Annotated in this window: 48 protein-coding genes, 2 tRNA genes and 2 pseudogenes (2 of these 52 only partly in view); 29 read left to right on the forward strand and 23 right to left on the reverse strand. The window is 60.8% G+C overall.

The features are described 5' to 3' along the window. A pseudogene (metE, locus tag BQ9846_RS09000) lies at positions 1–2055 on the forward strand (5-methyltetrahydropteroyltriglutamate--homocysteine S-methyltransferase) (it extends 256 nt beyond the left edge of the window). Between the two features lie 89 nt (positions 2056–2144). After that, the gene (locus tag BQ9846_RS09005; protein ID WP_075880664.1) at positions 2145–3263 is read left to right on the forward strand and encodes a mechanosensitive ion channel family protein; all 1119 of its coding nucleotides are present in this window, start codon (positions 2145–2147) and stop codon (positions 3261–3263) included. Between the two features lie 13 nt (positions 3264–3276). On the opposite strand, the gene ppk1 is transcribed toward BQ9846_RS09005, so the two are convergent. Further along, positions 3277–5472, reverse strand: coding sequence for a polyphosphate kinase 1 (ppk1, locus tag BQ9846_RS09010; RefSeq protein WP_075880665.1), 2196 nt, complete (start codon positions 5470–5472; stop codon positions 3277–3279). 118 nt (positions 5473–5590) lie between these two features. Beyond that, positions 5591–6604: a porphobilinogen synthase gene (hemB, locus tag BQ9846_RS09015; RefSeq protein ID WP_075880666.1), complete on the reverse strand. Its 1014-nt coding sequence runs from the start codon at positions 6602–6604 to the stop codon at positions 5591–5593. Positions 6605–6782: 178 nt separating this feature from the next. On the opposite strand from hemB, the gene elbB reads away from it, so the two are divergent. The 8 genes from elbB to BQ9846_RS09065 are packed head-to-tail and all read left to right on the forward strand — an operon-like array spanning position 6783 to position 16765. Further along, a complete protein-coding gene (gene elbB / locus BQ9846_RS09020; RefSeq protein WP_075880667.1) occupies positions 6783–7442 on the forward strand; it encodes an isoprenoid biosynthesis glyoxalase ElbB in 660 nt (219 codons plus the stop codon). Between the two features lie 36 nt (positions 7443–7478). Then, positions 7479–8438, forward strand: a complete 960-nt coding sequence (locus BQ9846_RS09025; RefSeq protein ID WP_075880668.1) for a substrate-binding domain-containing protein — start codon at positions 7479–7481, stop codon at positions 8436–8438. Further along, positions 8435–10273 (forward strand): sensor histidine kinase, encoded by a 1839-nt coding sequence (locus BQ9846_RS09030; protein ID WP_075880669.1) that lies wholly within the window; start codon positions 8435–8437, stop codon positions 10271–10273. The genes BQ9846_RS09025 and BQ9846_RS09030 overlap by 4 nt, the downstream gene beginning before the upstream one ends. After that, positions 10257–10685 (forward strand): response regulator, encoded by a 429-nt coding sequence (locus BQ9846_RS16365; RefSeq protein WP_083651538.1) that lies wholly within the window; start codon positions 10257–10259, stop codon positions 10683–10685. Before BQ9846_RS09030 ends, BQ9846_RS16365 begins: the two co-directional genes overlap by 17 nt. Positions 10686–10713: 28 nt before the next feature. Next, positions 10714–12048: a GGDEF domain-containing response regulator gene (locus BQ9846_RS09035; RefSeq protein WP_083651539.1), complete on the forward strand. Its 1335-nt coding sequence runs from the start codon at positions 10714–10716 to the stop codon at positions 12046–12048. Between the two features lie 20 nt (positions 12049–12068). Beyond that, complete coding sequence (locus tag BQ9846_RS16370) at positions 12069–15014, forward strand: PhnD/SsuA/transferrin family substrate-binding protein (protein ID WP_159437921.1); 2946 nt, start codon at positions 12069–12071, stop codon at positions 15012–15014. A gap of 47 nt (positions 15015–15061) precedes the next feature. Then, on the forward strand, positions 15062–16321 hold the full coding sequence (locus BQ9846_RS09060) for a sensor histidine kinase (RefSeq protein WP_159437922.1): 1260 nt from the start codon (positions 15062–15064) through the stop codon (positions 16319–16321). A 3-nt stretch (positions 16322–16324) separates the two neighbouring features. Further along, positions 16325–16765 (forward strand): response regulator, encoded by a 441-nt coding sequence (locus tag BQ9846_RS09065; RefSeq protein WP_075880671.1) that lies wholly within the window; start codon positions 16325–16327, stop codon positions 16763–16765. Between the two features lie 32 nt (positions 16766–16797). On the opposite strand, the gene tatC is transcribed toward BQ9846_RS09065, so the two are convergent. From tatC to BQ9846_RS16555, 14 genes and pseudogenes are all read right to left on the reverse strand, one after another. Then, positions 16798–17583 (reverse strand): twin-arginine translocase subunit TatC, encoded by a 786-nt coding sequence (gene tatC, locus BQ9846_RS09070; RefSeq protein WP_075880672.1) that lies wholly within the window; start codon positions 17581–17583, stop codon positions 16798–16800. Continuing rightward, the gene (gene tatB / locus BQ9846_RS09075) at positions 17580–18029 is read right to left on the reverse strand and encodes a Sec-independent protein translocase protein TatB (RefSeq protein ID WP_075880673.1); all 450 of its coding nucleotides are present in this window, start codon (positions 18027–18029) and stop codon (positions 17580–17582) included. The genes tatC and tatB overlap by 4 nt, the downstream gene beginning before the upstream one ends. 3 nt (positions 18030–18032) lie before the next feature. Further along, complete coding sequence (tatA, locus tag BQ9846_RS09080) at positions 18033–18302, reverse strand: Sec-independent protein translocase subunit TatA (protein WP_075881711.1); 270 nt, start codon at positions 18300–18302, stop codon at positions 18033–18035. Between the two features lie 56 nt (positions 18303–18358). Further along, positions 18359–18733 carry a phosphoribosyl-ATP diphosphatase gene (locus BQ9846_RS09085; protein ID WP_075880674.1) on the reverse strand — a complete coding sequence of 125 codons (375 nt, stop codon included), beginning with the start codon at positions 18731–18733 and terminating at the stop codon, positions 18359–18361. Between the two features lie 53 nt (positions 18734–18786). Continuing rightward, positions 18787–20409: a ubiquinone biosynthesis regulatory protein kinase UbiB gene (gene ubiB / locus BQ9846_RS09090; protein WP_075880675.1), complete on the reverse strand. Its 1623-nt coding sequence runs from the start codon at positions 20407–20409 to the stop codon at positions 18787–18789. Next, on the reverse strand, positions 20406–21053 hold the full coding sequence (locus BQ9846_RS09095) for a ubiquinone biosynthesis accessory factor UbiJ (protein WP_075880676.1): 648 nt from the start codon (positions 21051–21053) through the stop codon (positions 20406–20408). The genes ubiB and BQ9846_RS09095 overlap by 4 nt, the downstream gene beginning before the upstream one ends. Positions 21054–21132: 79 nt before the next feature. Beyond that, positions 21133–21888, reverse strand: a complete 756-nt coding sequence (gene ubiE / locus BQ9846_RS09100; protein ID WP_075880677.1) for a bifunctional demethylmenaquinone methyltransferase/2-methoxy-6-polyprenyl-1,4-benzoquinol methylase UbiE — start codon at positions 21886–21888, stop codon at positions 21133–21135. Positions 21889–21982: 94 nt separating this feature from the next. After that, positions 21983–22366 carry a gamma-butyrobetaine hydroxylase family protein gene (locus BQ9846_RS09105; protein ID WP_075880678.1) on the reverse strand — a complete coding sequence of 128 codons (384 nt, stop codon included), beginning with the start codon at positions 22364–22366 and terminating at the stop codon, positions 21983–21985. Positions 22367–22505: 139 nt separating this feature from the next. Next, positions 22506–23828 (reverse strand): ATP-dependent protease ATPase subunit HslU, encoded by a 1323-nt coding sequence (hslU, locus tag BQ9846_RS09110; protein WP_075880679.1) that lies wholly within the window; start codon positions 23826–23828, stop codon positions 22506–22508. A gap of 3 nt (positions 23829–23831) precedes the next feature. After that, on the reverse strand, positions 23832–24350 hold the full coding sequence (gene hslV / locus BQ9846_RS09115) for an ATP-dependent protease subunit HslV (RefSeq protein WP_075880680.1): 519 nt from the start codon (positions 24348–24350) through the stop codon (positions 23832–23834). A 136-nt stretch (positions 24351–24486) separates the two neighbouring features. Beyond that, positions 24487–25212 carry an SPOR domain-containing protein gene (locus BQ9846_RS09120; RefSeq protein WP_075880681.1) on the reverse strand — a complete coding sequence of 242 codons (726 nt, stop codon included), beginning with the start codon at positions 25210–25212 and terminating at the stop codon, positions 24487–24489. A gap of 3 nt (positions 25213–25215) precedes the next feature. Beyond that, positions 25216–26901 carry an arginine--tRNA ligase gene (argS, locus tag BQ9846_RS09125; RefSeq protein ID WP_075880682.1) on the reverse strand — a complete coding sequence of 562 codons (1686 nt, stop codon included), beginning with the start codon at positions 26899–26901 and terminating at the stop codon, positions 25216–25218. Between the two features lie 111 nt (positions 26902–27012). Continuing rightward, positions 27013–27447 (reverse strand): annotated as a pseudogene (locus BQ9846_RS09130) (primosomal protein N'); the annotation flags it as partial. After that, a complete protein-coding gene (locus tag BQ9846_RS16555) occupies positions 27399–27674 on the reverse strand; it encodes a hypothetical protein (protein WP_144049404.1) in 276 nt (91 codons plus the stop codon). The pseudogene BQ9846_RS09130 and the gene BQ9846_RS16555, both read right to left, overlap by 49 nt. Before the next feature lie 148 nt (positions 27675–27822). Here BQ9846_RS16555 and rpmE point away from each other — a divergent pair, with 148 nt between their 5' ends. Together rpmE and BQ9846_RS09140 are read left to right on the forward strand one after the other, a co-directional pair. Continuing rightward, a complete protein-coding gene (rpmE, locus tag BQ9846_RS09135; protein WP_075880683.1) occupies positions 27823–28035 on the forward strand; it encodes a 50S ribosomal protein L31 in 213 nt (70 codons plus the stop codon). 319 nt (positions 28036–28354) lie between these two features. Continuing rightward, complete coding sequence (locus BQ9846_RS09140; protein ID WP_075880684.1) at positions 28355–29626, forward strand: malic enzyme-like NAD(P)-binding protein; 1272 nt, start codon at positions 28355–28357, stop codon at positions 29624–29626. A gap of 85 nt (positions 29627–29711) precedes the next feature. On the opposite strand, the gene BQ9846_RS09145 is transcribed toward BQ9846_RS09140, so the two are convergent. Next, positions 29712–30542 (reverse strand): acyl-CoA thioesterase, encoded by an 831-nt coding sequence (locus BQ9846_RS09145; RefSeq protein WP_075880685.1) that lies wholly within the window; start codon positions 30540–30542, stop codon positions 29712–29714. 76 nt (positions 30543–30618) lie between these two features. Here BQ9846_RS09145 and tadA point away from each other — a divergent pair, with 76 nt between their 5' ends. Further along, complete coding sequence (gene tadA / locus BQ9846_RS09150; RefSeq protein WP_075880686.1) at positions 30619–31074, forward strand: tRNA adenosine(34) deaminase TadA; 456 nt, start codon at positions 30619–30621, stop codon at positions 31072–31074. Here tadA and BQ9846_RS09155 read toward each other — a convergent pair. Beyond that, on the reverse strand, positions 31071–33020 hold the full coding sequence (locus tag BQ9846_RS09155) for a GGDEF domain-containing protein (RefSeq protein WP_075880687.1): 1950 nt from the start codon (positions 33018–33020) through the stop codon (positions 31071–31073). The genes tadA and BQ9846_RS09155 overlap by 4 nt on opposite strands. Before the next feature lie 12 nt (positions 33021–33032). Further along, positions 33033–34496, reverse strand: a complete 1464-nt coding sequence (mltF, locus tag BQ9846_RS09160; RefSeq protein ID WP_075880688.1) for a membrane-bound lytic murein transglycosylase MltF — start codon at positions 34494–34496, stop codon at positions 33033–33035. A gap of 197 nt (positions 34497–34693) precedes the next feature. Here mltF and purL point away from each other — a divergent pair, with 197 nt between their 5' ends. From purL to nadA, 8 genes are all read left to right on the forward strand, one after another. Then, a complete protein-coding gene (gene purL, locus BQ9846_RS09165; RefSeq protein ID WP_075880689.1) occupies positions 34694–38665 on the forward strand; it encodes a phosphoribosylformylglycinamidine synthase in 3972 nt (1323 codons plus the stop codon). 21 nt (positions 38666–38686) lie between these two features. Beyond that, entirely contained in the window at positions 38687–40507 is a 1821-nt protein-coding gene (gene radD / locus BQ9846_RS09170) for a DNA repair helicase RadD (RefSeq protein ID WP_083651543.1), read from the forward strand. Positions 40508–40534: 27 nt separating this feature from the next. Then, entirely contained in the window at positions 40535–41482 is a 948-nt protein-coding gene (locus BQ9846_RS09175) for a segregation and condensation protein A (protein WP_075881714.1), read from the forward strand. Continuing rightward, on the forward strand, positions 41479–42240 hold the full coding sequence (gene scpB, locus BQ9846_RS09180) for an SMC-Scp complex subunit ScpB (protein WP_075880690.1): 762 nt from the start codon (positions 41479–41481) through the stop codon (positions 42238–42240). Before BQ9846_RS09175 ends, scpB begins: the two co-directional genes overlap by 4 nt. After that, a complete protein-coding gene (rluB, locus tag BQ9846_RS09185) occupies positions 42224–43108 on the forward strand; it encodes a 23S rRNA pseudouridine(2605) synthase RluB (protein ID WP_075881713.1) in 885 nt (294 codons plus the stop codon). Before scpB ends, rluB begins: the two co-directional genes overlap by 17 nt. A gap of 78 nt (positions 43109–43186) precedes the next feature. Continuing rightward, a tRNA-Lys gene (locus BQ9846_RS09190) sits at positions 43187–43262 on the forward strand. 36 nt (positions 43263–43298) lie between these two features. Next, positions 43299–43374 (forward strand) — tRNA-Lys (locus BQ9846_RS09195). Between the two features lie 268 nt (positions 43375–43642). Continuing rightward, positions 43643–44671 (forward strand): quinolinate synthase NadA, encoded by a 1029-nt coding sequence (gene nadA / locus BQ9846_RS09200; protein ID WP_075881715.1) that lies wholly within the window; start codon positions 43643–43645, stop codon positions 44669–44671. 10 nt (positions 44672–44681) lie between these two features. On the opposite strand, the gene BQ9846_RS09205 is transcribed toward nadA, so the two are convergent. Further along, entirely contained in the window at positions 44682–46265 is a 1584-nt protein-coding gene (locus BQ9846_RS09205) for a M48 family metalloprotease (protein ID WP_235818945.1), read from the reverse strand. A gap of 173 nt (positions 46266–46438) precedes the next feature. Here BQ9846_RS09205 and BQ9846_RS09210 point away from each other — a divergent pair, with 173 nt between their 5' ends. Beyond that, a complete protein-coding gene (locus BQ9846_RS09210) occupies positions 46439–46717 on the forward strand; it encodes a sulfurtransferase TusA family protein (RefSeq protein ID WP_075880691.1) in 279 nt (92 codons plus the stop codon). After that, positions 46714–47841: an AI-2E family transporter gene (locus tag BQ9846_RS09215; RefSeq protein ID WP_075880692.1), complete on the forward strand. Its 1128-nt coding sequence runs from the start codon at positions 46714–46716 to the stop codon at positions 47839–47841. Before BQ9846_RS09210 ends, BQ9846_RS09215 begins: the two co-directional genes overlap by 4 nt. A 60-nt stretch (positions 47842–47901) precedes the next feature. On the opposite strand, the gene BQ9846_RS09220 is transcribed toward BQ9846_RS09215, so the two are convergent. Further along, positions 47902–48372, reverse strand: coding sequence for a peroxiredoxin (locus BQ9846_RS09220; protein WP_075880693.1), 471 nt, complete (start codon positions 48370–48372; stop codon positions 47902–47904). 215 nt (positions 48373–48587) lie between these two features. On the opposite strand from BQ9846_RS09220, the gene dapA reads away from it, so the two are divergent. The 3 genes from dapA to purC all read left to right on the forward strand — a co-directional run bounded on the left by dapA (position 48588) and on the right by purC (position 51301). Next, a complete protein-coding gene (gene dapA, locus BQ9846_RS09225) occupies positions 48588–49472 on the forward strand; it encodes a 4-hydroxy-tetrahydrodipicolinate synthase (protein ID WP_075880694.1) in 885 nt (294 codons plus the stop codon). Between the two features lie 77 nt (positions 49473–49549). Continuing rightward, on the forward strand, positions 49550–50551 hold the full coding sequence (locus tag BQ9846_RS09230; RefSeq protein ID WP_075880695.1) for an outer membrane protein assembly factor BamC: 1002 nt from the start codon (positions 49550–49552) through the stop codon (positions 50549–50551). A gap of 33 nt (positions 50552–50584) precedes the next feature. Next, positions 50585–51301 carry a phosphoribosylaminoimidazolesuccinocarboxamide synthase gene (gene purC / locus BQ9846_RS09235; RefSeq protein WP_075880696.1) on the forward strand — a complete coding sequence of 239 codons (717 nt, stop codon included), beginning with the start codon at positions 50585–50587 and terminating at the stop codon, positions 51299–51301. 15 nt (positions 51302–51316) lie between these two features. Here the strand turns inward: purC and tsaA are convergent, their stop codons facing one another. Continuing rightward, the gene (tsaA, locus tag BQ9846_RS09240) at positions 51317–52036 is read right to left on the reverse strand and encodes a tRNA (N6-threonylcarbamoyladenosine(37)-N6)-methyltransferase TrmO (protein ID WP_075881716.1); all 720 of its coding nucleotides are present in this window, start codon (positions 52034–52036) and stop codon (positions 51317–51319) included. A 132-nt stretch (positions 52037–52168) separates the two neighbouring features. Between tsaA and BQ9846_RS09245 the strand changes: the two genes are divergently transcribed. Then, positions 52169–52696 carry a GNAT family N-acetyltransferase gene (locus BQ9846_RS09245; RefSeq protein WP_075880697.1) on the forward strand — a complete coding sequence of 176 codons (528 nt, stop codon included), beginning with the start codon at positions 52169–52171 and terminating at the stop codon, positions 52694–52696. Positions 52697–52770: 74 nt separating this feature from the next. Here the strand turns inward: BQ9846_RS09245 and nadC are convergent, their stop codons facing one another. Further along, positions 52771–53625 carry a carboxylating nicotinate-nucleotide diphosphorylase gene (gene nadC / locus BQ9846_RS09250; RefSeq protein WP_075880698.1) on the reverse strand — a complete coding sequence of 285 codons (855 nt, stop codon included), beginning with the start codon at positions 53623–53625 and terminating at the stop codon, positions 52771–52773. A gap of 103 nt (positions 53626–53728) precedes the next feature. Between nadC and ampD the strand changes: the two genes are divergently transcribed. Both ampD and aceE read left to right on the forward strand, forming a co-directional pair. Beyond that, positions 53729–54349, forward strand: coding sequence for a 1,6-anhydro-N-acetylmuramyl-L-alanine amidase AmpD (ampD, locus tag BQ9846_RS09255; protein WP_165697907.1), 621 nt, complete (start codon positions 53729–53731; stop codon positions 54347–54349). A gap of 371 nt (positions 54350–54720) precedes the next feature. Further along, a protein-coding gene (gene aceE / locus BQ9846_RS09260) for a pyruvate dehydrogenase (acetyl-transferring), homodimeric type (protein WP_075880700.1) crosses the window boundary here: on the forward strand, positions 54721–57182 show its 5' portion. It continues 211 nt past the right edge of the window; only the first 2462 of its 2673 coding nucleotides appear in the window; it begins with the start codon at positions 54721–54723; its stop codon lies beyond the right edge, outside the window.

Genomic DNA, 57182 nt, shown 5'->3' on the forward strand with positions numbered 1-57182 from the left:
AAGACGAGATTGCCCATGGCGATATCGACTTCGACACGGCATTTCGCATGGCGCGGGGGGCGAGCCCCGAGCGGGGAGCCCGCTGCGGCGTGTGAAATGACTAAGTACTTCGACACCAATTATCACTACTTGGTGCCTGAGCTGCATCGCGGGCAGCGTTTTGCCCTCGCGTCCCAGCGCCTTTTCGCCGAGGTGGATGAAGCACATGACGCGGGCTTTGCCCCGAAAGTGACGCTGACCGGGCCGTTGACCTGGCTGTGGCTGGGCAAGACAAAAGGGCAAACGCAACAGGCGGCGTTTGACCGCTTAACCCTGCTGGATAGCGTGCTGGACGTCTACGTGGAGGTGCTCAACCGCTTGGCCAAGCAGGGCGTTGCGTGGGTGCAGCTCGATGAGCCCGCGCTGGTGCAGGATCTGCCGCTTGCCTGGCAGCAGGCGTACGAGCGCGCCTATCATCGCCTGCAGGCCGCACCGGTGAAGCTGATGGTGGCCACTTACTTTGGCGCCCTCGGCGATAACCTTTCGCTCACCGCGCGCTTGCCGGTGGCGGGGCTGCACGTGGATGCAGTGCGCGCGCCGGAGCAGCTCGAAGGCGTAATCGACCGCTTAAGCCCGCACCAAGTGCTCTCCGTGGGGATTATCGATGGGCGTAACGTTTGGCGCGCGGACTTGGCCGTGCTGCGTGAGCGCTTGATGCCGCTCAAGGTGCGTCTGGGGCAGCGTCTTTGGCTGGCGCCGAGCTGCTCGCTTCTGCACGTGCCGGTGGACTTGGACGCCGAAACCGAACTGGACGATGAGCTCAAAAGCTGGCTTGCGTTCGCCCGGCAAAAGCTCGATGAGGTGGTGACACTCACGCGGCTATTAGACCACCGCGCGAGCCCTGAAGACGAAGCCCGTTTGGCGGCGGCCACCCAAGCACTGGATGCGCGCCGAGCCTCTACCCGGATTCATCGCCCCGACGTTACTCGGCGCCTTGAGCAGGTACACCTGGCGGATAGCCAGCGTGGTGCGGCTTATAGCGAGCGCGCGGTGGCGCAGCGCCGAAAGCTTGCGCTGCCGCTTTTTCCCACCACCACCATTGGCTCCTTCCCGCAGACCGATGCGATACGCGCCGCGCGCCGGGCGTATAAAAACGCCGAGATAACGACTGCGGCCTACGAAGCTAAGATGCGCGACGAGATCGCCTACGCGGTGGCGCGCCAGGAAGCCCTGGACATCGACATGCTGGTGCATGGCGAAGCCGAGCGTAACGACATGGTGGAGTACTTCGGCGAGCAGCTGGATGGCTTTGCCTTTACTCGCTTTGGCTGGGTGCAGAGCTACGGCTCGCGCTGCGTCAAGCCGCCGATCATCGTCGGCGATGTGGCGCGCCCGGCGCCGATGACGGTGCGCTGGAGTGAGTACGCGCAATCGCTCACCGACAGGCCGATGAAAGGCATGCTCACCGGGCCGGTAACGATTCTGCAGTGGTCGTTTGTGCGCGATGACCAGCCGCGCGAAACCACCTGTAAGCAGATCGCCTTGGCGCTGCGCGATGAAGTGATTGATCTTGAGCGCGCCGGCATTGGCGCCATTCAGGTCGATGAGCCGGCGCTGCGAGAGGGCCTGCCGCTGCGCCAAGGCCAGTGGCAAGCGTACCTGAACTGGGCGGTCGAGAGCTTCCGGCTCAGCGTGGCAGGCGTGGATAACGCCACCCAGATCCATACCCACATGTGCTATTCAGAGTTCAACGACATCATCGGCGCGATCGCCGCCCTCGATGCCGACGTGATCACCATCGAAACCTCGCGTTCGGATATGGAGCTGTTGGAGGCGTTTCAAGACTTCGCCTATCCCAACGACATCGGTCCCGGCGTGTACGACATCCACACCCCCAATACGCCGGAGGTGGCATGGATGGTGAGCCTGATGGAGAAAGCACTAGAGAAAATTCCCGCCGAACGGCTGTGGGTCAATCCCGACTGCGGGCTTAAAACCCGCCGCTGGGAAGAGGTGGAACCGGCGCTGGCCAATATGGTGGCGGCCGCCAAGGAACTCAGGGCGCGCCACGGCTAGGGCTTGTGATGCGGATTTGACGCGGCCCAGCGCCTTGGTCATGGTACTGTCATGGCTGATGGCGTCAGAGATAGCAGGGAGCCGCGTCGATGAATCCGGACAACACCAACCTTCTTGAAGCCCCCGAGTGGCTGCCTTCATCGCTGGTGGCGGCGTGGGACTTTCTCGCCGCCTACCAGTGGGCGCTGGCGTTTATCGTGGTGCTTGTGGGTATCACCCTCGCGGTGGTGGGGCGGGCGTTGGTGCTGTTCTTTGGCGGCAAAGCGATTTCACGCCTGAGTAAGAACCTGGGTCATCGCCTGCTGCGCATCGCGGCCAATGTCGCGGCCTGGATCGTCGCGTACATTGCCATGGTACTGGCGATACAGGCGCTTGAGTTCGGCGCCTCCACCGAGAATATCCTGCTGCGTGTGGCGACCAGCCTGCTGGTGCTGCGGCTGATGAAAGAGGCGCTGCATGCCGGGCACGTGGCCATGGAGATCCTTCGCCGCGTGCAGCGGCGCTACGCCATCGTCGATGACCGCACCATTCCGCTATTTGATCTGCTGGTAACGGCGCTTATCATCGCCGTGAGCGGCTATGTGCTGCTTGAAGTGTGGGAGGTCGATCCCACCGCCTGGCTGGCCTCCGCCGGGGTGGTGGGCATCGCGGTCGGGTTTGCCGCCCGCGACACCCTGGCCAACCTCTTCGCCGGCTTTTTCATCATTGCCGATGCGCCCTACAAACTGGGCGATTACATCGTGCTGGACACCGGCGATCGCGGCGAGGTGACCAAGGTGGGCATTCGCTCCACCCGGCTGCGCACCCGCGATGATGTCGAGATCACCGTGCCGAATGCGGAGATGGCCAACACTAAGATCTACAACGAGTCGGGCGGTCGTTGGGTGAAGTTTCGCATCCGCTTGGAAGTGGGCGTGGCCTACGGCTCGGATGCCGAGGAGGTGGTGTCGCTACTGGAGCGCATCAGCGCCGAGCATCACAGCGTCTGCGACGTGCCGGCGCCCCGGGTGCGCATGCGTGGCTTTGGTGACTCTAGCCTCAATTTCGAGCTGCTGTGCTGGGTGAGTCATCCCGCCCAGCGGGGTTTGGTCAGTCACGAACTCTACATGCACATTTATCGGGCGCTGAACGAAGCCGGCATCGAGATTCCCTTTCCCCAGCGCGATGTGTGGCTGCGCGAGCAGGGCAAACCGCCCGCGGCCGACTAGACGTTCAGCGCACTCAACTTTTGCTGGCGTAAGCGTAAAGCAGCGTTTCTTGGGCGCTGATCGGGGCGCTTTCGCCTTCCTCCTGTTTTTGGTAGCTGCCGTCGGGCTGCAAAAGCCAGCTCTGGCAGTTATCCACCAAGTAGGTCTCCAGGTCCTTGCGCACACGGGTGGCGAGCTTTTTATCCAGCAGCGGAAAGCACGTCTCCACGCGGTGGAACATGTTGCGCGACATGAAGTCGGCGCTGGAGCACCAGATTTCGGGTTTGCCGTCGTTATGGAAGTGGAAAACGCGGGTGTGCTCCAAAAAGCGGCCAATAATCGAGCGCACGCGAATGTTGTCGGAAACGCCTTCGATGCCGGGTTTTAAGCAGCACATGCCGCGAATGATGAGATCGCACTCCACGCCGGCCTGCGAGGCGCGGTAGAGCGAGCGGATCAGCTTGGGCTCGGTCAGCGAGTTGCACTTGATGATGATATGCGCGCGCTTGCCTTTGCGCGCGTTTTGCGCCTCGCGCTCGATCATTTCGCTAAGCCGCTCGTGTAGGGTAAAAGGTGCGTGCAACAGCGTATCGATTCGCCGCGCGCGGCCCATTCCCGAAAGCTGCTGGAAGACGCGGTGCACATCGGCGCACAGCGCCGCGTTCGCGGTAAGCAGGCTGTAGTCGGTATAGAGCTTGGCGGTTTTGGAGTGGTAGTTGCCGGTGCCCAGATGGGCGTAGTGGCGCAGCTCGCCTTTTTCGCGGCGCACGATATGCAGCATTTTGGCGTGGGTTTTGTACGCCATGATGCCGTAAATCACGATGGCGCCGGCCTCTTGCAGGCGCGAGGCGAGCTGCAGGTTGTCGGCTTCGTCAAAGCGCGCGCGCAGCTCGATCACCACCGTGACCTCTTTGCCGTGGCTGGCGGCATCCACCAGGGCGCTGACAATCGGCGAATCGGCGCCGGTGCGGTAGAGCGTCTGTTTGATCGCCAGCACATCCGGGTCGCGTGCCGCTTCGCTGAGCAGGTCTTCGATCGGCGAGAACGACTGGAAGGGGTGGTGGAGCAGAATATCCTGCTTGCGAATGGCGTCAAACAGGCTGCCGCTTTTGAGCGCTTTGGGGATGCCCGGGGTAAAGGGGCGGTAGAGTAGCTCGGGGCGGTCGACATCGCCGAGCACGGCCATCATGCGGGTAAGGTTCACCGGCCCTTCGACGCGATAGAGGTCGTCACTCTCTAGGTGGAACTGGCGCAGCAGGAAGTCGGTAAGATCCTCGGGGCAGTTATTGGCCACTTCAAGGCGCACGCCGCTGCCGTAGCGCCGCGCCAGCAGCTCGCCGCGAAGCGCCGAGGCGAGATCCGAGACCTCTTCGGGGTCAACGGTCATATCGGCGTTGCGGGTTAAGCGAAACTGGTAGCAGCCGCGCACGCGCATGCCGGGAAAAAGCTCCTCGGCGTGGGAGTGAATCATCGACGAGAGAAACACGTACTCCGAGAACCCCTCCTCGCAAAGCTCCTTGGGCAGCGCCATCAGCCTTGGTAGCGAGCGGGGCGCGGGCAGAATCGCCATGCCGCCGGAGCGGCCAAAGGCATCCTTGCCTTCCAGTTCGACGATAAAGTTCAGGCTCTTGTTGACCAGGCGCGGGAAGGGGTGCGACGGATCGAGCCCGATGGGGCTGATGACCGGCATGATTTCATTGTCGAAAAACGCCCGCACCCACTTTTTTTGCGCCTCGGTCCATTGATTGCGGCGGCGAAAACGCAGCCCCTGCGCTTCTAAGGCGGGCAGGAGGGTGTCGTTGAGAATCTGGTACTGGCGGCTGATCTGCTCGTGGGCAATTTGCGAGATTTCACTCAGCACCGCCTTGGGAAGACGACCGTCCGCGCCGGTGGTATCGTCGCCGAGGGCGATTTGATGCTTGAGCCCGGCGACGCGAATCTCGAAGAACTCATCCATGTTGGAGGAGAAAATCAGCAAAAACATCAGCCGGTTGAGCAGCGGGTGGGCATCGTCTAGCGCCTGCTCAAGCACGCGAATATTAAACTGTAAGTGGGAGAGCTCGCGGTTGAAGTAAAGCTGAGGGTCGTCGAGGTCGGTCTCGGTTTGGCTCTCGCGTGCCTGAACACCGGTCGGCGTGCGATTAACCCGTAGCGGCGGCGCCTCGCTGTCGCTCAGGGTGGGGTCGTTGCCTGGGGCAGTGGGGGGTGTATCGGACGCTTGGGAATCCATAACCGCTCCTTGTGAAAAATAGCGCAATACTCCCAGTATGGCGGATAAAGATGACAACGCGGTGTCACCTTGTTGTCATCTTTCGCTCGTGGCGTGAGCGACATCAATAAAGTGGAGGTTAGCGCGAAGCGTTTAACCGCCGCGCGGCATCGAGGGCGAAGTAGGTCAAAATGCCGTCGGCGCCGGCGCGTTTGAAACACATCAGCGACTCAAGTATGACGCTATCGGCGTCCAGCCAGCCGTTGTCGAACGCCGCGCGGTGCATGGCGTACTCGCCGCTGACCTGGTAGGCGAAGGTGGGCACGCGAAGCTCAGTTTTCACGCGATGCACCACGTCCAGGTAGGGCATGCCTGGCTTGACCATCACCATATCGGCACCCTCGGCGATATCGAGCGCGACCTCGTGCAGTGCTTCGTCGCTGTTGGCCGGGTCCATCTGGTAAGTGCGCTTATCGGCCTTGCCCAGGTTGCCCGCCGAGCCTACCGCATCGCGAAACGGGCCGTAGTAGTTCGAGGCGTATTTGGCGCTGTAAGCCATGATCTTGACGTTGTGCAGATGCTCTTGCTCCAGCACCTGGCGGATCGCGCTAATGCGGCCATCCATCATGTCCGAGGGCGCCACGATGTCGGCACCCGCCTCGGCGTGGGAAAGCGCCTGCTTAAGCAGGGTATCGACGGTGCGGTCGTTGACCACGTAGCCGTGCTCATCGATGATGCCGTCCTGGCCGTGGCTGGTGTAGGGATCAAGGGCCACATCGGTGATGATGCCAAGCTCGGGCAGCGCCTGCTTCAGGGCGCGAACGCTTCGCTGCACCAGGCCGCCGGCGTTGTAGGCTTCTTCGGCAAACTCCGACTTGAGCGCTGGGCCGACCACCGGGAAAAGCGCCAGCGCCGGAATGCCGAGTTCATACGCTTCGCGCGCCTGTTCAAGCAGCAGATCCAGTGACAGACGCTCAACGCCGGGCATCGAGGGCACGGCTTCGCGCTGGTTTTCCCCCTCCAGGACAAACACCGGCAGGATCAGGTCCGACGGGGTCAGGCTGTTTTCCTGCATCAAGCGGCGGGAGAAGTCATCGCGGCGCATGCGCCGCATGCGCGTGGCCGGAAAGTTACGCGGGGTCGGGGTACTCAAGGGCGTTCTCCTCGCTGTCATCAAAGTGGGTTATCGCTTATGGCGAGTATATCAGGACCGCTGTTGGGGAGAATATGGCGGGGCATAATGAGCGGCCAATGCTCTCTTGTGGAGGCTGGGCAAACTGCATAAAGTGAAGCGCTAATAGTGATACCGTATTAATAAAAAGGAGAACAGCATGACCAAACAGGTGGCGGTAATCTTGGCCGGCTGCGGCGTTTTTGACGGCTCGGAAATTTATGAAACCACGCTGACGCTGCTGCGCCTCGATCAGCTGGGCATCGGCTATCGCTGCTTCGCGCCGGACATGGAGCAGCGTCACGTGATTAACCACATGACTCAAGAGGTTGCCGAGGGGCAACGTCGCAATGTGCTAGAAGAGTCCGCACGGCTTGCGCGTGGCGACATCAGTCCGCTCGGCGAACTCGACGCCGATGATTTTGACGCGGTCATTGTGCCCGGTGGCTTCGGTGTGGCCAAAAACCTTTCGGACTTCGCCACCGCCGGCGATGGCATGGCGGTGATCGAGCCGCTCAAAGAGGCCTTGGCCGGGTTTCGCGACGATGCCAAGCCCATTGGGTTGATGTGTATCTCCCCGGTGATGGCCCCGCGCCTGCTGGGTGAGGGCATTGCCGTGACCGTGGGCCACGACCCGGGCGTTTCGGGTGCGATCAGCGCCATGGGCGGGCTACACCGTAGCTGCGCCGTGGAAGATATCGTGGTGGATTACGAGAACCGGGTGGTTTCCACGCCCGCCTATATGCTCGCCACGCGCATCAGCGAAGCCGCGACGGGGATTTTCAAGCTGGTGGACCGCATCGACGAAATGATGGGGTAAGCCATCGGGAAGCACTGGCAAAGGAGCTGTCAGAACATGCAAATGTCGCAAAAAATGCCCTCGCCGCGGGCCATGAGGTGGGGGCTTATTCTGCTGGGCTGGCTGATGGCGTTATGGGTCACGCAGGGCCAGGCAAGCGGTGTCACCGAACCCGCCGCCCGCGTGGGTTTTGCCCAGGACACGCTGGCGAACGACTGGCGATGGCAGCAGGTGCAAGACGTTAAGGCGGTACTTGACGACTACCCAGCGATCGAGTTCGTTCATACCAATGCCGAGGGCAGCGTGGCGCTGCAAGCGCAGCAGATTCGTCGACTCGCCGAGACGGTGGATGTGCTGATCGTTAGCCCCCGTGCGGAAGCCGTATTAAGCCAAGTGATTGCCGAGGTATACAACGCCGGAACACCGGTCATAGTTCTCAGTAGGGGGCTTGATAATCAGCGCTTTACCAGTTTTATCAGGCCCAGCAATACGATTATCGGTCGCGCAGCGGCCCAGCATTTAACCCAGGCATTAGGCGGCGCTGGCACCATCTTGATGCTTGAGGGGTTGGAAGGGGTGAGCACGACCCAACAGCGCAGTCAAAGCTTTGCGCAGGCCTTAGCCCACTACCCCAACATAGCGCTTATCGTGAGAACCGCTAACTTCCTGCGCGTGGATGCGCTGCGTGCCGTGCAAGAGTTGATGGCAAAGGGCGTGGCGTTTGACGCCATTTATGCTCAGAGCGACAGCATGGCAGTGGGCGCGCGCATGGCCATGACAAACGCCGGCCTTGATCCATCCGCGATACCCATCGTGGGCATTGACTACATCCAGGAAGCGCAAGAAGCCCTGCTTAACGGGACGCAGAGTGCCAGCTTCACTTACCCCACCGGAGGAGGCAAGGCGGCAGAGTTCGCGCTGCGCCTACTTCAGGGGGAGCCGGTGCCAAAACATTGGTTGCTGCCGACCGTCAAGGTCACCGCGGATAACGCTGAGGACGTGGAGCCTATTTTTTGATCCGTTTCAATTCACTGGTCTTTAAACTACCTGCCCTGGTTCTAGTGACAGTGAGCGCCGCCTTGGCGCTAAGTGGCTACTTGATTGATCAGCGGCTGCTGAGCTACCACCGACAAACGGCCACGGCGTTGATGGAGGAGGGGGCGCAGCGTATTCAGGATATCATCTGGCAAACGGAATCCGAGCTTTTTGCCGAAGCGCAACGGCTTTTGCAGCACGAGCAGCTGCAGGCAACGCTTACCTTGATCAATGACTTTCAGGATAGCGAAGAGTACCAGCCTTTTGTGTTTGACCCCGAAAAACGCCTTGTGGCGGAGCAGCTGCTCAATACGGTACAAAACGGCACGTCATCGGCCGCCTTTCTGTTCGATAACCATAATGCGCTCGTTAGCTACGCCCTCGTGGCACAAGGTCGAACGGAAGCGGGGTTTCTCAGCTATGTCGATGGCGCACCCAAATTACGGCACTACGCCTCAACCGGTGACGCCTCGCGCTTACACTACCCGGGTGATATTACCTCCTGGCGACCGCAAAATGTCTTGGGAGAGCGCTACCGCTTCGTCGGCGACCGACTTTTTCTGACCAAGTCGTACCGTAACTTCGAGTGGCAAAATAGCCTCGGAACACTCGTTATCGCGCGAGAGCTGTCGCAGGCCATGCTGCAGTCGGCACTTCCGAGTGGCGTGCATGCCTACCTTTTTCATCCTCAGCAAAACGCCTTCATGGTGGAAGGCGAGAAGCGGCTTGTTACCCCGCGGGAGGCCTCATCGCAGTGGCAGCACGATGACGCCGGGTTCTGGCGCCCGTTTACGCCAGCCAGCCCTGAAGCCGATGGGTTCGAGGTCATGCTTCACTATCCGGCCGCGCAGTACCGTATCGAGCAGCGGGCCACGCGAGACGGGGTGATCGCCGCGGTCCTTATCACGGCGCTGCTTGTGCTGCCGATAAGCTTTTGGTTGGTGCGGCGCTTTATGGTGGTCCCTCTTGTGCAACTGATGCGCGGCGTCAATCGCATCAGTCGAGGTGACAAAGAGCCGATCGTGGTCGCTGCGCAAAACAGTGAGCTTGGCCAGCTGGCTAACGCGGTTAACGCCATGTCGGACAAGCTGCAGCAGCGTGAGCAGCGAATTAGCCGCTATGCGAAGGAGATGGAGCGCTTGAGCCAGGTGATGGCGCACCACTTTCAAGAACCATCGCGACGCCTTGTGCTCTTTTCACGCCAGCTGCAAAACGCTTCGTTGCCGCGTGAAGAGGACCGCCAAGCAGTGGTTTTTATTCGTGCGCAGGCCACGCGGTTAAGTGCCTTGGTGGATGGCGCCCGCCGTTACCTCGAAATATCCCGAACCTCGCCGCGCCTCGCACCGGTCGACCTTAATCAGGCACTGAAAGCGGTGTTGGCCGACCCGAAGATTCACGCGCAGATAACGCAGTGGCAAGCCGATATTCGTACCGCTGACCTTCCCGTCGTGCAGGCCGATTCAGCCCATATACACGCCTTATTCACTATTCTCGTGGATAACGCGCTGTGCTATCGTCATGCCGAGAGATTAATTATGCTTCGGCTTTGGTCTGAAGAGGATGCCGGGCAGTACCGGGTGTATGTGCAGGATAACGGGGTGGGTATTGCCCCCGAGCATCACCATCGAGTGTTCTCGCTGTTTGAGCGTTTGGTAACCGATAGTCAGGGGTATCCGGGCGTGGGCCTTGGGTTGTCCATGGCGCGCCAGATCATGCGCCAGCTAGGCGGTCGTATCGCGATTCATACCAGTAGCCCGGAGGGCACCACTTTTGTTCTGGTTTTTTACAAGGACATAAAAGATGAATCAAGCGCGTAAAGTGCTGCTAGTGGAGGATGATCAGGCCGATGCTTACATCACGCGGCGTATTTTTCAGGAGGTCGCCGCGGATATTCGTCTTGAGCATGCAGAGACGGGCGAAAGCGCGCTGGCATATTTGGAGGCGAACCAGCAGGCAGGCAAGGACGCTTTTCCCGCGCTTATCCTGCTGGACCTGAATATGCCCCGGATGGATGGCTTTACCTTTTTGCAGCATGCGAAACAGAGGCCGGAATTTAGCCCCATCCCCGTGGTGATTCTCACCACCTCGGTATCCCAGAGCGATATTGACCGGGCCTACGCACTAGGCGCTGCCGGTTACCTGGTGAAACCCACCGGTATCGATGAATTTAGCCAACACATTCAGCAGTTAACTGCGTATTGGTTTGGCTTGGTAAGGCGCCCCAGCTGAATACAGGGATTTTTCGAAGGGTGTAACAATGCAAACACTATCCGTGCTTCTGGTCGAGGACGAGCCGGGAGACGCTGAGCTTATACGCTACAGCCTGAAGTTCAGTGGCGGTCAGCACACCGTTGAGTGGGTTCAGAGCTTAGGAGAACTACGGGCGCAGCTTGACACTGCTAAAGCACCGTTCGACGTTATTCTGCTCGATCTGAACCTGCCGGATGCCAGCGGACTTGAAACTGTCTCACGCTGCAAGGCGATGGCGCCTGATACTCCGGTTGTGGTGCTGACGGGCCACGATGATATGGACTTCTCGCTGAAAACACTGGAAGCCGGCGCGCAGGACTACCTGATCAAAAACCGCCTAGAGGCGGATGCACTTTTGCGCGCGATGCGCTACGCCATGGAGCGTCATCAGCTGGAGCATCGCCTGCAGCAGTCGGAAGAGCTGATGATGGCGGCGATAGAGGGCGGCGACCTGGGTGTCTGGGAGTGGAATCTCAAGACCAATGCCTGCCACAACAGCGAGCGTGTGCTCAAGACCTGTGGCTTTAGCACTGAGGACGGCGATCTGCCCGTCTCGGCGGACGAGTGGATGCAGCGCATTCACCCAGATGACATGGCTGCGTTCAACAAGGCGCTCAAGCAGCACCTTAGAGGGGAGACCAAACGCTACCAGAACGAGTTTCGCTTTCGGCACAAACAGGGGCACTGGATCTGGCTATTCGCCTCCGGTCATGTGGTGAGCTGGGACCGGGAAGGTCATCCTGAGCGCATGGTGGGCATTCAGCAGGAGATTACCGAGCGCAAGGCCATGGAGCAGCAGCTGCGCGATTTGGCCATGCACGACCCGCTCACGGGGCTTTTGAATCGACGCAGCTTTATGAACGCCATGGACCGCGAGTATGGCCGCGTCAGGCGCCACAAGGGGTATCAGGCGGGGGTGCTGATGCTGGATATCGACCGCTTCAAGCACGTTAATGATACCTACGGCCACGCCGTGGGCGATGACATTCTCAAGGCATTTGCCCACGTGATTGCCGACCACCTGCGCGAAAACGACGTGTTTGGCCGCTTGGGCGGCGAAGAGTTTGCCATCCTGCTACCGGACACCGACCTAGACGGGAGTGGTTACGTGGCTGAAAAAGTGCGCACCGCTATCGAGGCCATGCGCGTTGAAGGCGCCGGTCAAACAATCGCCATTACCACAAGCGTGGGGGTCGATCGGCTCTTGGCTGAGGATGAGCGCCCCGACGGCGCGCTGGCGCGTGCCGATGCCGCGCTCTATCACGCCAAGCAAAATGGCCGCAACCGTGTCAGCCATTACGACAAGGACGTGAAAGCCGCCACCGGAACGTCGACGCCATAATGCCCGCCAAGGAGCCTATCATGCTGTTGTGTACGCGCCGCACGGGGCCGAGCCGGTTGCTCCTGCTGGTCAGCCTTTGGCTACTCAGTCTTTGGTTACCCTCCGCGTCGGCCCTGGCGACCCCAACCACGACGCTAGGGGTGTTTGCCTATCGCGACGCTGAAACGGTGCGTGAGCGGTTCGCTCCAGTGGTAGAGGCGATGCAGTGGGCCTTGCCCGGCCATCAAGTCGAGATGAGAGTGCTCTCGCTGGATGCCTTGGATGCGGCCATCGAGGCGTCAGAGATCGACTTCATCCTGACCAACCCCCGTCACTTTCTCGCCGTTCGCCAGCGCCAAGCGGTCACCGGCGCACTGGCGTCGCTGCAAACGCAGTACAGCGGACGCATGCTCAGCTCGCTCGCGGGGGTGATCCTCACTCGACCCGACGCTCATATCACCACGCTCGATGCCCTGGAGGGGCGACAGATCGGTGTGCCGGGCAAGCGCTTTTTAGGCGGCTTTCTGGCCCAGGCGTACGAAATCTACCGTCACGGTGAAAATCCGGAGCGCTTTGCCGAGTATATCGAACTCGGCTCCCACGATGCGGTGATGGAAGCGCTGCTCGCCGGGGAGCTGGATGTGGGCTTTGTGCGCAGCGGCATCCTCGAAAGCTGGCGGCAACAGGGCAGGGTGGAGCGCGGCGGTTTAAAGGTTCTCTCTATTCAGAGCAACGAGCGCTTTCCCTTGGCCCACTCGACGCGACTTTACCCCGAGTGGGCGTTCGCCGCGATGATGGACGTACCCACGGAGGATGTGCGCCGAGTAACCCAGGCATTGCTGGGGCTTAAAAGCGAGCCGGTACGCTTTGACCCGCCGCACGACTATCTAAGCGTTGAAATGGCCGCGAGAGCCTTGGGGGTGGCGCCCTTTGAGCGTGAGTCGTTTTGGGAGCAGCTGCGCTACGAGTTTGGTCCTCTCTTATGGCTGGTGTTGGGCTTGGCGGCGGCGCTTTTAGCGGCAATGGCGACGCTGGCTTGGCTCTATTTTCGTCAGCGGCGCCTTTATAAGCGTGTCAAAGCGCTGTTTCATTACTCGCCGAGCCCCAAGTTGTTGCTACACCCCGAGGGCGGCACGCTGGTCATTGATGACGCCAACCAAGAGGCGGTGAACCTCTTTGGCATGGCGAGTCGAGAGAGGCTCGTGGGGCACTCTGTTATCGACCTTTCCCCCGCCACACAGCCCGACGGTGAGCCATCTCAAGTGAAGGTACGGGCACTCATGTCACCGTCCCATCCTGAGCGGCAGACCTTCCACTGGACGCACCTCACCGCGCAAGGCGAGACACTGCTCACCGAGGCCACGCTGATGCGCTTAAGCGATGTCGCCGCTTGGCGCAAAAAAGCGGTCTATATCGTGGCGCTGCGTGATATCACCCAGCAAGCGCGTTTTGAGGCGCAGCTGGTCGAGGAGCGCAACGCGCTGAAAAATATTCTCTGGGGCACCGCCGCGGGTACCTGGGAGTGGAACGTGCAGACCGGCGAAACACGCTTTAATGAGCGCTGGGCTGAGATGGTTGGGTACCGTTTGGAAGAGCTTGCGCCCACCACCATCGACACTTGGATGACATTTTGCCACCCGGAAGACCTCAAACGCTCGGAGGCGATGCTCGCCGAGCACTTCGCCGGTAAGCGCGATGCCTATGATATTGAAGCCCGCATGCGCCATCGAGAGGGACACTGGATATGGGTGCAGGATCGGGGGCGGGTCATCTCCCGCACCGAGGCGGGCGAGCCGCTATGGGTCGCGGGAACGCACACCGACATTACCGCACGCAAAGAGGCCGAGGCGCGCGTTAGCGCGATGGTGGCACAAATGCAAAAGCACGCGGCGCTGCTTCCCGGCATGCTGTATCAATACTGGTATCACCCCGACGGACGTTCGGCCTTTCCCTACGCTAGCGAGGGCATCGAAGAGATTTACGGCCTAACGCCCGAGCAGGTCAGGGAGGACGCCAGCGCGGTTTATACTTTGATCGACCCCACCGATGTCGAAGCGGTGACACGCAGCATCGAGCGCTCCGCCGCCACGCTCTCGCCTTGGCGGGCGACCTATCGCGTTAATCACCCCGCCGGGTACCAGCTCTGGGTCGAGGGCATCGCCACGCCGGAGCGCTTGGAGGATGGCAGCACCATGTGGCACGGCTACCTGCGCGATGTCACCGACGAGCACACCACACAGCTACAGCTAGAGCAGTATCGTGAATCGCTGGAGCGCTCCAACCAGGAGCTTGAGCACTTCGCCTACGCCGCGTCGCACGATCTGCGCCAGCCGCTGCGTATGGTGACAAGCTACGCGCAGCTGCTTGAGCGGCACCTGAGCGGCCAGCTCGATGATGATGGCAAGACCATGCTGCACTACATGCGCGATGGTGCCCAGCGCATGGATAGCATGCTGCTGTCGCTTTTGGATTACTCGCGGGTGGGCCGCAAAGGGCAGCCGATGCAGGCCATGAAGCTAAAAGACGCCCTTGATGAAGCCTTGCACTTCTTGACGCCGACCATTCAGGAGGCGGACGCCACCATCACGGTGGAGGGGGAGTGGCCACAAGTCTTTGCCAGCCCCGATGAAATGATGCGCTTGTTCCAGAACCTGCTCAGCAATGCGGTGAAATACCGCAGCCCAGACAAAGCCACAGCGGTGAATATCCGCATCGAGCCAGCGCCCAGCCAGGCGCACTGGCAAGTCAGCGTGTGCGATAACGGCATCGGCATTGCGCCTGAACAGATCGATCGCTTGTTCAAGGTTTTTCAGCGCCTGCATACCCGTGAACAGTACGAGGGGAGCGGTGTGGGACTGGCCGTTTGTCGCAAGATTGTTGAGCGCCATGGCGGGCGCATCTGGATCGAGTCCGAAGGCGAGGGCAAAGGAAGCTGCTTTGTGTTCACGCTGCCCATGACACCCACCGCCGAGGAAGCAACCCCATAATGCATCGCCGAATTCGTCTGCGGCCACTGTTGGCCGGTTGCGTACTTATGCTGATTCCCCTATGCAGCTGGGCGATGCCGGATTTCGAGACATTTTTTACCCATCACTCGACGCCAATGTGGATGGTTTCGGTGGATAGCGGCGAGATATTGCGCGCCAACCTAGCCGCCCATGAGTTCTACGGTTTCGATAACCTGGAAGGCATGAAGGTTGCGCACATCAATATGCATACCTCCGAACAGGTCGAGCAGGAAATCCAGCAAGCGGCACAAGCCGAGCGCAACCATCTTTATTTTCGTCACCGCCTGGCTAACGGCGAAGTCAAAGTCATGGGGGTTTATACTGACCGGTTCGAGGTGGATGGGCGAGCGGTATTGATCTCGTCGCTGTACGACACCAGCAACTTCGAAAGCAGTGCCGAACGCCACTATATCGAGCGTGTCGAAGAGCAGGTTGATCTACAGACCCAGCAGCTTCAAGCTGCCAGAGCGAGAGCCGACAGGTTAGCGATCGGCGCCTCGTTGCTGCAGTTCGGGGTGATTACTGTATTGATCGTGATTTTGCTGCGCCTGCGCCGCTCGCAGCGAGAAAACCGCCGGCTGATTGATGAACTGTCGTTTCGCAACAAAGAGCTTGAGCGCCTAAGCCATGTGATGGCGCACCATTTCCAGGAGCCCGCGCGGCGCTTGGTGAGCTTCGCCCAGCAGCTAACGCGCCGGCTAAGTGATAGCGAGGATGAAACCATCCACATAGCGGTCGGCTTTATCCAAACCCAGGCCAAACGCTTGAGCGACCTTGTCAGCGACGTGCAGCGTTACCTGGGGCTGGACAGTATTCCCCCCGCACCGGAAAACCTTGACCCGCAGGCTATCCTCGAAAGTGTGTATCAAAGCGACGCGCTACTGCGGGAGGCGCGCACAGCGGATGCGCTCGAAATCCCCAAGCCACTGCCGAAGGTGTATGTCGACGCCAAGCAACTCACGCTGATTTTCCGGGTGCTACTGAGCAATGCCTGGCGCTATCGCCATCCTGAAAGAGCGCTTCGCATCCGCGTGACGGGGCAACGCTGCAATGAACGCGTCGAGTTGTGCGTGGAAGATAATGGCAGCGGTATCGCGCCTGAGTATCGCCAGCAAGTCTTGGATATGTTTGCCCGGCTGGTTCCCAATACACAGGCGTATCCCGGCACTGGTATGGGCCTTGCCTTGATCGTCAAAGCCCTTCGCAGCGTTAACGGCCAGGTCAAGGTAGAGGATGGCCTTGAGGGGGGCACCGCCATTGTATTCGACTTACCCGCAGCGAGGTGAGGTATGCCAGAACCCCAAAATCTGTTTAACGTGTTACTCGTGGAGGATGAACCGGCCGATGTCCATTTGACCAAAATGGCGTTTAAGGAGGGTCGCTTGCTGGTCAACGTGCACAGCGTGGGCGATGGCGTCGAAGCGCTGGCGTACCTGCAGCGTGAAGGCGAGTACCGCGACGCCCCGAAACCAGAGCTTATTCTGCTCGATCTGAACATGCCGCGGATGGGGGGGAAGGCGTTTCTTGAGCATTTCAAGAAGCTCGAAAAGCTAAGCCGCATCCCCGTGGTGGTGTTAACCACCTCCGAGGCCGAGCGAGATATCCTGGAGTCCTACGACCTCGGGGCTTCGGGGTTTATCGTCAAGCCGGTGGATGTGGATCAGTTCATCGCCGCTATCAACACACTGGGCGATTACTGGCTAGCGCTGGTCAAGCAGCCGCGCACGTAAAGGCCGCTACTTGCCAGCACGAAAAAGTGGGCTTAGTTACTGCCTTCTGAGGCGTCCTCCGCCTCTTGGCGTTTTTTCCTGCGGACTAAGCGCCCAAACAGTAGGCCGACTTCGTACAGCAGGTACATTGGCACGGCGAGCAGGCTTTGCGACACCACATCGGGCGGGGTGAGGAGCATACCGATCACAAAGCACGCCAAGACGATGTAAGGGCGCTTTTTCGACAGGCTCTCGACGGTGGTGGCGCCGGACAGGATCAGCAAGAAAGTGGCGATGGGGATTTCAAAGGCGATACCAAAGGCAAAAAAGAGCTTCAGCACGAAGTTCAAGTACTGGTTGATATCGGTCATGACCGTGATGTTTTCCGGCCCGGTCTGGGTGAAAAACGCAAACAAGAGCGGGAACACCACATAGTAGGCAAAGGCGGCACCGGCATAAAAAAGCCCCACGCTTGAGGCCAGAATGGGTATCGCCAGGGCTTTTTCGTTGTCGTAAAGCCCAGGGGCCACAAACGCCCACGCCTGATGGAGAATAAACGGCACCGAAATAAACACGGCCACCACCAGCGTCAGCTTAAAGGGCGCGAGAAAAGGCGAGGCCACCTCGGTGGCGATCATCTGCGAGCCTTCCGGCAGCAGCGCCATAAGCGGCTGGGCGACAAAGGTGTAGATATCGTTGGCAAACGCGTAGAGACCGAGAAAAATGACCAGCACCACGATCACCGCGCGCATCAACCGCGAGCGCAGCTCAATCAAGTGCTCGATTAACGGGGCTTGGGCCTGCTGAGGGTTCTGCTCCGAGGAGTCGCCGTTGCTCATCGCTGTTCTTCGTCCTTTTGAGAGTGAGCCTTTTGAGAAGAATCCGGTTGAGCCCCGTCCTGCCGAGCCGATGAGGACGCGTCGGGCGATGCGGACGTGGCATCTTCACGCACGGTGTTCAGCGCATCGTCTAGCCGCGCCGTGGCGTCCGCTAACGTCCGCTCCTCTTTTTTAGAGGCCGGCGGGGTCTCCGCCAGGCTTTCCACGTCCTGTTTGGCTTTATTCAGGCTGTCGTCGAGCGACTTCTGCTGCTCGTTGAGTTTTTGCCTTAGCTCTTCGGCCTCGAGTTGGGCGCTGATTTCGCGCTGCATGCCCGATACCGTGCGCTTGATCTTGCCCACCCAAAGCCCCGCTGTTCGGGCGGCACGCGGTAGGCGTTCGGGGCCGAGCACTAAAAGCCCGACCACCGCAATGATCAACAGTTCGAGAAAGCCGATATCCAGCATGGCTTATTTGCGCTCGTCGCTTTGTTCAGCCTGTTTCTCTTTGGCCTGAACATCGTAGGTATTGCCGCTCTCTTCGTGGCTGACTTTCGCCTGGGGGGAGTCAGCGTCTTTGTCTTTATCGCCCTCTTTCTCTTCTTCATGGATGGCTTTCTTGAAGCCCTTGACCGCGCCACCCAAGTCGGTGCCCACGTTGCGCAATTTTTTGGTGCCGAAAATCAGGATAATGATCCCCAGAACAATCAGCAGCTGCCAAATACTGATACCACCTAACATATGCGTGTCCTCGTTTTGCATGCGACAAGGGAATCTTGCGCGGTGTAAAAGCTTTTTTATGTGTGTTGACGGGCGGCTTTTTCGTCGTGGCCCGACATCCCAAAGCGGCGCGCCAGTTCATCCAGTACGCCTTGGTGATCCAACCCCAAGTGGGAGAGCATCACCAAGCTATGAAACCACAGATCGGCGGTTTCAGCGATAAGCGCTTGGCGTTTCGTGTCATCGCCCTGTTCGGCGTCCTTGGCGGCGAGCAGCGTTTCGGTCGCTTCTTCCCCGACTTTCTCGAGTATCTTGTTCAAACCCTTATGATGCAAGGACGCCACGTAGGAGTCCTCCGGCGCCGCATGGCGCCGCGCCGCCAGCACCTCGGCGAGCGCGTCAAGCACGCTCTCCTGTGCGGGCGGAGTGGGGGGCGGTTGTGTTGGGGTCATGGTGTTGGTCCGTGTCCTTTATTCCTTCGAATAAGCGCCAGCCGAATAAGCGGCTAGTTCCACGCCAGTAGCAGTAAACCGATCGCGCCGGCGGCGAGTACCGGCCACTGTTGCGTCGCTGCCCACTGGCCAAGCGGCTGCCACGCCAGCGCCAGCGCCAGCACGATAAGCCCCAAGCGCAGGCGGTAGGAGCGCTTCCCCTGACGCGCCATTTGTTGACGTATCGAGGCGATCGCCCCGGCCTGATGTTGGCGCTGGCGGTGTTCGTGCTCCATGCGGCTAAGCGCCTGGTGAGCCAGCACCGGCAGTTCCGGTAGCTGGTGGGAAAGCTCCGGCGCCTGGCGCTTGAGCGAGTCCCACAGCCCGCGCACGCCCGCGCGCTCTTTCATCCAGCGCTCCAAAAACGGCTTGGCCGTGCTCCATAGATCCAGGTCGGGGTAGAGCTGGCGGCCAAGCCCCTCGATATTGAGCAGCGTTTTTTGCAGCAGCACCAGCTGCGGCTGGACTTCCATGTTAAAGCGTCGCGCCGTTTGAAATAAGCCCAGCAGTACCTGGCCAAAGGAGATGTCTTTTAACGGTTTTTCCAAGATCGGCTCGCACACGGTACGAATCGCCGCGGCGAACTCATTGGCCCGGGTGTTTTCTCCCACCCAGCCTGACTCGATATGCAGCGCGGCCACTTCGTAGTAATCCTGGTGGAAAAACGCCAGCAGGTTGCGTGCAAGGTAGTCCTGGTCTTCGCGGGTGAGGCTGCCGACAATGCCGCAGTCGATGGCGATATACTGCGGGTCTTCCGGGTCATCGCAGTTGACGAAGATATTGCCCGGGTGCATGTCGGCGTGGAAAAAGTTATCGCGAAAGACCTGGGTAAAAAAGATCTCCACGCCGCGCTCGGCGAGCTTTTTCATGTTGGTGCCGCAGGCGTTCAACGTGGCAAGATCCGCCACCGGCACGCCGCGAATGCGCTCTTGCACCATGACGTGGCGCCGCGTGAACGGCCAGTAGATGGTCGGCACGAACAGAAGCGGTGAGTCTTTAAAGTTGCGCTTGAGCTGCGACGTATTGGCGGCCTCCTTGTAGAGGTCGAGCTCGTCGAACAGCGTCGACTGGTAGTCGCGGATCACTTCCACCGGGCGTAGACGCCGCGCTTCGGGCACCTTGGAGAGGAGCTTGGCGATCTGGTAGAGCAGCGCGATGTCCTGGCGCATCACCCGGGTAATGCCCGGGCGAATGATTTTGACCACCACCTCCTCGCCGCTATGAAGGGTAGCGGCGTGGACCTGGGCGATCGAGGCCGAGGCCAGCGGCACGCGGTCGAAGCTCGCGAACGCTTCGCCAAGGGGCATTTCAAGCTGCTTTTCGATCCTGGCCACGGCGACATCGCCAGGGAAGGGGGGCACTTGATCCTGCAGGCGTTTGAGTTCGTCGGCGATGTCTTCGGGCAGCAGGTCGCGGCGGGTCGAGAGCATCTGACCGAGCTTGACAAAAATTGGCCCCAACCCTTCGAGGGCCAAGCGCAAGCGCTCGCCGCGTGAGCGCTCATCCAGCGGGAAAAGCTTGAGCGGTGAGAACCACAGTAGCGTACGCATCCACCAGGGCAGCCGCTCCATCGGGATCAGCGTGTCCAGGCGGTGGCGGGCAATGACCCAGCCGATGCGCATCAAACGTAGGCTCATGACGGCGTCTCTCCTGCCTCATGCGTCAAGCGTCGGTGTAGGCGCTTGAGTCGCGCCTCCAGGCGGTCGGTGGCGACCTCAAGCTCGGTGAGATGATCGCGCAGCACGTCGCGCTGCTGGCGGCCGGGGAGCAGACGCGCCTCTTCAAACACGTACTCGGAGACATCCGTCATCAGCTCGTCTTTGGCGCGCAGCCCCCAGCGCGCGACGCGGCGCAGGCCTTCGGCCAGCGAATGGGCAGGTGTCGTACCCAAAAAGCGGGCAAGCTCGCTCTCCCAGTCGATATCCAGGTCGGTGAGAAGCTCGCGGGTGGCTTCCAGAAGGTGCGTGCGGCCCCGAATGGAGAGCTTGCCTTCAAACATCAGCCGCTCAATGGAGGCGCCGCTGATCCATTCGGAGAGCGTCTCCGGCGTCAGTTCTACCACCGCGTCGGCATCGGCTTCGTCGACGTCGTCGGCGCGCAGCAAATCGATACCGCCGCGGTGAAAGTGCATCAACAGCGTCAGCTGCGGCTGCTCGACGCGAATCAGCAAGCGGCTGCCGGCGAGGGCGTCAAGGCGTGAAGGGGCGGCGGGGTCACGGGCTAGCAGCGCGTTTAGCGTGCGCTCGCAGCCAGCCAATAACAGGGCGGGCGTTACTAGCATGCTGACCTCACTGTCGTCGCTGAATCTTGCGTGACGTGCTTCATCGGTAGTCGTGTGATCGATACGGGCGTTGTCGGCTTCATAGCTTGATGCCGCGATGCAGCGCGACAATTCCACCGGTCAAGTTGGTGTACTCCACGCGCTCAAGGCCGGCGGCTTCCATCATGCCTTTGAGGGTTTCCTGGTCCGGGTGCATGCGGATGGATTCGGCGAGGTAGCGGTAACTCTCGGCGTCGCCGGCGACCAGCTTGCCCATTTGGGGCAGCAGGCGGAAGGAGTATTCGTCGTATGCTTTGGAGAGCAGCGGGTTATCGGGGTGCGAGAACTCGAGTACCAATAGGCGCCCGCCGGGTTTGAGCACGCGCGCCATGGAGCGCAGCGCGGCGTCTTTATCGGTGACGTTGCGCAGGCCAAAGGCAATGGTGATGCAGTCAAAGCTGTTGTCGGGGAACGGCAAACACTCGGCGTTGGCCTGCACGTACTCGACGTTGCCGCCCACGCCGTTATCCATCAGCTTATCGCGCCCGACGCGCAGCATTGAGGCGTTGATATCGGCGAGCACGACTCTGCCGCGTGGGCCGACCAGGTGTGAAAACTTAAGCGTTAAATCGCCCGTGCCGCCGGCGATATCCAGTACCTGATGGCCGGGGCGCACCCCGGCGCGCTCGATGGTTAAGCGTTTCCATAGCCGGTGAATACCCATCGACATCAGGTCATTCATGACGTCATAACGGGCGGCGACCGAGTGGAACACATCCGCGACGCGCGAGGCTTTCTCGTCCAGCGGCACTTCCTGGTAGCCAAAGTGGGTCGTGCGCTTATCCGTGGGGCTCATGGGGCAATAGCTCCCGAAGTCGAGACGGCGAAACCGTCATTGAAAGAGTTGGTCGCCATTGTAGCCTTGTCGGCCCCGGCTTGTCTGCGCCTACCTAGACCGACTTGACCTCGATCCCCAGCGGCTCACGGGACGCGCCGGCCTCCTCCAAGCGCTGCAAATAGTCGCGCCAGTAGGCGTCTTGATGGGTGGCGAGATCAAATAGGTAATTCCAGCTATAAAGACCGCTATTGTGGCCGTCATCGAAATACAGCTTGAGGGCGTAGTTGCCCGCTTGCGTGATGTTTTGCAGGCCAACGTGCTTTTTGCCGACCTGCAAAACGGCGCTGTCGCCGCCGTGGCCGCGCACTTCCGCCGAGGGGGAGAAAACGCGCAAAAGTTCGATCGGCAGCCGGTAGCTGTCGCCGTTGGCGTAGCCAAGCTCAAGTTCACGGGCTTTTTGGTGGTAGTGAACGCGGGTTGGTGTGGGAGCGCTCATGACGGGGCCTCATGGCTAGAAGATGATAGGGGAGAAGCTGGCCTTGATAAGGACGAACATAAACTGCCCAGCCAGGCTGGGCAGTTTGAAAGTGGCGGATTACCCCACGATTTACAAGCGACGATTTATCCCATACGGCTTACAAGATGTAGCGCGAGAGGTCCTCGTCAACCGCGAGTTCGCCAAGCTGGGCGTTGACGTAGTCGGCGTCAATCGCAAGCGGGCTCTCCATGTCGCCGCCCCGGAACGAGGCTTCTTCCAGCAGGCGCTCCATCACCGTGTGCAGGCGCCGCGCGCCGATATTTTCGGTGCCTTCGTTGACCTGCCAGGAGATCTCGGCGATGCGCTCGATGCCGTCCGGGGTGAACTCGATATCCAACCCTTCGGTGGCCAGCAGCGCCTGATACTGCTTGGTGAGCGAGGCCGACGGCTCGGTGAGAATGCGCTTGAAATCCCCAGGGGTGAGCGCGTCAAGCTCGACGCGAATCGGCAGGCGCCCCTGCAGCTCAGGAATCAAGTCCGACGGGCGAGAAAGGTGGAATGCGCCTGATGCGATAAACAGAATGTGGTCGGTTTTCACCATGCCGTACTTGGTGGATACCGTGGAGCCCTCGATCAGCGGCAATAGGTCGCGCTGCACGCCCTCGCGGGAGACGTCGCCACCGCTGGACTGGCCGCTGCCCTTGGCGACTTTATCGATCTCGTCGAGGAAGACGATGCCGTGCTGCTCCACCGCTTCCACCGCGCGCGATTTGATATCCTCTTCGTTGACCAGCTTGCCCGCTTCCTCGTCGCGCAACAGGCCGAAGGCGTCTTTGACCGTCACACGGCGTGTTTCGCGTTTTTGCTGGCCCATGTTGGAGAATAGGCTGGAGAGCTGCTGGGTCATCTCCTCCATGCCCGGCGGGGTCATGATATCCACGCTCGGCCCCTGCTGGGAGAGTTCGATATCGATCTCCTTATCATCGAGCTGGCCTTCGCGCAGTTTTTTGCGGAAGGTCTGGCGGGTGCCGCTGTCTTGACGCGGCTGGTCTTCCTGTCCGCGGGGCGGCGGTAGCAGGGCGTCGAGGATGCGGTCTTCCGCCGCGTCTTCGGCGCGGTGGCCGACCTCCTCCTTGGCCTGCTCGCGGACCATTTTGATGGCTGACTCCATCAAATCGCGAACGATCGACTCCACATCGCGGCCCACGTAGCCCACTTCGGTGAACTTGGTCGCTTCCACCTTGATAAAGGGCGCGCGGGCGAGCTTCGCCAAGCGGCGGGCGATTTCGGTTTTGCCCACGCCGGTCGGGCCGATCATGAGGATATTTTTGGGCGTCACTTCGGTACGCAGGTCGGCGTCGAGCTGCATGCGGCGCCAGCGGTTGCGTAGGGCGATCGCGACGGCGCGCTTGGCATCTTGCTGGCCGATAATGTACTGATCCAGCGCGTGAACGATCTCGCGGGGTGTCATCTGAGTCATGGCTTATAGCTCTTCCATCGTGACGTGGTGGTTGGTGAACACGCAGATGTCACCGGCGATCTCTAGCGACTTCTCGGTAATTTCGCGTGCCGAGAGTTCGGTGTTCTCCAGCAGCGCTCGGGCGCTTGCCAGGGCGAAATTGCCGCCCGAGCCAATGGCGATAATGCCGCGCTCGGGCTCGACCACATCGCCGTTGCCGGTAATGATCAGCGAGGCGCTATGATCGGCCACGGCCAAAAGCGCTTCCAAGCGGCGCAAGGCGCGGTCGGTGCGCCAATCCTTGGCCAGCTCCACGGCGGCCTTGGTCAAATGGCCCTGGTACTTCTCTAACTGCGCTTCAAAGCGCTCAAACAGGGTGAAGGCATCGGCGGTGCCACCGGCGAATCCGGCCAGCACTTTGCCGCGGTAAAGGCGGCGCACCTTGCTGGCGTTGCCCTTCATTACGGTGTTGCCAAGCGACACTTGGCCATCACCCGCCAGCGCCACTTGGTCGCCGCGGCGCACGGAAACAATCGTAGTCATGGAGTAGGGCTCCTTGTGGGAGGCGTGCTCCCGATGACGAATCGGCCGTCAAGCGGCCGCTGAAAAAGCGATTCCCAACAAAATGCGGGCGGTCGATAAAAAATCAACCGCCCGCCGGCATGCACTGGAGCGATTTTCAGTTCTGTAGCTGGATCAAAAGCGGCTCGATGCCCTGGGTGTTCATCAAATCCTGCGCTCGATTGAGTTCGCGGGTGTCTTCATACGGGCCGACCTGCACCCGATGCCAGGTGTCGCCGCCGGCCTGCACTTCGCTGATTTGCGCCAGCAGGCTTAAGTTACGCAAACGGCGGCGCAACTGCTCGGCATCCTCAAACTCACGAAACGAGGCCGCTTGCAGCATATAGCGTCCCGGCGGCGTCTCGGACGGCGCATTCGCCCGGGAGGGGATCTCGTCGCTGTTGGCGGCAATGACTTGGGCGATGGGGTCATCCGCGCTTACCGCGGGCTGCTCCTCGGCCGTCTCCTCGCTGATCACCGCCGTTGCCTCGGGGCGGTTTACGCTGGAAGCAGGGGCGCCGCCGGGGGCGATGACCTCGGTCTCCGGCAGCAGCGTGTAAAATTCAAACGTCGGCATGGAGGGCTCGGCCGCCTGCTCGGTTTCACGGGCGGCTTCTTGGGCGTCGCGCGCCTCCTTGGAGATCACCGTCGCTTGGGGCGAATCGTCCGGCGGCGTCTGCCACGGCGCGGTGCCATGTTGATGCTGGGCCAAAAAGAACCCCGCGGCCATGCCCAGAAGCCCCCAGAGCCAGCCGGGCACCCGCCAGCTCGCCTGGGTTTTGGCGGGCTTTTTGCGTTGGTTGGTGGCGCCGCGGCGCGCGGGCTTTTTGCGCGGGGTGGCCATGGGTTACATCTCCTCGGGCGCGCTAACACCCATCAAATCCAGGCCGTTACGCAGCACTTGGCGCGTCGCCAGCCCCAGGCTCAAACGGGCGTTACGGGTGGCGTCGTCATCGACCATCACCTTGACCGCGTTGTAGCAGGTGTGGAAATCGCCCGCGAGGTCGAGCAAGTACTGCGCGACTTGTTGCGGTTCGCGGTTTTTGGCGGCGTTTTCGACCACTTCGGGAAAGCGTGCCAGGCGGTTGATCACGGCTTTCTCCTGGTCGCTTTCGAGCAGCGCCAGATTAGCCAGCGCCAAGTCGTGGTCGAACGGCTGCTCGGCGTCCTGGGCTTTGCGCAGCATGCTGCAGACCCGCGCGTGAGCGTACTGAATGTAGTACACCGGGTTGTCGTTGGACTGCGAGCGGGCCAGGTCAATATCAAAGGTGAGCTGCGAATCGGCGCGGCGCGCGGCGAGGAAAAAGCGCGTGGCATCGCGGCCCACTTCGTCGATCAAATCGCGCACGGTGACGTAACTGCCGGCGCGCTTGGAGAGTTTTACCTCCACCCCCGAGCGGGTCACCATCACCATCTGGTGCAGCACGTAATCCGGCCAGCCCTTGGGAATGCCCACTTCCAGCGCTTGCAGGCCGGCGCGTACGCGGGTCACGGTGGAGTGGTGGTCGGCACCCTGTTCGTTGATCACGGTCTTGAAGCCGCGCTGCCACTTATCCAGGTGATAGGCGACATCGGGCAGGAAGTAGGTGTAGCCCCCCTCGCGCTTGCGCATCACGCGGTCTTTATCGTCGCCGAAGTCGGTGGTGCGCAGCCACAGCGCGCCGTCCTCTTCATAGGTGTGGCCGCCGCGGATCAGCTTCTCAACGGTGGCCTCGACCTTGCCCTCTTCGTAGAGCGACGACTCAAGAAAATAGACGTCAAACTCAACGCCGAACGCCTTGAGGTCTAAATCCTGCTCGCGGCGCAGCCACGCCACGGCGAAGGCCTGAATCGCGTCAAGATCGTTGGGGTCGCCGATGGCGGAGACTTCGCGGTCGTCGGCGGTGACGGTTTTGCCCGCCAGGTAGTCGTTGGCGACATCGACGATGTACTCGCCGCGATAGCCGTCCGCCGGCCAGCCGGCGTCGTCGGGGCCAAGGCCCTGGGCGCGCGCCTGCACGGAAAGGGCGAGATTTTGGATCTGCGCGCCGGCGTCGTTGTAGTAGAACTCGCGGGTAACGTCATAGCCGGTCGCTTCGAGCAGCCGGCAGAGACAGTCGCCGATCGCCGCACCACGGCCGTGGCCGACGTGCAGGGGGCCGGTGGGGTTGGCGGAGACAAACTCGACCTGCACCTTTTCGCCCTTGCCGATCATGCTGCGGCCGAAGGTGTCGCCGCAGTCGAGTACCTGCGCCACGACTTGCGCGGCGGCGTCGGTGGCGGCAAAGAAGTTGATAAAACCGGGGCCGGCGATCTCGATTTTCTCCACGGCGGCGCTTTCCGGCAGGGCGTCGATCAGCGTCTCGGCCAGCTCGCGCGGCTTCATACCCGCCGGTTTGGCCATCGCCAGCGCGATGTTGGTGGCGTAATCGCCGTGGGCTTTGTCTTTGGTGGGGTCGACCTTGATGACAAGCGCAAGCTCGTCGGGCAGCACGCCTTGGTGCTTGAGCGCGGCAACGGCGCCTTCGAGCAGAGAAACAATGGTGTCTTTCATGTAAGAAGTATCCGGGTAACGTCGGTGGCGGCGTGCGCGGGCGCTGGTAACGGGCGCGCATCGATAAGGGGCGTATTATCGGCGATTGGCGATCACTTTCAAACCGCCGTGTCAGGTCAGGCTCTGCGGGTCAATGTCCAGCGACCAGCGCACCCGGCGCGCTTCAGGGCTCTGCTCCAGCCACTGCACCAGTACACTGGCCGCCTCATGGAGCTGGCTGCGCTTAGTGGCGTTGAGCATCACATGCAGGTGGTAGCGGTTTTGGCGCCGCTCCATGGGCGCCGGTACCGGGCCCAAGCAGCGCACCGGGCTCTGCTGGGCGTCGATCCAGTGGCGAAGCGTGCGTGCGGCCGCCTGCGCCAGCGCGGTGGCGGCCTCCACCTGGGGGCTCTCCACGCGCAAAAGCGCCATGAAGCTAAACGGCGGCAGCTGCGCTTGGCGGCGCTCTTCAAGCAAGTCACGTGCCAGCGCGCCGTAACCGTGTTCAGCCAGTCGCCCTAGGTGGGGGTCGTCGGGGTGGAGCGTTTGCACCAGCACGCGGCCGGGGTCGCGGCGGGGGGGCCGCGCACGGGCATGGTGGAGTCCAGGGCCTGTCTCTTATACGCGTCTCCCGCCTGCCAACCGCCAGCGGGAACCGCTGCGCCGGGCAGGTAGTCAAACAGGCGCCGCAGCGGTGAGGGGAGCGCCACGCGCAGGATGGGCGATGTGTCAGGCAGCGTACGCGGTGACTGGGCACTTGACGACTGAGTACGTGACGACTGAGTGCGTGGCAATTGGCCTCCGGCGTTAGGTTTGCTAGAATGCGCGGCCGCTTGAATCAAGGCGATTTAAGCGATTAACCGGTTAATCGTTTTTTTTAAAACCCGTATGCGGTGCCTGGCAGGTGATCAGGTGGCGGCATACAGCGCAACGAGGCTCAAGATGAAACAGGGTATCCATCCAAAATACAACACGGTCACCGCGACTTGCTCTTGCGGTGCTGAGTTCCAGGTTGGCTCAACGTCCAACGAAGGCTTCAACTTGGACGTGTGCTCTAACTGCCACCCGTTCTACACCGGCAAGCAGAAGCAAGCGACCACCGGTGGCCGTGTCGAGCGCTTTAACAAGCGTTTTGGTGCCGCGATCAAGCGTTAAACGCCGCGTCGATATCGCGTTCAGCCTTTTACGTTCAAGGGCTGACAGAAACCCCCGGCTTTGGCTGGGGGTTTTTTTATGCGCGCTTTTTGCTTTTGGAATAAATTTCCATAAATTTTACCCCGAAACGATAAGGAATGCGTTATGGCTAGGGTGTTTTTGCATAAGTTTCAGTAAATAACACCGAAATGGCGTGAAAAAGAAGGTAAAACCGGTTAAACGTCCGTTTTTGTGTCAGTGAGGTGGTGGCGCTTGAGGCCCTGGGGGTTTTTCTATACTCTAAAAAAACGATTTAATTTCAACGCTAACGGACACCACCATGACGGATGCATTTAAGCAGGCGGCTTTGGATTATCACGCCAAACCTATCCCCGGTAAGCTCTCGGTTGAGTTAACCAAGCCAACGGCCACCGGGCGGGATCTCGCCCTGGCGTACAGCCCTGGCGTGGCGGAGCCGGTGCGTGAAATAGCCCGCGATGCAGAAAATGCTTACCGCTATACGGGCAAGGGCAATCTTGTCGCCGTTATCTCTGACGGTAGCGCCATCCTGGGCCTGGGGAATCTCGGCCCGATGGCGAGCAAGCCGGTCATGGAGGGCAAGGGGGTGCTGTTTAAGCGCTTTGCCGGAATTAATTCGGTGGATGTCGAAGTGGACGCGGAGAACCCGCAGGCATTCATCGATACCGTGGCGCGCATCGCCGATACCTGGGGAGGCATTAACCTGGAGGACATCAAAGCGCCGGAGTGCTTTGAAATCGAGAAGGCTCTGATCGAGCGCTGCCATATCCCGGTGTTTCACGACGATCAGCACGGTACCGCGATTGTGACCGCCGCCGGCATGCTCAACGCCTTGGATATCGCCGGCAAAAACATCGAAGACGTGAAGATTGTCTGCATGGGCGCCGGCGCCGCGGCGATTGCCTGCATGCGCCTGCTGCTGGCCTGTGGCGCGAGCAGAGAGAACCTGGTGATGCTCGACCGCCGTGGGGTGATCCATAAAAATCGCGAGGGCATCAACGCCTACAAGGCCGAGTTTGCGCTGGATACCGAGATGCGCACCCTCGATGACGCCATCGACGGTGCCGATGTGTTCGTCGGTCTATCCGGGCCGGGGCTTCTCTCCGCCGAGCAGGTCAAGAAGATGGCGGCGGACCCGGTGATTTTCGCCTGCACCAACCCTGACCCAGAAATCCATCCCGATGTCGCCCGCGAAGCGCGCCCAGATGTGATCATGGCTACCGGCCGCTCTGATTTTCCTAACCAGGTCAACAACGTGCTGGGCTTCCCGTTTATCTTCCGTGGCGCGCTGGACGTGCGTGCCACGCGAATAAACGAGGCGATGAAGGTCGCGGCGGTGCATGCGCTCAAGGACCTGGCCCGCGAGCCGGTGCCCCAAGAGGTGCTTGATGCCTACGAGAGCGAATCCATGAGCTTCGGGCGCGAGTACATTATCCCCACGCCGGTGGATATCCGCCTGCTGGATCGTGTCTCTTCCGCCGTGGCACAAGCCGCGGTCGACTCCGGCGTTGCACGCAAGCCCTACCCGTCGCACTATCCGCTGAGAAACATCAATGAGGTGTACGGCGCCTGAGCGCCTAAGACGCCCACTGTCGTTGCTAAAAGCCTTTATCCCAACACCCACGCCCGCTAATCAGCGGGCGTGGGCGTTTTGGGGGTTAACGAATCGGCGCGTCGTGCAGGCGCATCAACCCCTCCTGCGCGGTTGAGGCGATCAAAAGCCCCTCGCGGTTATAGATATGCCCGCGCGCCAGCCCCCGGGCGCCGCCCGCCCAGGGCGAGTCGGTGACGTAGAGCAGCCAGTCGTCCAGGCGGGCGTCGTTATGCAGCCACAGGGCGTGATCGAGGCTTGCGATGCGCAGTTTGGGGTCGGTGTACGCCACCCCCTGGGGTAAAAGCCCGGTGGTGAGCAAGTTGAAATCCGACGCGTAGGAGAGCAGGTGGCGGTGCAACGGTGCATCGTCGGGAAGCGCCCCGACAAAGCGGAACCACAGGCAACGCTCGGCCGGCAGATGGCCATCGAGCTTGCCGGGGAGGTACAAAAATTCGCCTGGGTGGCCTTTAAAGCGCGAGTAGTGCGCTTGGCCGCTGTCGATCAGCGCCTCCGGTGTCGGCACTTCAGGCATTTGGCACTGGTGAGCGATTGGATTGGGTTCCGGCGTATGAAACGAAGCGCTGCAGAAAAAAATCGGCCGCCCCTTTTGAATCGCCGTGACCCGGCGGGTGGTAAAGTTTCCGCCGTCGCGGACGGTGTCGACCTGGTAAACCACCGGACGGTGGGAATCTCCCGGGCGCAAGAAGTAGCCGTGTTGCGAGTGCGGGCGGCGCTCGGAAGGAACGGTGGCGGACGCGGCGGCGAGTGCCTGACCAAGAACTTGGCCGCCGTAAAGCTGGGGCAAGCCCAAATCTTGGCTCTGCCCGCGGAACAGGGTTTCCTCTAGCGGTTCGAGGTTGAGCAGGTCGACAAGCTCGTTGAGGGAGTCAGTCATAAAGAGAGGGTTCCTTGAACGGTATTCTTATCGCTATCATACGGGCGTTTGGCCTACCATAACGGAGTTTGCGCCCATGCGCAGCGATGAATTTTACATGCACCGGGCACTCGATCAGGCGCATCTCGCCTTGGCGGCGGGCGAGGTGCCGGTGGGCGCGGTGGTGGTGGCTCCCGATGGCGAGGTGGTGGCGGCGGCTTACAATGCGCCGGTGGCGGGCTGCGACCCTAGCGCCCATGCCGAAATTCTGGCCCTGCGCGCCGCGGGTGAAAAAACACGCAACTATCGTCTGGACGGATGCACGCTGTTTGTCACGCTAGAGCCATGCATGATGTGCGCGGGGGCCATTGTACACGCGCGCCTCAAGCGCCTGGTTTACGCCGCGGCGGAGCCGCGCACGGGCATGGTGGAGTCCAAGGCCAATCTACTCGCCCAGCCGTGGTTTAACCACCAGGTCACGGTCACCGGGGGCGTACTAAAAGCGCCATCGAAACGGCTACTGCAAGCGTTTTTTGCCCGCCGCCGTGACTAAGGCGTCGGATGGGCGCTGGCGACGCGATTGCGCCCCTGCGCTTTGGCGCGGTAGAGCGCCTCGTCGGCGGCCTGCATCAACTGCGACATATCCATCTCACCCTGGGCATGGGTCACCACTCCCGCGCTAAGCGTCAGCGGCGCGCCATCGGCGTGGTAGAGGTTTAGCGCTATCACCTGCTTGCGCAGGATGTCGGCAATCGCAAACGCTTCCGGGTGGTCCACTTGCGGCAGCCAGGCGATAAACTCCTCGCCGCCGTAGCGGGCGAACATTCCACCGTGCGCCTTTATCAAGCTTGCGCCCAGTTGCGCGATCGCCTCCAAGTGCGCGTCGCCCACCAAGTGCCCTAGCTGGTCGTTGATACGCTTGAAGTGGTCGATATCGCAAAGAATCAGGCTTAGCGGGAGCGCCTGTGTGTTATCGCGGACCTGCTCTAAAAAGTGGCGGCGATTGGCGATCCCCGTTAGCTCGTCGTGGCGCGCTAGCCACTCCACCTCTTTTTGCAGTTTGCTGCGCTTGTCGATCTCCAGTTGCAGCATGCGGTTGCTAAAGTGCATCGCGCGGTGCTGCTCCCCCAGGCGCTTGAACGTATAGAGCACAAGGTAGAGCAAATACGCCAGCACCAGCGCGATGCTTAAGCCGATGGAGGGCAGGCGTGGCATTTGGCTAAGTAGGTAATCGCGATTGAGTTGGCGTGTCAGCGTCAGCGGCTCCTGGCCGAGCTCAAGAGCGTAGTGGTGCTGCCAAGGGCCGGGATGAGACGAGGTGCCAAAACGCGCCAGCACGTTGCCGTTATCGTGCCAGCGAAGCACGCCATGCGCCGGGTCGAGGGGAGAAAATAGGATATCCGCCAGCATGGGAATACTTATCGCCATCGCGGCTGCGCCCACGGGTGCCTGGTCGGCGGTTTTGATCGGCCAGTAGTAGATGATGCCAGGGCCGCCCTGAAGAAGCTCTACTAGACCGGTGCTGTTTTCGCTTTTACCCTCCAGCGCCGGGGCCAAGGCTTGTCGGCCTTGAGGCTGGGCGTCGAACAGTCGCTGCCCCTGGATATTACGGTTGAGCAGCGTGGGCGGATAAACGTGCTTGACGTGGCTGTCGCTGTCGATGAAGGCGATATTCAGGAAGTAGCGAAAATCGGCGTGATAGTCGGCCGCTTGCTGGGCCCACTGCTGGGCACTTGGCGCATCATTGAGCAGTTGCCAGAACTGCGAGAAGCGCCGCATTGCTTGGCGGTGCGCCTGGATATCCTCGACAAAACGGTCGATAAGTTCCTCACCTTCGGCGTGGGTACGTTGATAAAGCACCGACTCCGCATAGCGGTGCTGCTGTTGCCACAACAGTAAGGCGAGCAGCAATAAGACAAGCGCGGGCCATAACGCACTGACCACGTAGCGTTTTTCGCGCCAGTGGGACCAAACAAGCGCTATCTGGGTGGCGATCATCAAGGCCAACGCCAAAAGGGGGCTGCCGCTTGCGTTGTAGTGCAGCAGGGTGGGCGGGTCGTGGCCAATGAGAAGGTCAATCAACTGGGTACAGAGCAGCAAAAGCGCGGCAGCCAGCAGCAAAGGCGCCCCGAGGCGGGCGCGCAGGCGCAGCAGCAGGCTGAGCGCCAGTAGCATCAGCGTTAGCGTCGCTAAAAGCGGCGCTCGCCATGTTTCGAGCGTGGTTGGCGCAAGGAGCGCGCTGGCCCACGCTTGCCACCGTGCGGTGCCGATCCACGCTTCTGGGGTGACATAGCTAACGAGTCCCGGCAGTAGGAGCACCAAGGTGAGGGCCGCCAGGGCGCGGGATAAAAAGGCGTGCCGGGCAAGGCTTGCCCATAGCGCCAGGGTGGAGGCGATGAGGGCAAAGGTGGTGAGGTTAGGCGCAGACGCTAATCCCGCCGCCACCGCCGCGCTGGTGAGCAGGAGTAACCATGTGACAGGGCGGCGGGGTAAGGTCATGCGGGCCTCGAATTAGTTAAGCGGCGGCACGAGATCGAAGAGTAACAGAGCGTCATCGTTGACCGGCGTTTGCTCAAGCTGGAAGAACTGCCGACGGCTGCGTTCCACGTACTCGAGCATTTCATAATAGCGCCGGATATTGCGCACATAAATGACGGGTTCACCGCCGCGCGCATAGCCGTGGCGGGTTTGGCTATGCCACTTGCGCTGCTGCAAAAGCGGCAGTGACTCGCGTACATCCGCCCAGCTGTTTGGGTCGCCGCCGCGCATTTCGGTGATTTTGCGTGCGTCGTAAAGGTGGCCCAAGCCGACGTTGTAAGACGCTAACGCCATATAGATACGGTCATCGCCGGTGATGCTGTCGGGAAGACGTCCAATGAGGTGGCGGAGATAGCGTGCGCCGCCGTCGATGCTCTGCGCCGGGTCGCGGCGGTTGTCGATGCCCATCTCTTTGGCCGTGGGGCGGGTGAGCATCATTAGCCCCCGCACCCCGGTGGGCGAGACCGCATCCGGGTCCCAGTGTGACTCCTGATAGCCGAGCGCGGCCAGCAGCTTCCAGTCAAAGTTGGTTTCGCTGGCGGCCTGTTTGAACAGCGGCTCATAGCGCGGCAGGCGCGCATCGAGGTGCGATAAAAACGTGCGGGTGCTCACGTACTCAAGATAATCATCGTGACCGAAGTAGCGCGCGGTGAGGCTTTCAAGCGTGCCGCTCTCCTGCAGATCCTGAAGGAAGCGGTTGGCCGCCCGCAAAAAGCCGAGTCCGCGGCCGCTGGGCACCGCCCAGGCCATGGAGATGGGGTCGCCTATAAAAAACCCCCGCTCCACGTTGGGAAAAAAGAGCCGGTTGAGACGAAACTGATGGTCAAAGATCACCGCCGCGTCGAGGCTTTCGTTTTCGATTTGGACCAGCAGCTCGGCCACTTCGAGCTCGTTGGTCTCTTTCCAACTCAGTGCCGGGTGGTCGGCCTGAAGTGCGCGCAGGTTGGCCGAGGTCCCCGCCCCGCTTAAGGTGCCCACCTCCAGTCCGATCAAGTCGGCCGGCTCATCAATGCCGTGTAGCCCCCGACGATAGACCAAAAGCGGCTGCATTTGGATGATCGGCCGAGTGAAGTGAATGCCAGGAGTGGTAGGCGCGAGCGGCAGCCCCGCCGCGCCAAGGTCGCCCCGTTCGCGCACCGCTGGAAGCACGCTGTCCAAATGGTGGCTGGCATCGAGGTTTAAGCTTACGCCTAGGTAGTCGGCGAAGCGGCGCATCAGTTCGTACTCGAAACCGGTGGGACCGCGGCTGCCCTCGTAATAGGTCGTGGGCGAGGTGCGGGTATGCACTGTCATAAAGCCACGCTCTTGAAGGTGGTTTAAGTGCTCACCGGACGGAGGCAGCGAAATGGACGGCACCATTACCAGTAAGATCACAGCGATAAGCGCGTAATAGAAGCTGGCCTGGGCAGAAAAATGGCGGCAAATCAGCGTTAGCATGGCATCCAATCGGCATGGGTCATGGCGTCACGATACCCAGGCCGAGCCGGGCTGTCATCTTGTCGATTTCGTCTGCTCCGCGCTTTCCAGTATCATAGGGTGCCATCAGTGTCATGACAGAGGGCCGCTTTGCGGCCTGGTAATTTCCTACTAGAACGTTACCCAGAACCTTTTTCCTGCTTTAGAGGCTCCCAGATATGCTCGAACTGCGAGGCGCGCCCGCCCTATCTGCTTTCCGTCATGCCCGGTTACTGGAAACGCTGCGTGAGCGTGTGCCCGAGGTCGAGGCGTTGACGGCGGACTACGTCCACTTCATCGACCACCACGGCGAACTGGATAGCCCCGCCCGCGAGCGGTTAGCTCAGCTTCTGGACTATTCCCAAAACGGCGCCCAAAACGCGTCTAAGGACGCGCAGGGCGACGAGCCGGTTGAGCCACTCAGCGGCGCGTCGCGTTTTCTGGTGGTGCCGCGTATCGGGACGCAGTCGCCCTGGTCCTCCAAGGCCACCGATATCGCCCATAACTGCGGCCTTGAGGGCGTGGCGCGTATTGAGCGCGGCATCGACTATCGGGTGAGTTTCCGCTCGCCGCCGGACGAGGAGGAGTACACCGCCCTGGTGGCCCTGCTGCACGACCGCATGACCGAAACCGTGCTGTTCGACGCCTCCGATGCGGCCAAGCTCTTTGTCCATCACGACCCGGCACCGCTTGGGCGCGTGGATGTGCTGGAAGGTGGGCGCGAGGCGCTTGCCACGGCCAATGGCGAGCTGGGGCTGGCACTGGCCGAGGATGAAATTGACTATCTGGTGGACGCCTTTCAGGAGTTGGGCCGCAATCCCACCGACGTCGAGCTAATGATGTTCGCTCAGGCCAACTCCGAGCACTGCCGGCACAAGATTTTCAACGCCGACTGGGTGATCGACGGGCAAGCGCAGCCGTACTCGCTGTTCAAGATGATCAAAAACACCTTTGCCTCATCGCCCGATAACGTGCTCTCCGCCTATAGCGATAACGCCGCGGTCATCAAGGGCGCCTACGCGGGGCGCTTTTTCCCTGCGCCGCTGACCGGCGCGGAGGGCGAGCGCGCGCAGTACACCGCTCATCAGGAGCCGATCCATATCCTGATGAAGGTGGAGACCCACAACCACCCCACGGCGATCGCGCCCTTCCCGGGGGCTGCGACCGGCTCCGGCGGTGAGATCCGCGACGAGGGCGCCACCGGCATCGGCGGCAAGCCCAAGGCGGGGCTTTCCGGCTTTACCGTCTCCAACCTGCGTATCCCTGAGTTTGTTCAGCCGTGGGAGGCGTTTGACTACGGCAAGCCGGAGCGCATGCAGTCGGCTTTGCAGATTATGCTCGATGGCCCGATTGGCGGCGCGGCGTTCAACAACGAGTTTGGTCGGCCCAACCTGACCGGCTATTTCCGCACCTACGAGCAGGAGTCGCTCAACGAGGGCGGCATCGAGCGTCGCGGCTACCACAAGCCGATCATGCTCGCCGGCGGCTACGGCAACATTCGCGCCCACCACGTCCAGAAGGGCGATATCCCGGTGGGCGGCAAGCTGATCGTGATGGGCGGTCCGGCGATGCTGATTGGCCTTGGCGGCGGCGCGGCCTCCAGCATGGCCTCGGGCGTCTCCAGTGCCGATCTCGACTTTGCCTCGGTACAGCGGGAAAACCCTGAAATCGAGCGTCGCGCCCAGGAAGTGATCGATCGCTGCTGGGCGCTAGGCGAGCAAAACCCCATTCGCTTTATCCACGACGTGGGCGCGGGCGGGCTCTCCAATGCCTTGCCGGAGCTGGTCAAGGACGGCGGTCGCGGCGGGCGGTTTGATATTCGCGCGGTGCCCAACGCCGAGCCGGGCATGAGCCCGCTGGAAATCTGGTGCAACGAAGCGCAAGAGCGCTATGTGCTCGCCGTGGCGCCGGACGACCTGGCGACCTTTGATGCGCTTTGCCAGCGCGAGCGCTGCCCCTATGCGGTGGTGGGCGAGGCGACCGAGGCGCACCATCTGGAAGTCCGCGATGGCCATTTTGATAGCCAGCCGGTCGATTTGCCCATGAGCGTGCTGTTCGGTAAACCACCGAAAATGCAGCGCGAATTCAGCCGCCACACGCCGGAACTCTCCGGCGTCATGCTGGACAATCTGGACCTGCGCGAAGCGCTGGATCGGGTGCTGCGCCTGCCCACGGTGGCCTCGAAAAGCTTTTTGATCACCATTGGCGACCGCTCCATCACCGGACAAGTCGCCCGCGATCAGATGGCCGGCCCGTGGCAAGTGCCGGTGGCCGATGTGGCCGTGACCACGGCGAGCTTTGACACCCACGCCGGCGAAGCGATGGCGATGGGCGAGCGTCCGCCGGTGGCGCTGATCGACCCGGCCGCGAGCGCACGGCTCGCCGTGGCCGAGGCGATTACCAACCTCGCGGCCGCACCGATTGCCAAGCTCAGTGATATCAAGCTCTCCGCCAACTGGATGAGCGCGGCCGACCACCCCGGCGAGAATCAGGCGCTTTATGACGCCGTGTACGCCGTGGGGATGGAGCTCTGCCCGGCACTGGGAATCGCCATCCCGGTGGGCAAGGACTCGATGTCGATGCGCACCGCCTGGCAGGCCGAAAACCCCAAAGGGGAGACCGAGGAGAAGAGCGTGACCTCGCCGCTCTCGCTGGTGGTGACCGGCTTTGCCCCGGTCACCGATGCCATGGCCACATTGACCCCGCAGATCAACGTGGAGCAGGAAGAGTCGGACCTCATCCTGATCGATCTGGGCAACGGCCAGAACCGTATCGGCGGCTCCGCCTTGGCGCAGGTCTACGGCCAGGTGGGCAACGCGTGCCCGGACGTCGATGACCCCGAGGACATCAAAGCGTTTTTTGAGGTGATTCAAGGCTTGAATCGCGACGGCAAGCTGCTCGCCTATCACGACCGTAGCGACGGCGGCCTGCTGGTGACGCTTCTGGAGATGGCCTTCGCCGCTCACGCCGGGCTTGAAATCAAACTCGACTGGCTGATCGACGAGCCAGTGGAGGCGTTTAACGCGCTGTTTTCTGAGGAGCTCGGCGCGGTCATTCAAGTCAATCGTGCCGACACCGAGACGACGCTGGCCCAGTTCGCCGCCGCAGGCATTGAAACTTGCGGCGTGATCGCGCGCCCACGCTACGACGACCAGGTGCGCGTGACGCTGTTTGAAGAGCCGCTTTTGGAAACCACCCGCCAGTTGACCCAGCGCACCTGGTCGGAGACCAGCTACCGCATGCAGGCGCTGCGCGATAACCCCGAGTGCGCCAAAAACGAATTCGATAACCTGCTCGATGCCCGCGACCCGGGGCTCTTTGCCACGCCGACGTTCGAGGTCGACGAGGACATTACCGCGCCGTTCGTCAACACGGCCAAGCCGGCGATGGCGATCCTGCGCGAACAGGGGGTCAATGGCCAGGTGGAGATGGCCTGGGCATTCGATAAAGCGGGCTTCGACGCCGTCGACGTACACATGAGCGATATTCTTGAAGGCCGAGTGTCGCTGGATGCGTTCAAGGGCTTGGTGGCGTGCGGTGGCTTCTCTTACGGCGACGTGCTCGGCGCCGGCGGTGGCTGGGCGAAATCGGTGCTGTTCAACGCGCGCGCCCGCGAGCAGTTCTCCGCCTTCTTTCAGCGTGACGATAGCTTCTCGCTAGGCGTGTGCAACGGCTGCCAGATGCTGTCGCAGCTAAAGTCGCTGATTCCCGGCGCCGACGATTGGCCCGATTTCGTGCGTAACGAATCGGAGCAGTTCGAAGCGCGGGTGGCGATGGTGCGCGTGGAGCAGAGCCCATCGATTCTGCTCGCCGGCATGGAGGGCTCCCAGTTGCCCATCGCCGTGGCGCACGGTGAAGGTCGGGCGCAGTTCCGCGACAGCGCCCACCTGCGCACCATGCAGTCGAGCCGCCAGATTGCCCTGCGCTACATCGACAACTACGGCCAGGCCACGACGCGCTACCCGGCCAACCCCAACGGCTCGCCCTCGGGCATTACCGGGCTGACCACGCCGGACGGCCGCGTCACCATCATGATGCCGCACCCCGAGCGGGTAACCCGGGCGGTCACCAACTCCTGGCGCCCCGCTGAGTGGACCCAAGACGGCGCCTGGCTGCGGCTGTTCCGCAACGCCCGCGTCTGGCTGGGTTAACGCGGGCGAATAACGAACGCGATGCCTGTCAGCCACGAGCAAAAGGCGGCCCCTGGGCCGCCTTTATCGTCACCGCCACCCGTATCTCCGCCAGTACTGCGCCCCTATCAGCAGGAGGCGGTCAAACGCGTGGTGGCGCATTTTCGCCAATCCAGTGAGCCTGGCGTGGTGGTGCTGCCCACCGGCAGCGGCAAGTCGCTGGTGATTGCCGAGCTGGCGCGGCTCGCCCGGGGGCGCGTGCTGGTGCTGGCGCACGTGCGCGAGCTGGTGGCGCAGAACCACGCTAAATACGAGGCCTATGGGCTAGAGGCCGATATCTTCAGCGCCGGGCTCAAGCGCAAAGAGGCCGCGCGTCAGGTGGTGTTTGGCTCGGTACAGTCGGTGGTGCGCAACTTGGCAAGCTTCGACGATGCCGGCTTTCCCCTGCTGGTGATTGATGAGTGTCCCCGCGTCTCGCTGGATGACAATGCCAGCTACCGTCAGGTGATCGCCCCCCTGCGAACGCATACCCCCGGGTTTAAGATTCTCGGGCTACCCGCCACGCCGTATCGATTGGGGCAGGGATTTATCTACCACCGCCACCATCACGGCATGGTGCGCGGACGCGACGACGCTTTCTTTCGCGACTGCGTGTTCGAGCAGCCGCTGAGGCTGATGGTCAAGCAGGGTTACCTGGCCAAGCCCGAGCGACGCGATATGGCGGTGGCGCACTACGATTTTTCCGCGCTTTCGCCGGGCAGCCACGGTGTCTTTCGCGAGGAAGCGCTTAACCGCGTGGTGGCCGGAAACCGCGCCACGCCGCAGATTATCGCCGATATTATTGAGCACGCTAAGGCGCGCGAGGGGGTGATGATTTTCGCCGCCACGGTCGCCCACGCCGAGGAGATCATGGGGTATCTGCCGGATGGGCAAGCGGCGCTGATCACCGGGGCGACCGAATCGCAGACCCGCACGCGCTTAATCGCGGCGTTTAAAGCGCGAGACATCAAATACCTGGTTAACGTCGCGGTGCTGACCACCGGGTTCGATGCGCCGCACGTGGATGTGATCGCGATACTGCGGCCCACCGAATCGGTGAGCCTCTATCAGCAGATCGTTGGGCGTGGATTGCGCCTGTCGCCGGGCAAAACGGACTGCCTGATTCTGGATTACGCCGGCAACCCCTGGGATCTTTACGCGCCGGAAGTGGGCGAGCCCAAGCCCGATAGCGACAGCGAGCCGGTGCAGGTAGAATGCCCCGCCTGCGGGCATGCCAATCTTTTTTGGGGCAAGCGCGACGGAGAGCTTTTGATCGAGCATTTCGGCCGTCGCTGCCAGGGGCTTGTCGACGCAGAAGCGGGAAAGTCGCGCCAGTGTGACTTCCGCTTTCGCTTCAAAGTCTGTGGGGAGTGCGGCGCTGAGAATGACATCGCCGCGCGCCGCTGCCACGGCTGCCGAAAGCTTCTGGTCGACGCCGACGACAAGCTCAAGGACGCCTTGAAGCTTAAAGACGCCCGCGTGCTGAGGGTGAGCGGTATGCAGCTTGACGCCACCACCAACGGGCGCGGGCTGCCGCGCTTGAAGGTGACCTACTTTGATGAAGATGGCACGACGCTTTCCGAGTGGTTTGCGCTGGAAACGCCGGCCCAGCGGCGCGCGTTTTACGCCGCCTTCCTGCGCGACCACCTACGCGCCCCGGGAAGTAGGTGGCAGCCAACGACACCCGAAGAGGTGGTCAGCGAACAGCGCCGCCTGCGCCACCCGGACTTTGTCGTTGGGCGTAAGGTCGGGCGCCATTTTCAAATCCGCGATAAGCTGTTTGACTACCAAGGGCGCTTTCGTAAAGCGGCGGAGGCGTATTAACGTGTACCAACCAGAGAGCCGATGCGCGTGAGCGAGACGTCTGAAGCAAGCGAACCTGTCGTCGAGGCCGATGCGGCGCTGACCGAGGCCGTGGCGCGGCTATTTGACGAGCCGATTACCCAGCTTCCGGAGGATCTGTATATTCCCCCGGCGGCACTACGGGTGTTTCTGGAGGCTTTTGAAGGGCCGCTGGATCTGCTTTTGTACCTTATTCGGCGTCAAAACCTCGATATTCTCGCGATTAATGTCGCCGCCATCACCCACCAGTACATCGAGTATGTCGAGCTGATGAAGGCGATGGAGATCGAGCTTGCCGGCGAATACCTGCTGATGGCGGCCATGCTTGCGGAGATAAAATCGCGGACGCTGCTGCCACGCCAGCCCAAGGAGGAGGGCGACGACGAGGAGGACCCGCGCGCCGAGCTTATCCGCCGCTTGCAGGAGTACGAGCGCCTTAAAGAGGCCGCTGAGTCGTTGGATACGCTGCCACGCATGGGCCGCGACTGGTTTAGCGTGCAGGCAGGGTTGCCGCCGCTGGAGTCGCGGGTCGTTCACCCAGAGGTCGAGTTAGACGAGCTTCTCGGCGCGCTCGCCGGGCTGCTCAAGCGCGCCGAGCTGACCCAGACACACCATATCAGTCGCGAGGTGCTCTCCACCCGTGAGCGGATGCTGGCGATCATGGAGCAGCTACAGCGCGCGCCCGGTGGCTACACCCCTTTCGAGACGCTTTTCGCCCTAGAGGAGGGGCGGGCTGGGGTAGTGGTCACGTTCATGGCCATTTTGGAGTTGGCGAAAGAAGCCATGATCGAGATCGTCCAAAATGCTCCGCTTTCCCCTATCCATGTGCGCGCACGCCAAGAGGGCGCTGACGCAAAGGAGGGTGGCGACACCGGGGAAGACGAGGCGGCCTTTTCAGAGGGGAGCCCGTTTGAGGAGAGTCCGTTTGATGAAAGCCCGTTTGAGGGGATGACGTGAGCGAGCATTTGGCCATCAGTCTTGACGATATTCTCGAAGCCGCGCTGCTCGCTGCCGGTGAGCCCCTGGCGCTTGAGCGGCTGGAAACGCTGTTTCTGGATGACGAGTGTCCGCCGCGTAGCGATATTAAACAGGCGCTTTCGCGTTTGCAGCGCCGCCACGTAAGCAGTGCCCTAGAGCTTATCGAGACCGCCTCGGGCTACCAGCTGCGTATTCGTCCTCGGCTTTCGCCCTGGGTGTCCCGGCTCTGGGACGAACGCCCGCAGCGCTACTCGCGCGCGCTGTTAGAGACGCTGGCGCTGATTGCCTACCGCCAGCCGGTCACCCGCGGCGATATCGAAGAGGTGCGTGGGGTGAGTGTGTCGAGTTCGATTGTGCGCACGCTGATGGAGCGCGGCTGGATTCGCGTGGTGGGGCACCGCGATGTGCCGGGGCGCCCTGCCGTGTACGCCACCACGCGCACCTTTCTGGACGATTTTGGCCTGAAAACCTTGGAAGGGTTGCCGCCGATGCATGCGCTCACCGCGCAGGGGGAGCAAGATCACGAAACACCCCTGGACGCCGACGCCAAAACGCGGCAGGATGCGCCCCCTGAGACAGCCGAGAAGGCTGAACCCCACGCCGAGACGGCGTTAACCTCGCCGCTGAGCTTTGCCGATTTGGAAGCAAGGCTCGCGGCACGTGCGCAGCGCGGCGATGATGAGCCCGGGCGCACGTTGACAGAAGAGATATCAGATGAGTATGAATCAGGACAGTAACACCGCCCCCGCCGCCAGCGAAAAGCTGCAAAAAGTCCTCGCCCGCGCCGGGCTGGGCTCGCGTCGTGAGATGGAGAAAGCCATCGCCGATGGCCGAGTGCGCGTCAATAATCAGGTGGCGACGCTAGGCGATCGGATCGAGCCGCGTGACAAGGTTACCTTCGACGAGCGCCCGGTCGCGCTGCGCGCCGAAGAGGAGACGCCGCGCCGGGTGATCATGTACAACAAGCCGGAAGGCGAGCTGTGTACGCGCAAAGACCCCGAAGGGCGGCGCACCGTGTTCGAACGCCTGCCACGCTTGAAAGGCGAGCGCTGGATTGCCATTGGCCGGCTGGATATCAATACCAGCGGCCTGTTGCTGTTCACCACCGACGGTGAGCTTGCCAATCGGCTCATGCATCCCTCCACCCAGGTCGAGCGCGAGTACGCCGTGCGCGTCATGGGCGAAGTGAAAAAAGAGCACATTGTCGCAATGGTGGACGGCGTGATGCTGGAAGACGGCCCCGCGCGCTTTACCGATGTGCAGGAGTTCGGCGGCGAAGGCATCAATACCTGGTTCCACGTGGTGATTCTCGAAGGCCGTAACCGCGAGGTGCGCCGCTTGTGGGAGTCGCAAGGGCTGACGGTGAGCCGTTTGAAGCGCGTGCGCTACGGCAATATCTTCCTCGACAAGCGCGCCAAAGCGGGTGAATGGGTCGAGTTGGGTCAGGAAGAAGTGGATGATCTGGCCACCCTAGCGGGCTTGGCGTCGCGCAAAGTGCCGGAGTTGACGCCGGACGAGAAGAACCGTTGGAGCCGCGACAAGAACAAGCGTCGCCCCGTGCAAGCGATGCGCAAGCCGGGTATGCATAAGAATAAGCGCCGTTAAGCGATAAAAATAGGACGAAAGGCGAAAAAAGGCTTGCGGATGAAAGGCGCTATCCGTAAGATATGCATCCGTTCGGACGGGTCGTTAGCTCAGTTGGTAGAGCAGTTGACTTTTAATCAATTGGTCGTAGGTTCGAATCCTACACGACCCACCAATTCCGAATAATGTAAAACCGCAAAAGCGCTAGAAAGGGTCGTTAGCTCAGTTGGTAGAGCAGTTGGCTTTTAACCAATTGGTCGTAGGTTCGAATCCTACACGACCCACCAAATTCAACGCCCCTGACAGGTTGCTGTCAGGGGCGTTTTGCTGTGTAGATAAGAAAATCGCGACTCTGCATGTGACGTGCGTATGACACTTTGCCCTTGCAGTGTGCAACATTTTGACAGCACAATGGTCTAAGATTGCAGAACGATTTAGGCGGGCCATGGCGATAGACGCAGCGGTCAGCCGACAAAGGCGCGGCGCATGCGGAGCGCATTCGCTGCGGTTGATGCTCAACAGGGGGATTCCCTGTTTGTCACAGTGGTAGACACGATGACGATTATGACTTCTCAAGCGGAGCTCGATACGCAGCTTCCCAGTGCATACTGCCCCACGCGGATTCCTGCCGAAGATGAGGCGCGCGTCGAAGAGATCAAGCGCCTGCTGAAAGCGCATAATGCCGTGCTAGTGGCGCACTACTATACCGACGATGCCATTCAGCAGCTGGCCGAAGAGACCGGCGGTTGCGTGGCGGACTCCCTCGAAATGGCCCGCTTTGGCGCCCGACACGACGCCACCACCCTGGTGGTAGCCGGCGTGCGGTTCATGGGCGAGACGGCCAAGATTCTCTCGCCTGAAAAGCGTGTGTTGATGCCCACGCTGGAAGCGACCTGCTCGCTGGACATCGGCTGCCCGGCGGATGAGTTCAGCGCGTTTTGCGATGCGCACCCTGACCGTACCGTGGTGGTCTACGCCAACACGTCAGCGGCGGTGAAAGCGCGCGCCGACTGGGTGGTAACCTCATCCATCGCGGTGGACGTGATTGAGCACCTGCAGGCGAAAGGCGAAAAAATCCTGTGGGCACCGGATAAGCACCTAGGTGGCTATATCCAGAAAAAAACCGGCGCCGATATGCTGATGTGGGATGGCGCCTGTATCGTTCACGAAGAGTTTAAGGCCAAGGGCGTCGAGGATTTAAAGCGCCTCTACCCGGAGGCGGCGGTGCTCGTTCACCCCGAATCGCCCGAGCCGGTGGTACAGCTCGCCGACGTCGCGGGCTCGACCTCGCAGCTGATCAAGGCGGCGCAAACGCTGCCCAACGATAAGCTCATCGTGGCCACCGATCGCGGTATCTTCTTTAAGATGCAGCAAGCGGTGCCGGAGAAGACGCTGTTTGAAGCCCCCACCGCGGGTAACGGCGCGACCTGCCGTAGCTGCGCGCACTGCCCGTGGATGGCAATGAACGCGCTGGATAACCTTGCCGGCTCGCTGCGCGAAGGCACCGGCGAAGTGTTTGTCGATGACGCGCTGCGCCAGCAAGCGCTGAAGCCGCTGGAGCGGATGCTCAACTTTCAGCGCTGATCGCTCACCTCTAGCGAAACTCATCGAGCGCCTCGCGATGGCGTATAAACGCCTCGCGGCGCTGCTCGATGCGCGCCAATACTCTCGTGTCGTTTTCACGCTCGGCCGCATCGCGGGCGATATCGAGCTGTTGAATGCCCCGATCGACGCGCCCGGTCAACTGCAAATACTCCGCGCGGGCTAAATGCCCCCAGCCATTGCGATCGCTGCGCCCGGCGGCTTCGGCCAATAGGTTGAAGGCTTGAGGATTTTCCGGGTGGTCGGCGGCGACGTCGCGCAGCAAGTCGAAGGCGGCGGCCGGGTCACGCTGTAGTTGCGCTTCGGCAAGCATGAGTTGCGCCGGCAGGTACCCCGGCATCAGGCGTAAAAGGCGCTGGCTGCGCTCGATGGCGACGTCAAAGCGCCCCTCTTCAAGCGCGACTTGAACCGCGGTGGCGGGCAGCGCGGTGTAATCAGGGTGCTCGCGCGCCAGGCGGTCAAGGGTGCGCAGGGCTTGGTCCGTCTCGCCGTTACGCGCGGCCATGAGCGCACCTAGGTAGGTGATGGCGGTGTCATCGGCGTTTTCCTGACGCAGCCGCGTGAGCGCCTGTTGCGGGTCGTTGGCGTGGATGTGTAAAAGCGCCCGGCCGCGCATCATGTCGTAGAGCGTATCGCTTCGCGGCGAGTTGGTAGCGCCTAGCTGCGCAGCGCGGGCCTGGGTATCGCTTAAACGGTTTTCGCTGATGGGATGGGTGAGCAAAAACTCCGGCGGAGTGCCGCCTTGAAGCCGCGCCATACGCTGCATTTCACGAAACATCCTGACCATCGCATCGGGGTCGTAGCCGGCGGCGGCGAGCGCCTGTAGCCCCACGTGATCGGCTTCCTCTTCGTAACGGCGGGAGTAAGCGAGCTGATCTTGCCACAGCGCTGCCTGCGACCCCATCGCCGCGGCAATGCCAGCATCGCCAGCGCCGCTGGCGGCAATCAGCATGCCAGCGAGCATCGCGGCCATGGCGGGTATCTGGGTTTGCTCCGCGCGCGCGGTGCGGCGAGCGTGATGGCGCTGAGCGATGTGCCCGAGCTCATGCGCGATCACCGAGGCGAAGGCGCCTTCATCCTCCGCGAAGGCGAATAGCCCCGCATTGACACCGATCACGCCGCCCGGCACGGCAAACGCATTCAGTGCAGCGCTGTCGACCATGACGGTGATGGTGTCGATGCCACTGATTTGGCTGTGGGGAGCCAAACGCGCGACCATACGGTCAAGATAGTGATGGACGATAGGGTCTTGCCACTGCGGCGCCTGGGCGCGGAACTGGCGCAGCCAAGCCCGCCCTAAGCGTCTCTCTTCGCTGCTGGCCGATGACGACGCACTGCTCAAAGAGGGCAGTTGGTAGTTGCCTGGTGAGTAGTCGCCTAGTGAATAGTTGCTTTGTGAGTAGTTACCTGGTGAATAGTTACCCGGTGAATCATTACCTTGTAGGGCACTGCCCTGGAGTGGGTTGCCCTGAAGAGAGTTGCCCTGTGCCACGCTGGTCATACTGTATAGCAGCGTGCTGGCGGTTAAGGCGGCGGCACAAAGCCAGCGGGATCGCGCGAGACCAAGACGTGGCATAGCATCCTCTTGCATGATGGTAAGCAGCAGGGTTACGTCAGCCGTGCTGAAATCAGCCAAGCCAACGTTGTGACATTGAATCACGGTGAGAAGTGCCGTTAAATCGTAACGTTTCGCCCGGGGCTGATGTCTCGCATCATGCCACATAAACGCCCAACATAGCGGGGATGGGAATGTCGAAAGAGACGAACACAGAGTCAAGCCGTATCGGTGAGCCTGATGCGCTATTGGATGCGAGCGGTTTGCACTGTCCGCTGCCGCTACTCAAAGCCAAGCAGGCGTTGGCCTCGATGGAGGAGGGCAAGCTGCTCGAAGTGCGGGCCACGGATGCCGGGTCATGGCGCGACATGGCGTCTTTTGCCGAACAGAGCGCGCATACCCTGGAGGCGCGCGAAGCGCGCGAGGGCGTTTACTATTACTGGATTCGTAAAGCCGGAGTGAGTGCGTCATGACCATGCGCGCCATCCTCAAAAGTTGGGTAGAGCGCTACTTTTCCGATGAGGAAGCGATCATTCTGCTGCTGGTGCTCGTCGCCGGCTTCGCGGCGATTATCTGGTTTGGCCGTATGCTGGCGCCGTTTTTTACCGCGCTAGTGATTGCCTTTTTGTTGCAGGGGGCGGTGAGTGCCCTAACCCGGCGGCGGGTGCCGCACCTGCTGGCGGTAATAGTCGTTTTTCTGGGGTTTATTAGCGTGTTGCTGACCTTGGCGTTGATTCTTATGCCGCTTATCTGGAATCAGTTAGTGGGGCTGGTGCAGGAGACGCCGCGTATGTTTGCCAGTGGCCAAGACTGGTTGGATGAGCTGCAGTCGCGCTACCCCAACTTAATCACGCCGGATCAAATGCAGAGCTGGATCGGCGTTGCCAGTCGGGAAATCAGCCAGCTGGGTCAGCGAGCGCTAACCCTCTCGCTGGCGTCGCTGGGCAATATTATGGCGCTGATTATCTATCTGGTCTTAGTGCCCATCCTGGTCTTTTTTATGCTCAAGGACCGGGAAAAGCTGGTGGGGTTTACCCTTTCGCTGCTGCCACAAAAGCGCGATTTGCTGTCCCGCATCTGGCATGAAATGGACGCGCAAATCGCCAACTATATTCGCGGAAAATTTATCGAAATCTGTATCGTGGGCACGGTAGCGTTTTTGACGTTTGCCTATTTTGGCCTGCCCTATACGGCGCTGCTGGCGGTGCTTGTCGGCTTTTCCGTGCTGGTCCCCTACATCGGCGCGGCGGTCGCGACGCTCCCGGTGGCGGCGGTGGCGGGCTTTCACTTCGGCATTAGCGATGAGTTTGTCTATGTGCTGATCGCCTACGGCGTCATTCAAGCGCTGGATGGCAATGTGTTATCACCCATTTTGTTCTCAGAGACGAATAATATTCACCCTGTCTCAATCATTGTTGCGGTGCTGTTTTTTGGGGGTATCTGGGGCTTTTGGGGCGTTTTCTTCGCTATCCCGTTGGCCACCTTGCTCAAGGCGCTGGTTTACGCATGGCCGCGCGGGCTGCAAGAACGGGGCGGAGAGGCAAGAACCAAGGGCGTCTCGCGTGGCGCAAAAGAGGATGAGCCGGCGACACTTTAATGTGATGCCCCTGCGGCGGCGCAGGGGACCTTGCGGCTTTGCCGTTATCTAGCCACTTGATTAGCCGTTGAGGGCTTGCGCGGCCTGTAGCACGTCATCGGCGTGACCGGGAACCTTGACGCCGCGCCACTCCCGGGCGAGGTTTCCCTCAGCATCGAGCAAAAACGTACTGCGTTCGATGCCGAGATGCTCTTTACCGTACATCTTTTTGAGTTTGATGACGTCGAACAGCTGGCAAACGGTTTCGTCTTTGTCAGAGAGCAAATCGAAATTAAAGTCCTGCTTGGCTTTAAAGTTCTCCTGAGCGCGAATGCCGTCGCGTGAAACGCCGAGGATGACCGTGTTAGCCGCGTCAAATTGTGCTTTGCGGTCGCGAAAGTCGCCGCCCTCGGTGGTGCAGCCAGGGGTGCTGGCCTTGGGATAGAAGTAAATGACCACTTGCTGGCCGCGTAGCTCGGAGAGCGTCACGGTTTTATCGCCGGTGGCCGTGGCGGAAAAATCGGGTACGGGTTGGCCAATCTCAACGCTCATAGCAAACTCCTCATTAAGGTCTAAGAGCGTATGATTACACGTAAGCCGGGCGTCGCTGTCAAAGATGGGCAACAACAAAATGGGTGGTCGGGCAAAAATGCGCCACCAGCCGAGCTTTGCGCTGTACAGGGTCGAGTCGCCTGAGTACCATTTGCACTTATTGCCCGCCGGCTGGCGGCGCTTATCTCCCCTATTTTGAGTTGAGGAACAAACGGATGATCACAGGCAGCATTGTCGCCCTAGCGACGCCGATGAAGGTCAATGGCGACATCGACTGGGAGGCGCTTCGTCGTCTGGTGAACTTCCACCTGGAGAACGGCACCGACGCCATTGTTGCCGCGGGGACCACCGGCGAACCCACCACGATGTCATTCGCCGAGCACTTTGACGTGATTCGAAGCGTCGTGGAAGAAGTCAATGGCCGTATCCCGGTGATTGCCGGTACGGGCGCCAACGCGACGTCCGAAGCGGTCGAACTTGCGCGTTACGCCTCAGAGGTGGGCGCGGATTACTGCCTCTCGGTCTGCCCCTACTACAACAAGCCCACCCAAGAGGGCCTGTATCAGCACTTCAAGGCGGTCGCGGAAGGCAGCAAACTGCCGGTGATTTTGTACAACGTACCGGGCCGTACCTGCTCTGATCTCTATAACGAGACCGTGGTGCGCTTGGCCGAGGTGCAAAATATTATCGGCCTGAAAGATGCCACCGGTAACCTAGAGCGCGCGGAAGATTTGATCAGCCGCCTGAAGGGCAGCGGTTTTATGCTGTACTCCGGTGACGATGCCACCGCCTGCGATTTCATGCTGATGGGCGGTCACGGCGATATTTCGGTGACGGCCAATGTCGCCCCTCAAGCGATGCACGATCTCTGCACTGCCGCGGTGTCCGGGGATGCGGACAAAGCACACCAAATCAACACCCGGTTGATGCCGCTGCATACCAACCTAGGCATCGAGTCCAACCCGATCCCGGTAAAATGGGCGCTTAATCGCATGGGTTACGCCGAGGCCGGTATTCGCTTACCTCTCACGTGGTTGTCCGAAAAGTACCACGCCACCGTCAGCGAGGCGCTTCAGCTTGCCGGTGTGATTGAGGAGTGATCGGGTCGCTAGTTTCATGCTGGCTTGGTGCTAACGCCTGTGCCTAGCCCCCATTTTGTTAATGTTAAGGTGGCTTGATGAGTTCTGCGCTTAAAAGCTCTGCGTTGCAAACCCCAGCGCTCAAATGGATACCGCTGGCACTGATAACGGCGATGGCGCTGTCAGGCTGCGCGCGCGAGGGCTTCTATGATGATCGCAATCTCGATTATGTTGATGTCGAGTCGGGCTCCCCGCTGAGCTTGCCAGAGACGCGCAACGAAGCGCGCTATGGCAACGCGCTGCCGGTGCCCGAGGTGGGTAGCCCGGCGCGCTTGAGCGGGCCCGCCGAGGTGCGCCCGCCGCAGCCGCTCACCCTTGCTGGCGGCATCGAGTCATCCTTTGTGGAGTCGCGTGAAATTGGCGATCAGCGCTGGCTCGTGGTCGCGGCGGATGCGGGCACGGTTTGGCCGCTGCTTGAGTCGTTTATCCGCACGCAGCCTGTCGACGTGAACCGTGTCAGTCCCTCTCAAGGGGTGATCGATATGCAGCAGGGGCAAATTCGCCTGCAAAGTGCCCTGCGCGCCGGTAGCAGCGAAGTGCGCTGCGAGCGGCAAGGGTCACCACTGCCAAGCTGCCTTGACGCGCTTGACGACTTTATCAGTGCTCGCGCCAGTAACCAAAGCACGGCGTTGTCATCGTCGCTCAACGCCCAGCGCTGGGCCGATCAGCAGGCGCCCATGTTCCGTCAGGAGGGAGAGCAGTGGACGGTGTCCATTCCTCACGGCGCCGATCGCGTCTGGGCCGAACTCGACCACTTCCTTGAACTGGATTTCGACGAGGAGGGCCAGCGTGATGTCATCGAAGCGCGGCCTTCTGAGTACGCTTTCGTGGTGGAGTACACCCCGCGCGCGCTGCGCAATTTCAGCCTCTGGTCGCGGATGATGAATCCCTTGACCAATACCTCGCCCTACCGCGTGCGCCTGACACTGGAGCCCGGCGGTGACCAGAGCGTGCTGCGTGCGGAAAGCGCGGGCGAGCGTGAGCTTAGTGCTGAGCACGAGCGCGAGCTACTAGAACGTGTGGCGGGCTATTTACGCTAACTTATTTACCCCTTCGACTCTCTCGGAGCCTCCATGGAAAAGCGCCAAGAACTTTACGCCGGTAAGGCAAAGTCTGTTTATACCACCGACGACCCTGACTTGCTGGTACTCCATTTTCGCGATGATACCAGTGCTTTCGACGGTAAAAAGAAAGAGGCGCTGGCGCGAAAAGGCCTGGTTAACAATGTCTTTAACGCCTTTATTATGGAGCGTTTAGAAGACGCCGGCATTCCGACGCACTTTGAAAAGCGCCTCTCCAACACCGAAAGCCTGGTCAAGAAGATGGAGATGATTCCGGTGGAGTGCGTGGTGCGCAATATTGCCGCCGGTGGCCTGGTCAAGCGCTTGGGCGTGGAGGAGGGCATGACCCTCACGCCGCCCACCTTTGAGCTGTTTTTGAAAAACGACGAGAAGGGCGACCCGATGATCAACGAGTCGCTGGCGGAGACGTTTGGTTGGGCCAAACCCGAGCAGCTGGTCAAAATGAAGGACCTGACGTTTAAGGTCAATCACGTGCTCAAGCAGTTGTTTGCCGAGGGCGGTATGCTCCTGGTGGATTACAAGCTGGAGTTTGGTGTCTTCAACGGCCAGGTCATCCTGGGCGATGAGTTCTCCCCCGACGGTTGCCGCCTATGGGATGCCGATACGCGGGAGAAAATGGATAAAGACCGCTTCCGTCAGGGGCTTGGCGGCGTGATCGAGGCTTACGAAGAGGTGGGCCGGCGTATCGGCATTACCTTTCCCAGCTAAGTGATTCTCTGTCGCTCATACCGCTTCGATGGCCACGACCGCTAAGGTCGTGGTCATTTTGTTATCGGCGGTGGAGGGCTCCAGCGCTTGAAACTTTACGTCCACATCACGCAGCCTAACGCCGTAAATGCGCTCGTTTGCGGTATCTCGCTGATACGCCGGGCGCGGGTCCTGGCGTAGCACTTGCGTAATCAGCGCCTGTAGCGAGTCGCTGTCGTCGCGCTGGGCAAGCGCTTGCCGTGCAGCCGGCTGAAAGACGACGTCGATAGGGAGCGGTGGCGCGGGAGCAAATCCGGCGCTGGCGTCGGGTTTCGCCTCGGCCCACGGCAGGTAAGGCTTGATATCCACCACCGGGGTGCCGCTTACCAAGTCGCAGCCGGCAAGCGTCAAGCGTACGCCGCGCTGGGTATCAATGCGCTCAAGCGCGATCAGCGAGAGCCCTAGGCGATTGGGGCGGTTGGGGCTTCGGCTGGCAAAGACGCCTACCTTGCGATTGCCTCCCAAACGCGGGGGGCGCACAAGCGGGCGCCATGTGGGTGGGTTGTGGTGAAAAATAAAGCTGACCCAGAGGTGGCTGACCGCTTCCAGCCCGCGCACGCAGAGCGGGTCGTCATAGGGCGCCACGAGCGTTAAACTAGCGCGCGCCGCTGGCGCGAGCCCAGGTTGCCGGGGCACGCCAAATTTATCAGGGTAGTCGCTTTCGATATAGCCAATCGGCGTGAGGGTAAAATCCATCGCTGCGTTCAAACCGTGGTTAGGGGTAAAAGGGTCAACGTAAAGGCGTGAAAATAAGCGCAAAGGGGGCGTGAAGCGCACGACAGTATAGGGTAAGTTGGGCCCATTCTATCGGGCAAGCAGGACTCCATTATGACCGAAGCGTTAGCGCCCCCTCCTTCTGCGGTGGCCCCACGCGTTGTATACCGCCAAGCACTAGCACGCGACGGCGCCGATCAGGCCGAAGTGTTTTACCATGCGGTGATGCAGGGGGCCGCCAACCACTACACGCTAGACGAGCGGCGCGCCTGGGCCAATGTGCTCCCTCGCGAGGCCTGTGCCTGGACGGCGCGTCACCCGCTTTACACGACACTGGTGGCGACCTGCGACGGGCGCTGCGTGGGGTTCTTGGAGCTTGATGTCAGCAACGGACGGGTTGAGACCCTTTACGTTTGGCCATCGCTAAACGGCCGGGGGATCGGGACAACCTTGCTGATTCACGCCGAACGCTGGCTACTAGAAGCGGGGCGCAGCACCATCGAGATGGAAGCCAGTCGCGTGCTTTACGAGCGTTTAGAGCGGCGCGGCTGGCAAAATCTCGGCGAGCGTTGGGTAGAGCGCGGCGGCGCACCGTTACAGCGCTACCACTTGCGCAAGCCGCTGCTCGCCGTAGAGACGTGACCCGTTTAATCAGCCCCTTCCCAAGCCGCCCCACTAAAAGCCCAGCCCTTAGAGAAGGCGCGCAAAAGGGAGTGTTAGACTGCGTACGTGCGCGTAAGGCGCATGGAGAGGTCAATGGCTTTGATGTCTTTGGTCAGCGCGCCACTTGAAATACAGTCAACGCCGGTATCGGCAATCGCTTTGAGCGTCTCGGTATCGACATTGCCCGAGGCTTCCAGCGTGGCACGCCCCCGCCCCCGGCTGACCGCTTCGCGCAACTCGTCGAGGGAAAAATTATCCAGCATGACGACGTCGGCCCCAGCGTCGAGCGCTTGATCCAGTTCGTCAAAGGTCTCCACCTCCACCTCGACGGGCACATCGCTGGCAAGCTTGCGTGCTTCCTTCACGGCTTCGGCGATGCCGCCGCAGGCAGCGATATGATTCTCCTTAATTAAAAACGCATCCCACAGCCCAATGCGGTGATTATGGCCGCCGCCGCAGGTGACGGCGTATTTTTGCGCCAAGCGCATATTAGGCAGGGTTTTGCGCGTATCCAGCAGGCGCACGCCGGTGTCGGCAATCAAATCGACGTAGCGACGTGTGGTGGTGGCCGTGGCTGAAAGGGTTTGCAGCACATTAAGGGCGGCGCGCTCACCGGTCAGCAGGCTGCGCGCTGGGCCTTCGAGGCGCAAAAAGCATTGACCGGCGTCCAAGCGGTCGCCGTCGGCGGCTTCCCACTTTAGCGCCACGCGGCTATCCAGGCGGCGGAAAATCTCATCCACCCAAGCAACGCCACAGAGCACGGCATTTTCGCGGGTGATAACCTGTGCTTCAGCCCACTGAGAGTCGGGAATTAATTGGGCGGTGATATCGCCTGGCCCGACGTCTTCAGAGAGCAAGCGAGCGGCGTTAGCGCGAATCTCTTCCGCAAGGGCAGTGTAGTAGTGCATAAAAAGTGTCAATTCCCTGAGCGTGGGTTGGCGTATAACGCCATTATAGTGAAAGAACGCGTGTAACGTCATGGGCGCGCGAAATAAGCAGCAGGAGTGCCGAGTGGCTAGTTCTTCACCTGATTGTCCCTCCCCAAAGCGGTCGTTGCAAAACGCCACCTGGTGGCCCAGCGCGCGCGCGGTGGTGTCGCCCAACGCCGACGAGCGCCCCCAGGGGGACGTCTCCTTGATCGTGCTGCACGCCATTAGCTTGCCGCCGGGCGAGTTTGGTGGCGAGGCCATCGAAGCGCTGTTCACCAACCGCCTCGCGCCAGAGGACCATCCCTTTTTTGCCATGATTGCTACACTGCGTGTATCTGCGCATTTTTTGATTCGCCGCGATGGGGAGTGTGTGCAGTTCGTGGATACAGGACGACGCGCTTGGCACGCCGGGCGTTCGCGCTGGTGGGATGCGCGGCAAGGTGTAATGCGCCAAGCGCTCAACGATTTTTCGATTGGTATTGAGCTAGAGGGCGACGACGTAACCCCTTTCACCAAGGCGCAGTACGCATGCCTAGCACAGCTGATTCGCTGGTTGGTCGCGCGCTACCCCGCGCTTGATATAACGCGTATGACCAGCCACGCCTGGGTGGCGCCGCTGCGTAAGACCGACCCCGGCCCCGCCTTTGATTGGGCGTACTTACGGCAGCGGCTGGAGCAAGAAATGCGGGAAAGTGGAAAGTAGACGATGAAACGGTAGTTTAACTACATTTGCGCTGTCAGCCGCAAGTTAACTCGCTTAGCGTTAAAAAGAGCTCATGTTGCGGTGCATTATGCTATTTTACGTCAGATTTCGGCGTTTTTTGCAATTGGCAGGACAGCGACTTTGCGGTATCTTCAGCTATACAAAAGGCTAATTTTTGCCAATATTATGTAGCTTAACTACATTCTAAGTGTGTCAAGCTTTGCTTAATGTCTTGAATGTAGTGAAGAATCTATCCCACATCGGCCGCTGGGTCGGTGGTGTAGGGCTTGCGGCAATCGATGAGGCCGCACGCCTTGGCCCCTTAAGGTTGGCGGGGCTACTGTCATTTATCGTCATTCGGAGAGACCTCTATGAGTCTGGAGACAAGAGAAGATCTCGATCCGACCGAAACCACGGAGTGGCTAGAATCCCTGGAGTCGGTACTGGATCGTGAGGGCGAAGAGCGAGCCCGCTACCTGATGACCCGCTTGGCGGATCGCATGCGCCGAGACGGGATGAAGGTGCCCTTCTCAGTGACAACCCCGCACCGCAATACGCTTCCGGTTCACCGTGAAGCGCCGATGCCGGGCGATCTGTTTATGGAGCGCCGCATTCGCTCCTTAATCCGCTACAACGCTATCGCGCAGGTCATCCGTAACAACCGCGCAAAGCCCGGGTTGGGCGGGCATATTGCCAGCTTCATGTCCTCCGCGACGCTTTACGATGTTGGCTTTAACCACTTCTTCCGCGCGCCTAACGGCGATTTTGAAGGCGACCTGGTCTACATTCAGGGCCATGTCGCACCGGGTATCTATGCGCGCTCGTTTCTGGAAGGCCGCTTAAACGAAGAGCAGATGGACAGTTTCCGTCAGGAAGTCGACGGTAACGGTCTCTCGTCTTACCCGCACCCATGGCTGATGCCGGAGTACTGGCAGTTCCCCACGGTTTCCATGGGCTTGGGGCCGATCATGGCGATCTACCAAGCCCACGTGATGAAGTACCTCGACTCGCGTGAAATGAAAGACATGCAGGATCGCAAGATCTGGTGCTTCATGGGCGACGGCGAGTGCGATGAGCCAGAATCCCTCGGCGCGATTTCTCTGGCCGGGCGCGAAAACCTGGATAACCTGATTTTCGTCATCAACTGTAACCTGCAGCGCCTTGATGGCCCGGTACGCGGTAATTCGCGGGTGATGGACGAGCTTGAAGGGGTCTTCCGCGGCGCGGGCTGGAACGTGCTGAAGGTGGTTTGGGGTCGCCACTGGGATCCGCTGTTCGAGCAGGATAAAAAAGGCGTCCTGCAAAAGCGCATGGACGAAGCGGTCGATGGCGAATACCAGAACTACAAGGCCAACGGCGGCGCGTACACCCGCGAGCACTTCTTCGGCAAGTACCCCGAAACCGAGGAAATGGTCAAGAATATGTCCGACGAGGACATCTGGAAGCTTAACCGCGGCGGCCACGACCCGTTCAAGGTGTATGCGGCCTACCACGAAGCCGTCAATAACGCCGCTGGCAAGCCGACGGTCATTCTGGCGCATACCGTGAAAGGCTACGGCATGGGCAGCGGTGATGGCGAAGCCGCCAACGAAGCGCACCAGGTCAAGAGCATGGAGTACGAAGCGCTGAAGAAATTCCGCGACCGCTTCGGTATTCCGCTCTCCGACGAGCAGCTCAAAGAGGTGCCCTACTACAAGCCGGACGATGACTCCCCCGAGCTTAAGTACATGCACCTGCAGCGCGAACGTCTTGGCGGCTACTTGCCCCAGCGTCGCGCCGATTTCGAGTCGTTGCCGATTCCGTCGCTGGAAGATAAGACCTTCGACTCCCAGATGGGGGGCTCCAAGGGGCGCGAAGTCTCCACGACCATGTCGTTTGTGCGGATTCTTAACGGCCTGGTCAAAGACAAAAAGATTGGCAAGCAAGTGGTGCCCATCATTCCCGATGAAGCGCGCACCTTCGGCATGGAAGGCATGTTCCGCCAGCTCGGCATCTATACCTCTGAAGGGCAGAAGTATGAGCCGGTCGATAAAGGCCAGATCATGTTCTACCGCGAGGATAAGCAGGGCCAAATCCTCGAAGAGGGCATCAGTGAAGCCGGTGCGATGTCGGCGTGGATTGCCGCAGCGACCTCCTACAGCAACCACAACTTGCCGCTGCTGCCGTTCTATGTGTACTACTCGATGTTCGGCTTCCAGCGTATTGGCGATCTCGCCTGGGCGGCGGGTGACCTGCAGGCGCGCGGCTTTATGGTGGGCGGCACCGCCGGGCGCACCACGCTCAACGGCGAAGGCTTGCAGCACCAGGATGGCCACAGCCTGATTCAGGCCTCCACCATCCCCAACTGCAGAAGCTACGATCCTACCTACGGTCACGAAGTGGCGGTCATCGTGCAAGACGGTCTGAAGCGTATGTTCACCGACAAGGAGAACTGCTTCTACTACCTGACCGTGATGAACGAAAACTACGAGCATCCGGCGCTCGACGACGTGCCTGCCGACGATATCATCAAAGGCATGTACCTGCTGCGTGAAACCAAGGGTGACAAGGCGCGCGTTCAGCTCATGGGCTCGGGCACTATTCTGCGTGAAGTCGAAGCGGCCGCCGAGCTCTTGGAAACCGACTGGCACGTGGGCGCCGATATTTGGAGCGTCACCAGCTTTAACGAGCTGCGTCGCGAAGCGCTGTTGATTGAGCGCACCGCTTTCTTGAACCCGGACGATGAAGCACCCAAGCCGCACGTGACCCAGTGCTTGGAAGGGCGCGAGGGTCCGGCGATCGCGGCTACCGACTACATGAAGCTCTTTGCCGATCAGGTGCGCGCCTGGGTGCC

Origin of the sequence: Vreelandella massiliensis (assembly GCF_900155385.1) — a bacterium.
GTDB lineage: Bacteria > Pseudomonadota > Gammaproteobacteria > Pseudomonadales > Halomonadaceae > Vreelandella > Vreelandella massiliensis.

What these genes read in the sequence shown, in the direction of transcription:
- BQ9846_RS09005 (WP_075880664.1), top strand. Translation starts at nt 2,145, where the DNA reads ATGAATCCGGACAACACCAACCTTCTTGAAGCCCCCGAGTGGCTGCCT.
- ppk1 (WP_075880665.1), bottom strand. Translation starts at nt 5,472, where the DNA reads ATGGATTCCCAAGCGTCCGATACACCCCCCACTGCCCCAGGCAACGAC.
- elbB (WP_075880667.1), top strand. Translation starts at nt 6,783, where the DNA reads ATGACCAAACAGGTGGCGGTAATCTTGGCCGGCTGCGGCGTTTTTGAC.
- BQ9846_RS09025 (WP_075880668.1), top strand. Translation starts at nt 7,479, where the DNA reads ATGCAAATGTCGCAAAAAATGCCCTCGCCGCGGGCCATGAGGTGGGGG.
- BQ9846_RS16365 (WP_083651538.1), top strand. Translation starts at nt 10,257, where the DNA reads ATGAATCAAGCGCGTAAAGTGCTGCTAGTGGAGGATGATCAGGCCGAT.
- BQ9846_RS09035 (WP_083651539.1), top strand. Translation starts at nt 10,714, where the DNA reads ATGCAAACACTATCCGTGCTTCTGGTCGAGGACGAGCCGGGAGACGCT.
- BQ9846_RS16370 (WP_159437921.1), top strand. Translation starts at nt 12,069, where the DNA reads ATGCTGTTGTGTACGCGCCGCACGGGGCCGAGCCGGTTGCTCCTGCTG.
- BQ9846_RS09060 (WP_159437922.1), top strand. Translation starts at nt 15,062, where the DNA reads ATGCTGATTCCCCTATGCAGCTGGGCGATGCCGGATTTCGAGACATTT.
- BQ9846_RS09065 (WP_075880671.1), top strand. Translation starts at nt 16,325, where the DNA reads ATGCCAGAACCCCAAAATCTGTTTAACGTGTTACTCGTGGAGGATGAA.
- tatC (WP_075880672.1), bottom strand. Translation starts at nt 17,583, where the DNA reads ATGAGCAACGGCGACTCCTCGGAGCAGAACCCTCAGCAGGCCCAAGCC.
- tatB (WP_075880673.1), bottom strand. Translation starts at nt 18,029, where the DNA reads ATGCTGGATATCGGCTTTCTCGAACTGTTGATCATTGCGGTGGTCGGG.
- tatA (WP_075881711.1), bottom strand. Translation starts at nt 18,302, where the DNA reads ATGTTAGGTGGTATCAGTATTTGGCAGCTGCTGATTGTTCTGGGGATC.
- BQ9846_RS09085 (WP_075880674.1), bottom strand. Translation starts at nt 18,733, where the DNA reads ATGACCCCAACACAACCGCCCCCCACTCCGCCCGCACAGGAGAGCGTG.
- ubiB (WP_075880675.1), bottom strand. Translation starts at nt 20,409, where the DNA reads ATGAGCCTACGTTTGATGCGCATCGGCTGGGTCATTGCCCGCCACCGC.
- BQ9846_RS09095 (WP_075880676.1), bottom strand. Translation starts at nt 21,053, where the DNA reads ATGCTAGTAACGCCCGCCCTGTTATTGGCTGGCTGCGAGCGCACGCTA.
- ubiE (WP_075880677.1), bottom strand. Translation starts at nt 21,888, where the DNA reads ATGAGCCCCACGGATAAGCGCACGACCCACTTTGGCTACCAGGAAGTG.
- BQ9846_RS09105 (WP_075880678.1), bottom strand. Translation starts at nt 22,366, where the DNA reads ATGAGCGCTCCCACACCAACCCGCGTTCACTACCACCAAAAAGCCCGT.
- hslU (WP_075880679.1), bottom strand. Translation starts at nt 23,828, where the DNA reads ATGACTCAGATGACACCCCGCGAGATCGTTCACGCGCTGGATCAGTAC.
- hslV (WP_075880680.1), bottom strand. Translation starts at nt 24,350, where the DNA reads ATGACTACGATTGTTTCCGTGCGCCGCGGCGACCAAGTGGCGCTGGCG.
- BQ9846_RS09120 (WP_075880681.1), bottom strand. Translation starts at nt 25,212, where the DNA reads ATGGCCACCCCGCGCAAAAAGCCCGCGCGCCGCGGCGCCACCAACCAA.
- argS (WP_075880682.1), bottom strand. Translation starts at nt 26,901, where the DNA reads ATGAAAGACACCATTGTTTCTCTGCTCGAAGGCGCCGTTGCCGCGCTC.
- rpmE (WP_075880683.1), top strand. Translation starts at nt 27,823, where the DNA reads ATGAAACAGGGTATCCATCCAAAATACAACACGGTCACCGCGACTTGC.
- BQ9846_RS09140 (WP_075880684.1), top strand. Translation starts at nt 28,355, where the DNA reads ATGACGGATGCATTTAAGCAGGCGGCTTTGGATTATCACGCCAAACCT.
- BQ9846_RS09145 (WP_075880685.1), bottom strand. Translation starts at nt 30,542, where the DNA reads ATGACTGACTCCCTCAACGAGCTTGTCGACCTGCTCAACCTCGAACCG.
- tadA (WP_075880686.1), top strand. Translation starts at nt 30,619, where the DNA reads ATGCGCAGCGATGAATTTTACATGCACCGGGCACTCGATCAGGCGCAT.
- BQ9846_RS09155 (WP_075880687.1), bottom strand. Translation starts at nt 33,020, where the DNA reads ATGACCTTACCCCGCCGCCCTGTCACATGGTTACTCCTGCTCACCAGC.
- mltF (WP_075880688.1), bottom strand. Translation starts at nt 34,496, where the DNA reads ATGCTAACGCTGATTTGCCGCCATTTTTCTGCCCAGGCCAGCTTCTAT.
- purL (WP_075880689.1), top strand. Translation starts at nt 34,694, where the DNA reads ATGCTCGAACTGCGAGGCGCGCCCGCCCTATCTGCTTTCCGTCATGCC.
- radD (WP_083651543.1), top strand. Translation starts at nt 38,687, where the DNA reads ATGCCTGTCAGCCACGAGCAAAAGGCGGCCCCTGGGCCGCCTTTATCG.
- rluB (WP_075881713.1), top strand. Translation starts at nt 42,224, where the DNA reads ATGAATCAGGACAGTAACACCGCCCCCGCCGCCAGCGAAAAGCTGCAA.
- nadA (WP_075881715.1), top strand. Translation starts at nt 43,643, where the DNA reads ATGACGATTATGACTTCTCAAGCGGAGCTCGATACGCAGCTTCCCAGT.
- BQ9846_RS09205 (WP_235818945.1), bottom strand. Translation starts at nt 46,265, where the DNA reads ATGCCACGTCTTGGTCTCGCGCGATCCCGCTGGCTTTGTGCCGCCGCC.
- BQ9846_RS09210 (WP_075880691.1), top strand. Translation starts at nt 46,439, where the DNA reads ATGTCGAAAGAGACGAACACAGAGTCAAGCCGTATCGGTGAGCCTGAT.
- BQ9846_RS09215 (WP_075880692.1), top strand. Translation starts at nt 46,714, where the DNA reads ATGACCATGCGCGCCATCCTCAAAAGTTGGGTAGAGCGCTACTTTTCC.
- BQ9846_RS09220 (WP_075880693.1), bottom strand. Translation starts at nt 48,372, where the DNA reads ATGAGCGTTGAGATTGGCCAACCCGTACCCGATTTTTCCGCCACGGCC.
- dapA (WP_075880694.1), top strand. Translation starts at nt 48,588, where the DNA reads ATGATCACAGGCAGCATTGTCGCCCTAGCGACGCCGATGAAGGTCAAT.
- BQ9846_RS09230 (WP_075880695.1), top strand. Translation starts at nt 49,550, where the DNA reads ATGAGTTCTGCGCTTAAAAGCTCTGCGTTGCAAACCCCAGCGCTCAAA.
- purC (WP_075880696.1), top strand. Translation starts at nt 50,585, where the DNA reads ATGGAAAAGCGCCAAGAACTTTACGCCGGTAAGGCAAAGTCTGTTTAT.
- tsaA (WP_075881716.1), bottom strand. Translation starts at nt 52,036, where the DNA reads ATGGATTTTACCCTCACGCCGATTGGCTATATCGAAAGCGACTACCCT.
- BQ9846_RS09245 (WP_075880697.1), top strand. Translation starts at nt 52,169, where the DNA reads ATGACCGAAGCGTTAGCGCCCCCTCCTTCTGCGGTGGCCCCACGCGTT.
- nadC (WP_075880698.1), bottom strand. Translation starts at nt 53,625, where the DNA reads ATGCACTACTACACTGCCCTTGCGGAAGAGATTCGCGCTAACGCCGCT.